The sequence below is a fragment of the Chryseobacterium sp. HNCC26DJ240 genome (assembly GCF_057180485.1).
In genome coordinates this window covers 403,010-460,680 of record NZ_JBXUGK010000001.1, presented here as the reverse complement: position 1 = coordinate 460,680, position 57,671 = coordinate 403,010, and the positions used below count along the sequence as shown (strand labels likewise).

Here is a 57,671-nt window from a genome sequence, read left to right as displayed (position 1 = left end):
TGGTCTATTTCCCCTAAAAATTTACTTAAAGTATTATTGACAGCTTGTTCTGTAACTTCTGAAATATCCTGATGTAGAATTTCGGGTTTTTCGGTGTCGTAGGATTCGGTTTGAACTCCGATTTTAATTTCTGTCCAGTATTCTTTCGGAGCATCCTGAATTTCAGGGATTTTTTTGGTAAATTTTCCTGTGCAGACAATCAGTAAACCAGTTGCTCTCGGATCTAAAGTTCCGGCATGCCCGATTTTGAATTTTTTCGGAAGATTAAATTCACGCTTTAATTTATATTTCAACTTATTTACAGCCTGAAAGGAAGTCCAGTCAAGTGGTTTGTCTAATAAAAATATGTATCCTGATTGTAGTTGTTCGGCTGTCATTTTTTATGAGTAATAGGTGATCGGTAATGAGTAATCGGCGAATGATTTTTTTTTAAATACAATAAAATGCAAAATTACTACAATATTTTTTACGTCGAATCTATCTCTTACTTTCTATTTCACTTTGAATCGATGAATCTCGTTCCTCGATTTCTCGCAGCCCGACTTTAGCGGAGCTATTTTTGCTGCAGCGAAGCGGAGGCAAAAAAGCGGGAGCGGAAGGCGGAAATTGCTGCCCAAATTATTATGAGTGATGAGCAATGGGTAATGAGTAATGAGTAATGAGTAATGAGTAATGAAAAATATTATTTGAACCAATAAAAATAAATCAACAATGCAACTCCCACGAAAATACGGTACCAGCCCCAAGGTTTAAAGCCATATCTGTTTAAAACTCCGATGAATGCTTTGATTGCGATGAGTGCGGTGATGAATGCTACGATATTTCCGATGATGAATATGGTAATGTGATCCTGAGATTCTAAAATCATTTCGTAACCTTTTGCGGCTGTTGGTGTTCCTTTACCCCACGTTTTCACAAAAACGGAATAAACCGTTACAGCCAACATTGTAGGAACTGCCAGAAAGAACGAAAACTCCGCTGCTGCTTTTCGGGAAAGACTCTGCGTCATCCCACCGATGATGGAAGCGGCACTTCGGCTGGTTCCAGGCATCATGGCTAAACATTGCCAAAAGCCTATGGTAACTGCTTTTTTGATTGAAATTTCTTTTTCGTCGTGAATGACCGGATTTTTGAACCATTGATCAGCAAAAAGCAACACGACACCACCCAAAACCAATACGGCAGATATGGCAATCTGATTTCCCAGCACAGATTCTATCATATCATCAAAAATATATCCTAAAACCAAGGCGGGAATTACTGCAAATGTAAGTTTGTAATACAACTGAAGATTTTTGAGATCAAAAAACTTTTTCCAGTAGGCAACTACAACCGATAAAATGGCTCCGAACTGTATAGACACCTGAAACATTTTGAGGAATTCTGATTCTTCCATTCCCATTAAACTGGCGGTAAAGCCCATGTGTGCGGTAGATGATATGGGAAGGTATTCTGTAAGTCCTTCGATGATGGCAATGATGATTGCTTTAAATAAATCCATGTTTTAATGAGTAATGGGTAATGGGTAATGTGTAATTTGAGTGACTTTTTGCCAAAACTTTATTATACAAAAAGTCAATTGCAGAGCAACCGACTTTTGTTTGTTTGAGTCAATTTACCTGACTCTCTATACGTTGACTGACTGTTTAATTTTTTCTTTTAAGAATTGCATAGACTTCTATCGCAAAACCAATCACAATAAACAGCGGTGCTATTCTGATTCTGCGGATGGAAAATATTTCGTCATTCCATACATTCGGATCAAATTTACCATCTACTGTGTTGGCGTCTGCACCCATCATCAGGAGAAATCCAACGACGATGAAAGCCAGCCCGATGAGCATCCATTTATAGTTTTCTTTACCGAAATAAAAAGTATTTTCTTCGGTTGTCTTGTTTTCTTTTCCAAAATCGGAAGCGGAAAACTTTGTTGTTTTTTTGCTCATTATTTATGAATAATATAAGTCGTCTACGTTTGATTTTAAGAATCTCCATGTTGCGATGATCGTACTCATGATGGAAATAAATATTCCAACAAATAAAACGCCCAGTGCCAGCCAGAAATATTCAGTTGTATCCTGTACAAATGGCATTTCGATCATTCTTGTGAAAAAATACCAAATTCCTGATACTGCCAACAGACCTATTGCAGCGCCAATCAAGCCCAGAATAACAGCTTCTTTTATAAATGGTATCAGGATAAATCTTCTTTTAGCACCTACAAGCTGCATGGTTTTAATAATAAATCTTCTTGAGAAAATTTTGAGTCTGATAGAGTTGTTAATCAATACAATTGCTAAAACCAAAAATATCAAAGAAAAGCCTAAAATCCATTTTAAAACCTTATTCAGACCGGTATAAACCTTCTGGGCGTCTGTATCATTATTGACATCAACGATTCCGGGTACTGTTTTTAATTGTTTCAGAACCTCATTTATCTTTAAAGAATCTGTAAACTCAGGCTTTATTGTCACCTCAACAGAGGCAGGAAAAATATTTTCCTCAAAAATACCATTGGTATCAACGCCCATACTTTTTCTGGCTTCTTCCACCGCTCTGTCTCTGGAAATATAGACTGCTTTTTTTACAGCTGTAATAGCTTGAATCTTTTTTAATGCTTCTTCCTCATTTTTAGCAATTTTCAATGAATCTTTTGGATCGTAGTTCTGATCAAAAAAGGCATTTACTACTAACTGCTCTTTTAAATAGTCTGAATACTTCTTTGCGTTGATCACGATCAATCCCATTAACCCCAACAAAAAAAGCACTAATGCAATACTTACGACCACGGTAATATTACTCGATCTAAGCCTGTTTTTATTAAAATCGTCTGCCGTCCTTGCCATTAAGAATAAAATTTTTGGCTAAAATAGAAAAAATCTTCCGAAATTTGACCCGAAAAATTCATTTTCACTGTTAACAAAATCATAAATACCTTGAGTGTAAGAGCAAAAAAACATCTCGGCCAACATTTCCTGACCGACGAGAATATCGCAAAAAATATAGTTGAAGGATTAAGTTTCGAAAACTATGATAACATTATGGAAGTGGGTCCGGGAATGGGCGTTTTAACGAAATATCTTCTCGACAAAGACCAAAAAATCTATCTCGCAGAAATAGATCAGGAGTCTATTGAATATCTGAAGAAGAACTATGAGAAAACAACCGAAGAAACTTTTGTAGGTGACTTTCTGAAACAGGATTTTGCTTTTCTGAACAACGAAGAAATTGCAATTATCGGGAATTTCCCGTACAATATTTCTTCTCAGATTCTTTTTAAAATAATTGATTATTATGAAATGATTCCCGAGATGGTAGGAATGTTTCAGAAAGAAGTTGCGGAACGAACGGCAGCTGTTCCGCGTACCAAAGACTACGGAATTCTCTCTGTTTTGATACAGGCATATTATGATGTAAGCTATCTGTTTACGGTACATGAGAATGTTTTTAATCCTCCACCAAAGGTGAAATCCGGAGTAATAAAACTGACGAGAAATCCTAAGGAAGGCTTGGCAGGAAATGAAATTCTTTTTAAAAAAATCGTAAAAGCAGGATTTAACCAAAGAAGAAAAAAACTTTCAAACGCACTGAAAGTTCTTGAGATTCCTGAAGCGTTGAAAACGCATGAGTTTTTAGATAAAAGGGCGGAAGAATTGAGCGTTGCCGACTTTATTTCTTTTACTAAACTTTGGAAAGACAATCAATAAAATATATACCAAAAAAAAAAGCCTTCAGAAAAATCTGAAGGCATTTTTGTATGATGTAACAAAGAATTACTCTCTGTTTTTCAGCATGATCCACCCCGAGGTATTCATCTGAGTTTTGGTTTTATTGTATTCAAAGTTGAATTTATACCAATACGTTCCGGTAGGCAATCTTTTACCTCCTATAGTTCCGTTCCAGATAGGGTTTTCTTTAGTGAATCTAAACATTTCACTTCCGTATCTGTCATAGATAGAACCTTTGAAGTTTTTGAAATTACCCAATGATGAAAGGTCAATCACATCATTTACCCCATCTTGGTTTGGCGTAATCACATTGCTGATGTGAAGTGTAAAGAATTCTACTGTTCCAACACAAGTTGTTCCTTTCGTTCTTACGTAAAGTGTATAAGTTGTATTGTCTAAAAGATTAGGAAATACATTTGAATCCTGCCATGCAATTCCGTCTAAAGAATATTCTGCGACTCTCGGGATATTGTTGATATTAGGAATTGTAGCTGTCGCAGTAATCGTATTGTTTTCATAGCTTAACTGTGTGAAGAATGGTGTTGCTGCTGCAAATACTTTTACTTCAAAAGTTTTTGAACAGATTCCATTATTAATGGTTACTGTATAGATTCCCAATTGATCAACGGTGATCTGTTGAGTTTCTGCGCCTGTATTCCAAAGATAACTGTATCCAGATCCTGCTCCAGCATCCAATACTATTTTGTCACCAATACACATTTCAACATCAAGAAGAGGTGTTGTAGGCTGAGGAACCACTTCCACAGTAACTTTTGCAGGAAGTGAAGACTGACATCCCAAAGCTCCCAATGCATAAACTTCAAAAGTAGTAGTCTGGAATATGGTTGCTGACTGGGTATTGCCGTTTCCAGGGAAGTTCACCCAGTTGTAAGTTGTACCTCCAGATGCAGTAAGTGTAACCGTTTCACCTGCACAGACTCTGATTTTTGGCGTAGTAACTTGTGCTACCGGTCTTGTTTCTTTAGCTAAAGTAAGTTCTACCATTTTTCTGCAATACTCCGCACCGTAAACTACTGCATATAAAATCTGACCATTAGCTCCATTATAATTTAATGGAGTCTGAATGTAATTATTATTAAATGCCAAAGCATCTGCCTGATTCACATACCATCTGAAATTAGCTCCTGTGGTAGGACTGATCAATGCTTTTGAATTGGTCAAATCGAAAGTTGTAATATCCGGTGTTGTACACAAGAGCAATGTTGCATCCTGCGCCAATGGTGTAGATCCTCCGTGAATTGTAACAGTTGCTGTTCCTGGACAAGGATTTCCAGGTAGAGACACTTCAATTGTGTAGGTTCCAGGGTTGATAGCCGTAATCGATGTAGAAGTTGCTCCAGGAATCGCAGTTCCATTATAAAACCACTGATAGGTCATATTTGGGCTGTTTACAGAAGCATTAATTACAGTTGGCACCAAGTCGCAAACATTAATATCTGAAGGAATTACTGCACCGCTTGGATCTTGAAGCTCCACTCCAATATTAAATGATCCACCTTCTAAAAATACTGCAGAATCATAAGAACTGTCTGCTCCAAAAGGACCAAAATCTGCAATAACCATTTTAAAATGATAAGGAATTCCTGCAGTTACATTAGCTGTTGCTTCCAGAGGAATCGTTCTTCCATAAAAATTAGTTTCAATATTTGCTGTATTATATCCTGCAAAGTATGTTGGATTAACCGCCCCGCAATATCCCGGAATATTCGGACGAATATTGGTAACGCTTACAGGACCTGCTCCACCAGGCAAAACAGCCATATTCTGATAAGGTGCTGTACTTCCTACAGGTCTCAGTAACAATGCAAAGGCATCCGCATAGTCACAAGGGAAACTTCCTGTATATTCTTCTGAGGCGAGTAAATAATTAAATTTAATCTGAGAAGTTGTAGGTACAAAATCGAATTCTAATATTGCTGCATTGGTAAGCGTTCCAGCTACACCAAGCGCAGTTGCCAAGTCAGCATCACTTCCTCCCTGATTGTTATCAAGTAAAAGCCCTTCCAAAGTATTTCCTGCTTTTCTTGCAAATCCGGTAGATAATACAATCCCATCTTTGAAAGGAAAATTGGTCGTTCCTCTGTGAAAATATCCCCAAGCTCTGTCTGCCTGAGTAGCCGTTGTAGCAGGAGTAACTGTAACATTTGAAATATTCGGAACGAAACAAGACCCTGGCCCTGAAGACACCAAAACATCTCTAACCAATTGTAGTGGAGTATAAGCTGACTCTGGATACGTAGGTACATTCACATCTATAAAAGCACCTGCTTTATGGGAAGCTTGTGAGGATTGTTCTTTCTGAGGTTTTCTGGGTGAAATTTTCTGTGCAGTAAGATTCACAGCCATCAAACCAAAAAATAATAGTAGTAAAGATTGCTTCATATATTTTTTCATTTCAACAAATTTAATTTTTTTTTATCTAAAACACATTAATATTTAACTATTTTATCAAAAAAAATAACCTTTCAGGTGAAAGGTTATTAATTATTTAGTTTCTGTTTTTTACCAAGATCCATCCGTTTCTCATCTCCATTTTCCTGCTTGCAGGGTTTTCCCATTGCACCTTATACCAGTAGGTTCCTGTCGGAATATTCATTCCTCTCAATGTACCATCCCATGTAAGAGCAGATTTTGAAGCTTTATAAATTTCAGCACCGTAACGGTCAAATATCGAAGCTGCAAAATTATTGTACTTGCTTATGCCGCTGAAATCTACACCTTCATTAATACCATCTCGATTTGGAGTAATAGCATTGATAACCACAAAAGTATAAAACTCGATAAAATTACTACAATCTGCATCTTTATTTCTGATTCTGATATTGTAGCTCATGTTATTATCAACATTGTAGAAAATATTAGAGGTCTGCCACGTTACACCGTTATCAATCGAATATTCCAGAACACTGTTGTTAGGATTCGTTGCTGTTACAGTCAGGATATGATCAGCAAAACTAATGTTTGTAAACTGTGGTAATTGCGGATTAAGAAGTTGAGCTGTGTAAACTCTTGAACAGGTTCCATTACTAATCGTTACTGAATAAGTTCCGGGAACATTCGTAGAAATCGTCTGCGATGTAGCGCCATTGCTCCAGATATAAGTATAGTTTGGTCCTGCACCTGCATCTAAAATTCCTGTATCGCCAGCACAAACATATACATCTTTAAGAGTAGAAACAATCGCTGGAACAACTTCAATAGTGATTGTTGCCGGAATATTAGTAGTACAACCATTTCCTCCCAAAGCAATCACTTGGTAGGTAGTTGTAGTAGTTGGGCTTACAACCTGCGTATTTCCATTACCCGGTAAAGTTCCCCAATTATAGGTAACACCTCCCGATGCAGTAAGCGTAACAGATTCACCTGCACAAATTTTTGTTTTTGATGCAACTAAAAATGGTGTCGGAGGCCCCACAGTTATTGTAATTGTAGCAGGTTGAGCAGAAATACACCCGTTGGCACCCACCGCTGTCACAGTATAAGGAGTTGTCACCGTTGGCGAAACAACCTGAGTATTTCCTGTTCCAGGTAATCCCGTCCAAATATAGGTGGCACCACCTGATGCCGTAAGAGTAACAGATTCTCCCGGACAGATCTGCGGAAGGTTTGTAGATATCGTAGTTGTAGGAGCAGTGGTATTTTGAACTACAGTCACACTCAAAGTAAATGTACAGGTAAGATTTCCTGGCTGTGTTGTATTTGAAACCGTTAAAGTATAGGTTCCTCCTGCATTTACAACAGGATTTAAAGTATTTCCACCTGAAACTATATTTCCTCCACCGGTAGTCGTCCATGCAATTGTAGAGCCGGTTGGAATCGTTGAACCGGAAGCATTCAATGTTATCTGAGGTGTTGTACAGGTGATTGTTCCGGGTGCAGCAATATTAAGCGTAGTGACAGCTGTCGTTTGTAACTGCAGCGTTACCACGTATGAACATGCCCCATTTTTAACAAGAACATAAATAGTTTGATTTCCGGCACTAGTGAAAGCAGTAGGCGGATTAATTGTATTGTTATTTCCCTGGTTGGCATCTGCCTGAAGAAGATAGTATGCAAACGTAGCGGTGCCAGCTGTTGTAATCTGTGGCTGAGCATCTGTTAAATTATAAACAATTCCGTTTGGTGAGTAGCATTTTAATAAAGATGCATTTTGAACTGTTATTGGCTGAGAAACCTCAATTGTAATCGTTGCAGGATTTGCAGACGGACAACCATTCGCTCCTACCGCCGTAACAGAATATGTGGTAGTAGTGGTAGGACTCACTGTCTGAGTACTTCCATTTCCAGGTAACGTTGCCCAATTATATGTTACTCCTCCTCCAGCAGTAAGAATTACAGATTCACCTAAACAAATCTGAATTTTAGATGCCGTTAAAGTAGGTGAAGGTGGCGCGCTGTCTCCTGTTACAGTTACACTTGAAACTGATGAACAAGTAAGATTACCTGGCTGATAGGTATTTGAAATTGTAAGAGTATAAGTTCCAGCTGCATTAACAACCGGATTCAAAGTATTACCTCCTGAAACGATATTTCCACCAGTAGTTGTCCAGGCAAATGTGGAACCTGCAGGATATACAGACGTAGACCCGTTTAAGGTAATCTGAGAATTTGTGCAGGTTAATACTGAAGGCTGAGCAATATTAGCTGTAATTTCGGGAGCTTTCACCAATAGTAACTGAGCAACTTTTGAACAGAAACCATTTTTTACCAAAACATAAACGGTCTGATTTCCTGCACTTGGATATGCAGTAGGAGTCTGAATTGTATTTGAATTTCCGGCATTTGCATCACCTTGATTCACGTAGTATGTAAAGGTTGCCCCAGGCGTTGTACTTATCGCAGCGTTGGCATTATTTAAATTAAATATCGCATTTCCCTGAGCATAACAAGCAGTAAGTGTGGTATTTTGCGTGGTAGGAGTAGTTCCACCAACTATCGTAACAGTTGCTGTACCAGGACAGGAACTTCCCGGAAAAGTTACCTCAACTTTGTACACTCCTGGCTGTGATGCTGTGTAAGAAGCATTAGTGGCTCCAGGAATTATAGCATTGTTAAAAAACCATTGGTAAGTAGCACTAGGATTTTGTACAGAAGCTGTAAAAGTCTGCGGTGCGTTATCACAAACATTGATTGATGCGGGTAATTGCACTCCATTCGAGCCGAGAATCTGAACTCCGATATCGAAAGATCCGGCTTCTAAAAATACCCCTGAATCATAAGCTGAATCTTGGTAATCAGCTAAAACCATTTTAAAATGATAAGCCTGACCAGGCACCACGGTAGCAGTTGCCGTTAGAGGAACTGTTCTTCCGCTGAAATTAGTTTCTATATTGGCTGTATTCTGACCTCCAAAATACTGGGCATTTTTTGGACCGCAAGGATATGATGCAGGAATGATATTCGTAACACTTACTGGCCCTGCTCCTCCCGGCAAAACAGCAAGATTAGTGTAAGCTCCCCCCGAAACTGGTCTTAACAAAAGTGCAAAACCATCCGTAATAGTACATGGAAAATTGCCTTCATATTCTTCAGATGCAAATAAATATCTGAAAGAAACAGTATTGGCAGTAGGTACAAAATCAAATTCAATATAAGAGGCATCTTTTAAAGCCCCTGGAGGCAAATTAAGAACAGCTGCCAAATCTGCATCATCCTGAGTAGGAAGAGAATTACTCAACTGACCCGATTGAAAGGTATTTCCTGCTCTCGCTGCATAACCGGTTGTCAACACAATACCATTACTGAAAGGAAAATTGGTTGTACCTTTATTAAAATACCCCCAACTTCTGTTAGGATCGCTTGTAGATAAATTTGGTGATACGACCACATTACTTACATTCGGAGTCGTACATGTAGTATTACCTGCAATCAAAACATTGGTTACCAACTGTGTGATACTGAATGAGGACTGCGGATAATTCGCTGTATTAACATCAATAAATGCTCCTGCTTTCATTGTCTGAGAAGAAGCTTTCTGCAAAACAGGCTTCATTCTGTTCTGTGAAAACAAAACATTCGAGGTGAGTATAATTAATAGAGCCAAAAATAAATTTCTTGTACTTCTAATGATCATTTTTATATTATTTTCAACAAAAATAGCATTTTTTTTTCAGTCATTTAACGAATATTGCTATAAGTTTAATTTTACAAAATACTGATAACGAAACTTTTACTTTAATAAAAACAAAAAAGCCGACATTTTTGCCGGCTTTTATCATATTTAATTAAATTTTACTCAAAGTTTTTCAATAAAATCCATCCTGTTTTTACAGTTGTCTGCTTACTTGCAGGATCTTCAAAAGTAATCTGATACCAATAAGACGCAGTAGATAATTTCTTACCCTGGAAATAACCATCCCAGTAAGGTCTTATATTTTCGTATTTATAAACCACTCTTCCATACCTGTCTGATACCTGAGCTGTAAAGTTTTTATTACCTGCCACACCTCTGAAATCAATCATATCATTTACATTATCACCGTTTGGAGTGATTACATTCTGCATATTGAAAGTATAATATTCAAGAGAGCCAACACAACTTGTAGTTTTTACTCTAACTTTAATGAAAACCAACGTGTTTTTAGGAACATTGGTGAAAGTATTTGAATTTTGCCAAGTTAATCCATTATCCAAAGAATATTCTAATGCTCCGTTGCTAGGATTGCTTACTGAAATAGTGATATTATCATTATTGTAGTCAATATTAGTAATGGTTGGAGGAACTGCAATCTTCACTTCAGTTGTGTAAAGTCTAGAACAAACGCCGTTGGAGATTGTCACACCATAAGTACCTCCTGCTCCCACAGTAATAGTTTGGGTAGTAGCGCCATTGCTCCACTGGTATGTGTAATTAGGACCCGCACCCGCATCAAGTGTAATGTTATCACCATTACAAATCCATCCGCCAGTTAGTTTTGAAGTAATTGCAGGAACAACTTCAATCGTAATGCTTGCAGGCACAAGAGATTTACAACCCTGAGCTCCGATGGCATAAACTGTATAAGTAGTCGTTGCAGTTGGGCTCACCGTACGGATTGCTCCTGATACAGAAGTATCTCCCCACTGATACGTTACACCGCCAGCAGCAGTAAGAACAACAGACTCACCATTACATATTTTGATTTTCGGAGCTGTAACTGTTGCCACAGGGGTTTCTTCTTTTCTAAGCGTAAGTGTTGCTACTTTAGAACAAAATGCCCCGTTTGAAACATTTACATAAATTATCTGCCCATCCGTTCCGTTGAATGCTGTTGTTGCAGTGATATTATTTGCGTTTCCTGCAACTGCATCAGCCTGTAAAAGATAAAATTTAAATACAGCTCCAGTTGTGGTACTGATCAAAGGCTTAGCAGAATCTAAATTAAATGTGAAATTACTTGGTGTAGAACAAAGCTTTAAAGTTGCGTTTTGCACCACTGGACTTGTACCACCTATAATGGTTACCTGAGCTTCAGCCGGACAAGTTGCCCCAGGAACTGTAACTTGAACCGTATACACTCCCGGAGTGGTAGCTGTATACGTCATTGTAGTAGCACCAGGAATAGGTACTCCATCCAAAAACCATTGGTATGTAGTACCAGGAAGAGCGGTTATCTGAGCTATCAGTATGGTAGGTGTATTATCACAAACATTAATGCTTTCCGGAACAGGATTTCCACTTGGGTCTACTATGGTCATTCCAAGATCAAATGATCCACCCTGTATAAATACTGCAGAGTCAAATCCAGGATCTGATGCATCTGCCAGTACCATTTTAAAATGATAAGACTGACCAGGCGTAACTGTTGCAGTTGCAGTTAACGGAATAGTACGGCCATTAAAATTAGTTTCAATATTCAAAGTATTCAGACCGCCGAAATAGGCCGCATTTATTGGTCCGCAAGCAAAACCCACTCCCCCGGGTACTATATTTGTAACACTTACAGGCCCATTACCACCTGGCAAGATAGCCATATTGGTGTAGGTAGAACCTGGTGTATTTGGCTTTAATAAAAGAGCAAAACCATCAGAGAAAACTCCACAAGGATAACCTGATGTGTACTCCTCTGAAGCAAACAAATAATTAAAATTAATCTGCGAATTATTCGGAACGAAATCAAATTCTATAAAAACAGCATCGTGAAGACCAGCTGCCGGATTAATTGCCGCAACTAAATCTGGGTCACTACCTGTAGATCCAGGTACTGGGTCGCCCAAACCGCCTTCCAAAACGTTACCAGCTCTTCTTGCTTTACCTGTAACGAGTACAATCCCATCCTGAAAAGGGAAATTGGTAGTGCCTTTATGAAAATATCCCCAGGCTCTTTCTGTATCTGTATGAAGCTGGTTTGGTGAAACCGTGACATTGCTGACATTGGGTGGGGCACATGAAGAGCCTCCGGAAATCAATACATTTCTAACCAACTGATCAATGGTGTAGCCACTTGGAGTATAAGAAGCAACATTTACATCTATAAATGCGCCTGCTTTCATACTTTCTGCACTCTTTTTTTCAGGCAAAACTTTCCTTGCTTTTTGTGCATGAAGCTGCAAAGAAAAAAGAATCAAGAGTAAAAATAAAAGATAGTTTTTTGATCTATAATTTAACATTTTCAGATTGTTTGTCCAAAAATACCAAATTTTATTGATTTAAAATACATTAAAGTGTATATTATTACCAAAAATATAAAGAATTAGTCCTTTTTTAATCAAATTTTAATTCTATTCTAATGTGAATAAAAAACGAGAAATACATCAATTACCTCCGTCTAAAGCTATATTGCTTCATAAGTAATCAATCTTTTTTCAGTTCATCAATCATATTTTGAAGTTCAGCTATTTTGTCTTTTAAAAATTTAATTTCATTTTTATTTGAACTCACGTTGCTTTTTAGAATTGCTTTTTTGGCTCTTTCATTGTGATCTTCTTCGTCTTCATCTTCATTGATTTCTTCAATATCTTCCTGAATGTCTTCAATATCTTCACTGATCTCTTCCAGATCTTCAGAAATCTCCTCAATATCTTCACTGATTTCCTCCAAATCTTCCTGAATATCTTCAATGTCTTCAGAAATTTCTTCGATATCCTCCTGAATATCTTCAATTTTTTCGTGGCTTTTATTGACGGACATCTGAATTAAAATTGAAAGATAAATTGCCTCTAGAGAAAGAACAGTCGTTAAAACCAAAAGCATTTTATCAAAATCTACCACTCCAAAAACAGGAAGCAGAAATGATGTCAAGAAAAGTAGAGTATGAATAATTAAAGAAGAAATTGAACCAATCCAAGAAGTTATCCCATCGGCCAATTGTTCTAAAAACTCTATTTTTTCGTGTGGTGTTTTCATTTTTAAAGATTTGATCCTTCGGCAAGCGCAGGATGACGTTAAATAGTTTGTTAAAATTCCTTAGTGACTCCAAGACCGAACAAAGCAAAATCATATTTTGCAGGATCTTTATCATCGAATTTCCTTATTATTAAATCTAATTCTTCTACCGTTTTCCAATCGTTTTGTGTACGTTTTAACAATCCCAATTTTCTGGAAATATTACCGGTGTGAACGTCTAATGGAATCGACAAATATTTCTGATCAATATTTTCCCAAATCCCCAAATCTACACCACGATGATCTTTTCTAGTCATCCATCTTAAAAACATGATGATTCTTTTTGAGGATGAATTTTTATAAGGCGAACTCACATGTTTATGCGTTCTGTGTTTTTCAATTCCTAAAAATTTCTGCCTGAATCTTTCAATGGAATGCTGAAAATTACTTTCACCATCGTTAATAAGAAACAGATTTTCAAGACTATCATTTTCAGCATAAATTTCTTTAAACCTCGAAATAAAATAACCGAAATCTTCTCCGTTAAAAGTTCTGTGAATGCTTTTATCTTTAATTAAATTTAAATCAGTTTCAGAATGATTTAAAACAAAATCATAAGGTGAATTCCCCATAATTTCTAACATTTTCTCCGCTGACTTAATAATTGACTTTCTGTTTCCCCAAGAAATGGTTGCCGCTAAAAAACCGGCAATCTCAATATCCTGTTTCAATGAAAACCGATGCGGAATCTGAAGCGGATCATCACTTATAAAATCCGGATTATTGTAAACATCCGCTTTTTCGTCAAGAAAATCTTTTAATTCTGAAAAAGTCAACTTCATTCTCGTAAGGTTGAGGCTAAGGTTAAGATTAAATTTTTACAGCTTCTAAAGCTTTTGGAAGATAAGAATTCGGGAAAATCTGCCTTGCTTCGTCTGTGAAAACGGTTAAATCATTGTAACGGTTTGAAAAATGGCCCAAAATAAGTTTTCCCACTTCTGCTTTTTTGGCAATTGTCGCAGCTTCCAAAGCTGTTGTATGACCTGTATAATCTGCCATTTCCTTTAAATCATGTAAAAAAGTAGCTTCATGATACAAAACCGTCACATTTTTAATAATCGGAATTACAGATTCCAAATATCTTGTATCGCTGCAAAACGCATAAGAAACGGAAAGAGCAGGTTCAGTGGTCAGAATTTCGTTTTTAAGAACATATCCATCACTCAAAACAAAATCTTTTCCGGCTTTTAAATTATGGTAATCGCAGGTTTCAATTTCTGAATATTTTGAAACTTCTTCCATATTAATGTGCCGTTCTTTTGGTTTCTCTTTAAATAAATATCCGTTGCAATAAATCCTGTGATCAAGCGGAATTGTGTAGACTTCCACTCTATTATCTTCATAAATTTTCTCGGAATAATCCTTATCCAATTCATGATAGACAACTTCAAAACCACGATGCGTTTCGGTCATGGTAAATATGGTTTCCAACATTTTTTTTATTCCTTTCGGACCATAAACATGCAGGGGAACTTCTCTTCCTAAAAGTCTGAAAGACGCAATCAAACCTGGCAAACCAAAACAATGGTCTCCATGAAGATGCGAAATAAAAATATGATTAATTTTTGAAAATCTTGCTTTTGCTTTTCTAAGCTGTACCTGAGTTCCCTCGCCGCAATCGATGAGAAAACAACGCTCTTCCATTTCCAGAAGCTGCGCCGTTGGTGCTGTATTAACCGTTGGAATAGCCGAATTAAAGCCTAATATTGTTAAATAAGTACTCAAATCAATAGTTTATTAAAGCAAATGTACAACAAAAGGTTGAGGATGTGAGTGAGATTGAAGCAAAGGTTGAGGCTGAGATAAAAAAGAAAATTGATGCCCAATGTCGACCAACCTTAACCTTAACCTTAACCTTAACCTTAACCTTAACCTTAACCTTAACCTAATCTTTCAAAAACTCAAGAAACAAATCCAAAGCCTGTTTTCTGTGGCTGATTTTATTTTTATCTTCAGGATTCATTTCTGCGAAAGTAATTTCGTGATTTTCAGGAATAAAAATCGGATCGTAACCAAAACCTTGATGACCTTTATTTTCATGAATCAAATTTCCGTGAACTCTGCCGTCAAAATATTGAGCCCCGTTTTCATCATAATAGCATAAAACTGTTATGAAATAAGCTTTTCTATTTTCTACATTTTCCATTTCACCTAAAACTTTTTCAATGTTTTTTGCAAAATCATGATCTCCGGCGTAACGGGCAGAAAAAATTCCCGGTCTTCCGTCTAAAGATTCCACAACCAAACCGCTGTCGTCTCCCAAACTTGGAATTCCTGTTTTTTCGAAACAATATTTGGCCTTGATCAAAGCATTGGCATTGAAAGAATCTCCATCTTCAACAATTTCATCATGCAAATCATAATCTGCTAAACTTTTAATAATAAACTGATCTCCTAAAATCTGCTGAATTTCTTCTTTCTTATGAAGATTGTGTGTGGCTACTAATATTTCCATTTTATTTTATTAACCCGAATTTTTATGAATTATAATTTTTTTGTGACACATAAGTCACATTAGAGATTTTTTGATGTTTGAGCATATTTTAGATCACATAAGAGGAAAAATCAAAGATTTTTGTAGGTCTTGAATGATTAGGTATTTAAAAGTTTCGAAGTTTGAAAAATCAAAGATTTTTCACTAATGTGCTCTAAGATATCCGCACTAATTTTAAACTAAACTTATGTGACTTATATGTTTAAAAATTTTAAGCTTCAGAATACCTAATTTTATTTCGAAAGGTAAATAAATAGAAGAATATTGAGAAAAGCACAATCCCAATTCCCAAAAGCATCCATTCTGAAATATCAAAAGCTTCTGCGAAACTTTCTTTTTGGGTATAAAAAATTAAAACTGCTGAACAAAGATTGTTGAAACCATGCAAAAGCATAGGCAAAAGCAGAGATTTTGTTTTATAATACACCAGTCCCAAAACGCAACCCAAAAGCGTAGCTCCCACAAATTGCCACGGGTTTCCATGAATCAAACCAAATAAAATGCTTGAAATTACAATCGCTTTCCAAGGTTCTACTCCGTTGTTGGTCATTCCTTTCAGCATAATTCCTCTGAAAATAATTTCCTCAAAAATGGGTGCCATAATCACTGCTGTAATAATCATTATGGCTTGATCGTTGACAAGATTTGCCATTAAATCTTCAAAAAACTCATAAAAGTCTCCGAAAAAAGGTCCTGTTGTTGGAATTTGGGAAGTGATAAATTCACCAACCAGCATCATTCCAAACATCATCGGAAAAATGAGAAGGTATGTTGAAAAATTAGTTGTTGAAAAATTGAAATTGAGTTTCTTACCTGTTTTTTGGCGGACGATTAAAAAATCAAAAGCCGCAATCATCAGACAAAATACAACAGCATTTGAAATCATTAAAAACCATGGTTTCTGCATAAAATCAATTTTGAAAATAACTTTTCCTGCAATTCCGGCAATGATTGAAAACATGCTTCCTCCAATATATCCTAAAAAGAGGATCAGGCCTCCCATCCAGTCAAAAATATATTTCGCGTAACGTGATTGCTCCATAAAGTCTGTTTTTTTTAAACGAAGCAAAGATAATTGATTTAATGAAAAAAAATAATTTCAAATCGCAAATGTCATCCTGAGCTTGCCTACGGATTCAATCTTAAATCAATTATTTTTTATATCTATCGCAATTGCTTCAATATGAAGTTTAATCAAACTATCTTTGCAGCTTAATTTTTCAATTCACATGGATTCCGCATTAAATCAGCCTAAAAACCTTAATTTACAACTGATAAGTTATGTTTCTTTCACTTTTGTAGGATACTTTATTATCGGCTTATCGCTTTCAGTCCTTCCCATTTTCATCAGTAAAAATTTAGGATTCAGTCTTTTGGTGGCGGGGATGGTGATTAGTTTACAATATATCTCCACGTTTTTTCTGAGAGCTTATTCAGGTAAAATGATTGACGGAAAAGGCCCGAAACCCGCAGTTTTATTGAGCATGATTGGTTTCTCCACCACAGGAATTTTTCTGATTTTGGCTTATTATTTTAAATTTTCCCCGGTTTTAAGTTTAGGTTTTTTAATCATCACACGATTATTAACGGGTTGTGCAGAAGGTTTGGTAGGCGCAAGCCCAATCAACTGGGCAATCATGGCGTTAGGAGAAAAACATACCGCAAAAATTATTTCCTATAATGGAGTTGCCTGTTATGGAGCATTGGCGATTGGTGCTTCTTTGGGAATTATAATCGAACAGAAATTCAGTCTTTATGGAATCGGAATTCTTTCCATCATCTTAGGGATTTTAGGATATTTTTTTGCTAAAACAAAGGAGAATAAAACCAACGATAATCAAAAAGAAACCCAGTCTTTCTGGAAAGTTTTAGGGAAAGTAGCTCCGTTTGGCGTTTGCCTGGCTTTAGGAGGAATCGGTTTTGCAAGTATTTCGACATTTATCACTCTATATTACAATCATTTTCATTGGAACAATGGCGCATTATGTTTAAGTGTTTTTGGTGGATTATTCGTTGCCGGAAGATTGGTTTTCAGTAATGTAATCAATAATTATGGCGGAATAAAAGTGGCGATTGCCTGTCTTTTTGTAGAAACTATAGGACTTTTACTTATTGCTTTTGCCACGAATGCACAAATTGCTTTAATTGGAGCAGGTGTTACGGGATTAGGATTTTCATTAATTTTCCCGGCATTAGGAGTGATGGCCATCAAAAGTGTTGCTCCATCAAACCAGGGCTCTGCTTTGGCGGGTTACGGGCTTTTCATTGATATTTCTCTCGGTGTAGCAGGCCCAATCATCGGTAGTGTCGCAGATTTTTTTGGAATGCAATTCATTTTCCCATTCAGTGCCGCCATGGTTTTCATCGGATTAGGACTGGCGTATTTTCTGAAGAAAAAATCAAATTTAAAAAAGCTGAGCGAGGTTTGAGTTTTTAGATCATTTAGAAATAAATATAATTTTCATTTGCGGAAAATTAGCGAATCAATCAGTGGCTCTGTTGTTATGCATTATTAGTGAACCACTCCGTGGTTCTGATTCTACGGTGTATCTCTTTCCCATGGGTTTCACCCACGGCTATTCACATTGAACCACTTCGTGGTTCGTAAAAAATCAACAACTCCAACCTGTCAAAATTTAATTTCCACTCCCATACAAAAATCTTTGATTTTTAATCTTATGTGTTCTTTTTATAAGAAATAATGACAAATCTATTTGACTTATGTGTCAAATGCATTTGCAATAAAACTTTCAAAAATTTATTCTCAAACCTTTTTTGAACTTGTATTTTCAAAGTGATCAGCTTTTTAAGAACTACCTAAATCTTTTGTGACTTTTGTGGTTCAAACGAAATGAAAAATCCGATTTTCAGAATCCGATAAAATTCACGATTTTTGCAAATTCAAAATACGATATGTCAGACTTAATCAAAGAAATAGAAAAAAGAAAAACCTTCGGAATTATTTCTCACCCCGATGCCGGAAAAACCACTCTTACAGAAAAGTTACTACTTTTCGGAGGTGCAATTCAGGAAGCAGGTGCTGTAAAATCCAATAAAATAAAGAAAGGAGCTACCTCCGATTTCATGGAAATTGAGAGACAGAGAGGGATTTCGGTCGCGACTTCCGTGTTGGCTTTTGAATACAGAGATCACAAAATCAATATTTTGGATACTCCTGGTCACAAAGATTTTGCCGAAGATACCTACAGAACTTTGACTGCCGTAGATTCTGTAATTGTTGTCATCGACGTTGCAAAAGGGGTTGAGGAACAGACTGAGAAATTGGTAAAAGTTTGCCGAATGAGAAACATCCCAATGTTGGTTTTCATCAATAAGCTTGACCGTGAAGGTAAAGATGCCTTTGATTTACTGGATGAAGTTGAGCAGAAATTGGGATTAACTGTTTGTCCGCTTTCTTTGCCTATTGGTATGGGAGCTGATTTTCAGGGAATTTATAATATCTGGGAAGACAATATTCAGCTGTTTTTGGAGGAGAAAAAACAGAAAGTTGGCGATGCAATTAAGTTTGATGACATTAATGATACTGCGATTGATGAAGTAATTGGCGAAAAGGCAGCAAAAAATCTAAGAGAAGAATTGGATTTAATTCAATCTGTTTACCCTGAATTCAGCCGTGAAGATTATATGAACGGCGATTTGCAACCGGTTTTCTTCGGTTCAGCGTTGAATAATTTTGGTGTACGCGAATTGCTGAATGCATTTATCGACATTGCTCCTATGCCACAGCCTAAGGAAAGTGACACCCGCTTGGTGAAGCCTGAGGAAAGTACTTTTACAGGATTTGTTTTCAAAATTCACGCTAATATGGATCCGAAACACAGAGACCGTCTGGCTTTCGTAAAAATTGTTTCAGGAACATTTAAAAGAAATGAAAATTATCTGTTGGTAAGAGAAGGCAAAAAGATGAAATTCTCATCTCCGAACGCATTCTTTGCGGATAAAAAAGAAGTGGTTGACGAAAGTTTCCCTGGAGACATTGTCGGACTTCACGATACCGGAAGTTTCAGAATTGGCGATACTTTGACGGGAGGCGAAAAACTGAGTTTCAAAGGAATTCCAAGTTTCTCTCCGGAGCATTTTAGATATATCAATAACAACGATCCGTTGAAGGCAAAACAACTGGCGAAAGGAATTGACCAGTTGATGGATGAAGGCGTTGCTCAGTTATTTACGCTTGAAATGAACAACAGAAAAATCATTGGAACCGTTGGAGCGCTTCAGTACGAAGTTATTCAATATCGTCTGGAGCATGAATACGGTGCAAAATGTACTTACGAGCAACTTTCCATGCACAAAGCTTGCTGGATTGAGGCTGACGAAAAGTCTGATGAGTTCAAGGAATTTGCAAGACTGAAGCAGCGATTTTTGGCAAGAGACAAATACAACCAATTGGTTTTCTTAGCCGATTCTTCTTTCACAATTCACATGACGCAGGAAAAATTCCCGAATGTGAAACTGCATTTTATCAGTGAGTTTCAGAATGCTTAAATAGAAATGTTTTAAGTTTTTAAATACAGTCCGTGGAAGTTTTTCTGCGGATTTTTTTATGAATTTTATTACATTTCAATTAAATCAGCAAATTAAAATCATTGTTAAGAAAATAATATTATTTTTTTTAAGAGTGTCAGTTTTTGACCGTAATCCAAAAATCAGCAGTCACTTAAAATAGTTTAGATTCCTACAGAAATCGAAGATTCGACGTAGTCAATGACAAACAAACTATCATAAACTAAGTTATTACTAATTACGGACATTCATCATTTTTTAGATCCCATAACCACTTTTAATATTTTAACAGTAGATTTTTTATTAAAAATTTCTTGTAAAACAGCATAAATAATTTTACAAAATACTTAAAATCAAATAATTAAAATTTTACACCTACAAAACATTTCCTTTACAAACATTACAAAAAATTGCACGGTAGCTTTACATCAACAAAATTAACCGTTATGAAAAAAGCTATTCTGCTACTTGCATTATCAAGTACATTTATTATGTGTAAAAAGGGAGATGGAACTAAGCAATCCCTAAGTGAAACCATAAAATCTGCCGACAGCAGTTTTACAGAAATCTCCGATAAAGCAGAGAAAATTCAAAACGAAACTGAAGCTGCTTTGGATTCTGCGCAGGTAAAAATCAAAGATTTTGATAAGACTTCACAGGATTTAAAAGATAAATTTGAAAAAACGGCTTCTTCTGTAGATTCTTTAGGCGAAAAAATTTCAAATGTGAAATTTGAATCTAAAACTGTTGATAAAGATTCTGTCAAGAAAAAAGAAGAGAAAATTGTAGTGAATGTTCCCGCACCAAAAGTGATTAAGGAAACTAAAATCATTTATAAAAACAATCCTGACAAACCTAAAACTGAACCCAAATATGCTTTAAAGAAAACAGCCAATCTTGAAATTGGTGTTGACGATACTTACGGAGCAAAAAATTATATCGAAGATCAGCTCAGAAAATACGACGGTAGCCTGAAAAGCGAAAACATCAGCAGAAACAACGACGACACAAGAACTGCTTACCTAAAAATTCAGATTCCATTAGATAAATTTGAATATTTTGTGGAAGATGTGAGTGACAATTTGGGAAATGTGATCGACAAAACCATCGACAGTTCAGGAGATCAGTTTTACCCGAACACCAAATGCGATATTGAAATTACTTTGTATGGAAACGAGAAAAATGCTGCTGCAGTCGCTTCAAAACCTGACAGTTTCGGAGGTAAGTTTTCTTCAGGAATTGGCTCGGGTTGGGATGTTCTGACGGGAATTTTATTATTTTTTGTTCCATTTTGGCCTTTGTTCTTAATTATTGGAATTGCATATTATTTCTACAAAAAGAACAGAAACAAGAATATTGAGAAGCCTGCAGAATAATTTTAATTAAATTTTAATGTTTCAATGAGAATAATTGAAATTTGATTTGTATTTTTGCACCGCAATTATCGGTTAATCAATTGACCATAATTTTATATAAAAGTTTGTGTTTAGTTACAGCAAAGGCTTTCAGAAATTCTGAAAGCCTTTGCTATTTTATATAAAGAAAGATTATTTTGAGATACTTCTCGAGATTACAATCTTCTGAATCTCAGATGTTCCTTCGTAAATCTGAGTGATTTTTGCATCACGCATCATTCTTTCTACATGGTATTCTTTCACATAACCATATCCACCGTGAATCTGAACAGCTTCAATCGTAGTATCCATCGCAACCTGCGAAGAATATAGCTTAGCCATTGCTCCACTTTCAGAAATGTCTTTTCCTGCATCTTTTTCTACAGCAGCCTTGAAACAAAGCATTCTAGCCGCAGTAATACTGGTTGCCATATCTGCTAATTTGAAAGCAATTGCCTGATGATTAATGATTTCAGTTTTGAAAGCTTTTCTGGTTTTAGCATATTTTAAAGCCAATTCATAAGCTCCTGAAGCAATTCCTAAAGCCTGAGAAGCAATCCCGATTCTACCACCATTCAAAACAGCCATAGCAAAGTTGAATCCGAATCCGTCTGCACCGATTCTGTTTTCTTTAGGCACTTTTACGTTATTGAAAAGTAAAGAATGTGTGTCGCTTCCTCTGATTCCCAGTTTATCTTCTTTAAGACCGATTTCAAAACCTTCCCATCCTTTTTCTACGATAAATGCGTTGATTCCTTTGTGTTTTTTCTCAGGATCAGTCTGTGCGATTACGATATAATAAGTTGCAGTACCACCGTTGGTAATCCAGTTTTTGATACCGTTTAATAAATAATGATCTCCCTTGTCTACAGCAGTTGTTTGCTGCGAAGTAGCATCAGACCCGGCTTCAGGCTCCGATAATGCAAAAGCACCAATTACTTCTCCGCTTGCTAAAGGTGTAAGATATTTTACTTTTTGTTCTTCAGAAGCAAATTTTTCAAGACCTGCGCATACCAAAGAGTTGTTTACAGACATTACCACGGCTGCAGAAGCATCTACTTTAGCAATTTCTTCCATTGCCAAAACGTAAGACACGCTATCCATTCCTGCTCCACCGTACTGTGGGTCTACCATCATCCCAAGAAGCCCCATTTCCCCCATTTTCTTTACTTGTTCGGCAGGAAACTTTTGGTCACGATCTCTTTCAATTACGCCAGGTAATAGTTCGTTCTGTGCAAAATCTCTCGCTGCCTGCTGAATCATCAGCTGTTCTTCTGATAAATTAAAGTCCATAAAAATTTGAATTATATGGTCGCTAATTTACACTTTTTGGGCAAATATGAAAATTTTTAAAATTAATCACAGTTTAGCCTTAATAATGACTGTAATTAAAGATTAAAGATCAATTATTAAAAGATAAATAAAGAATCTGATTTTTGCTGAAATTTCCTTTCATCAAAAAGAAAGTTTGACAGTAAAAAAAAATCCTTATATTTAAAATTATTAAAATCAAACTTACGGATTATGACAATCAAGAGATTATTCGATATACCGCAGCATGCTTTGGAAAACTATCCAAAGGCAGATATGTTTGTGACAAAATACAATGGCGAATGGAAAAAAACTTCTACTCAGGAGTTTGTAAACGAAGCCAACAAAATATCTCGTGGGTTATTAAAATTAGGCATAAAACCTGGAGATAAAATCGCATTGATTACCACGAATTCCCGTACAGAATGGGCAATTATGGATTTGGGACTATCACAAATAGGTGTAATTTCCGTACCCGTATATCCGAGTATTTCTGCTGAGGATTATGAATTTATTTTTACCAATGCCGAAATAAAATACTGTTTTCTTTCAGACAAAGCGTTGCTTGATAAAGTAATGAAAGTGAAACACAACATCCCAAGTTTACAGGGAGTTTTTACCTTTGATGCGATTTCTGGAGCAGCCAACTGGAGAGAAATTTTAGACCTCGGCGAAGACGATTCCACACAAATTGAGGTAGAAGATCTTGCAAAAGCGATTAATCCTGATGACGTTGCGACGATAATTTACACTTCCGGAACCACCGGAAAACCAAAAGGGGTTATCCTTTCGCATGAAAATATTGTTTCAAATGTCTTGGGCTCGATACCAAGAATCCCTAGGAAAAAAAGTTTAGATTATAAGGATACGAGGGTTTTGAGTTTCCTTCCAATCTGTCATATTTTCGAAAGAATGTTGTTTTATCTTTTCCAATACAACGGTTTCTCCATTCATTTTGCTGAAAGTATTGAAAAGATGGGCGAAAACGTGAAAGAAGTAAAACCTCACTACATGAGCGTTGTGCCAAGACTGGTAGAGAAAGTGTATGATAAAATTTATGCAACAGGTTCTTCAGCAGGAGGATTTAAACAGAAAATTTTCTTCTGGGCTTTAGATTTAATTCAAAAAAAGAAAACAGTTTCAAAACCATCGGGATTATCTGAAATTATTGCCGACAAACTCGTCTTTAAGAAATGGAGAGAAGGTTTGGGAGGCGAAATAATCACTTTAGTTTCAGGTTCAGCAGCTTTATCTTCAAGATTAAATTTAATGTTTCAGAATGCGGGAATTCCTATTTTGGAAGGGTATGGCTTGACAGAAACTTCGCCTGTAATTTCGGTGAATTCTTTCGGTAAAATGAAAGTGGGAACTGTGGGACATCCTTTGGATAATTTAAAAGTAAAAATTCAGGAAGACGGCGAAATTACCGTGAAAGGGCCTTCAGTTTTTAAAGGTTATTTTAAAAATGAAGAGCAAACGAAAGAAACATTCACTGAAGACGGATTTTTCAAAACGGGAGACATCGGTCATATCGACGGTGAAGGATTTTTGCAGATTACAGACCGTAAAAAAGAAATGTTTAAAACTTCCGGAGGAAAATATATTGCTCCTCAGACGATTGAAAATTTAGCCAAAGCATCCAAATTCATCGAGCAAATTATGGTTGTTGGCGATGGCGAAAAAATGCCAACCGCTTTGGTACAACCCGACTTTGAGTTTGCAAAAAGCTGGGCGATGAGAAACAACCTCAGCATCGGAACTACACCTAAAGAAATCGCCGCAAGTGCAGAACTTAAAGAAAGGATAAAAAAAGAAATGGATGACATCAATGAGCATCTCGGAAGTTGGGAACAGATCAAAAAAATTGAACTCACACCAGAAGTTTGGAGCATTGAAGCAGGACTTTTAACGCCAACTTTAAAGCTAAAGAGAAAGGCTATTAAAGAGAAATTTATTGATCTGTATAATAAAATGTATGAGCATCAGGCTTAAAAAGTAAAACCGCTTCTTTTGAGGCGGTTTTTTTTGTTATAGAGATGAATTTTAAATAATATATCTTAAATAGCAACGCTAACCACCCCGTCAAAAAATCTTCAATTTTTTGCCACCCCTCCAGAGTAGGGGAATTTTTTCCATCAATTAAATAATCAAAAAAAACGGCTTCAAAATTTGAAGCCGTTTTTCTATTTTTATTAAAAATCTGCATTAAAACTTAATTACAGATTTCATTCTTTCAATTTCTTCGTTTACCAACTCGTCGTCAACAAGAATTTTTCCTGAATGCTCATCGATGATGATTTTCTTTCTCTGAGCGATTTCCATTTGCTTTTGTGGCGGAATGGTGAAGAAAGATCCTTTCGGAGCACCTCTTTCCAAACCTACAACAGCAAGACCGTTGGCAGAGTTGTTTCTGATTCTATGGTAAGAAGCCAGCAATCTGTCATCGATTTTAGAAGCATATTCTTTAGACTGCTCAAGAAGATATTCTTCTTCTTTTTGAGTTTCAGAAACCAAACCTTCCAATTCTTCTTTTTTGAATTTAAGGTGATTCTTAAGGTCTTCAATCTTAGCATTCAACTCATCAAGAGTTTCGTTTTTGTGACCGATTTTAGCACCAAATTCTTTGATTCTTTTTTCAGAAAGCTGAATTTCAAGATCCTGATATTCGATTTCTTTCCCTAAAGCTTCAAATTCTTTATTGTTTCTTACGTTATCCTGCTGAGATTTGTATTTTTCAATTAAAGATCTTGCATGGTTGATCACCTCATTTTTAGTATTGATTTGATCGTTTTGTTCTTTAATTTCAGCATGAAATTTTTCAGCTCTTTTTTCAAGGCCTTCGATTTCGATGTCAAGATCTTCCACTTCGATTGGCAATTCTCCTCTTGTATTTCGGATTTCATCCAATCTGGAATCAATGATCTGTAGATCGTATAAAGCTCTCAATTTTTCTTCAACTGAAATTTCTATTGTTTTTGCCATATCTAAATGAAATAATTTACGGGGTTTGTTTTTTCGCTAGATTTCAAGACTGCAAATGTACTAAAATTTTGCGATAAAATTTCAAATAATTGTTCACAGACTAATTGCTCAGATTCATAATGTCCGATGTCGCACAAAAGCATTCTGGATTCTGCCGAAAAATAGTCGTGGTATTTCAAATCTCCGGTAAGATAAGCATCACATTTTTGGGATAAGGCAGATTTTATTCCACCAGCTCCTGAACCGCCCAACACTCCTACTCTTTTTATTTTTTTTCCTGTAAAATCAGAATGTTTGATGATATTTAAATTAAATCTATCTTTTACAAATTTCAAAAAATCAGCCTCATCCATTTCGGTTTCAAATTCACCATACATTCCGAGTCCTGAATAATGATTTTCATTGTCTAAGCTGTAGATTTGATGCGCAACTTCTTCGTAAGGATGGGCATTTTTCATCGCTGAGACCATTTGATTTTGCTTAAATGATTCAAAAATCACCGAAATCATCACCTCATCAGCATTTTCACGGACATTTTGTTGTCCGGAAAAAGGTTTCGATCCTTCAATCGGTCTGAAAGTTCCTCTTCCCTCTGTTGTAAAACTACATTCGTCATAAAACCCGATATTTCCCGCTCCCGCATTGAATAAAGCTTCTTTTACATTTTCAGAATAATCGTGAGGAACGTAGACATTTAATTGTTTTAGATTATTTTTTTTAGGCTGAAGAATTTTCAAGTTTTTTAAACCTAAATGATTACAAATCCCGGCATTCACACCGAAGAAATCGTTATCCCAAGCTGTATGAACAGCATAAATTGCGATTTTATTTTCAATGGCTTTTAAAACAGCTTTTTCCACATAGTTTTTACCGGTCAAAGATTTTAAACCTGAAAAAATAATCGGATGGAAGCAGACGATGAGATTACAGTTTTTCAGAATTGCTTCTTCCACCACATTCTCCAAAGCGTCGTGGCAGACGAGGATTCCGCTTACATTTCTTTCAGGAAGACCGCAGAGCAGACCAACGTTGTCAAAATCTTCAGCCTGTGCAATCTGTATTCTTCTTTCAATTTTTGATATTACCTCTTTTATTGTCATTTTATTCTGTAAGTTTGAGTACGAAAATAACGAATATTTATAACTTTGTAAAAAACATAAAAATGGAAAAAGAGCACAATCTCACTCCTGGAGATCAGCTTTGGAAAAGATTTCTGTTTAGAATTATTTACCGCGCAGACACCAGACTCGGAAAACTTTTCGACATTATACTTCTATGTCTGATTCTTGCAAGCACTTTTATCATTATGATGGAAAGTGTTCCCATGCTAGACAAGCGATTTCATACGACATTTATTATTTGTGAATGGATCATTTCTATTTTTTTCACTTTTGAATACTGCTTGCGAATTGCGGTGTTAAAAAATAAAAAAAATTACATTTTCAGTTTTTTCGGAATTATAGACTTTCTTTCATTAGTTCCATTCTTTTTGAGCTTTTTCTTCCCGGTGACGAAGTATTTCCTGATTTTCAGAATGCTGAGGATGCTGCGTGTTTTCAGGGTATTTAATCTTTTGGATTTTATGAATGACGGCTCTGTCATCGTACGGGCTTTGAGGAACAGTTCGCGGAAGATTTATATTTTCCTGTTATTTCTGATAATTTTCTCAGTCATTGTAGGTTCGATGATGTTTATGGTGGAAGGTGGCAGACCTGGTTTTGAAACGATACCGCAATCTATCTACTGGGCAGTGGTAACCGTAACGACGGTGGGTTATGGCGACGTTTCCCCAATTACACCAATGGGAAAATTTTTCGCAGTGATTCTGATGCTTGCAGGTTATTCCATCATCGCTGTACCAACAGGAATTGTGACGGCTGAGATGAGAAATAAAAGACAGAACCTTGAATTGATCTGTGAAAGATGCGGAAATGAAGATATTGATGATGACGCCCGCTATTGCAAGCAGTGTGGCAAGAAATTAGCATAGAATTAATTATCAAGTAAACTATCCAACAATTAATTCACAAAATCATGGAACCAAAACAAAAAAACAAGCCCAATGCACTCGTTATTACCTTAGTGGCACTCGTTGCTTTAATGATTGTCATCTACTTTATCTTTGTCATGTTTTTCCCTGCAGTCTTCGACAGTATGAGCACAGGAGAATTACAACCTGTAAAACCGGAGTAATCATTTAATCAATATCAGATATAAAAACAGGTGACTTTTTTTTCGAAGTCACCTGTTTTTGTTTGAATAAATATTACTTTTTAATAATTTTCTGAGTTTGCTGGGTTCCGTTTTTTAGTTTTAAAATTAAGAGATAAGCACCTGATGAAATTTCTCCAGCATTTAATTCTGAACCTACATAATCAAATCTTTTTATCAATCTTCCATTAAAATCTGTAATTACAGCAGATTCAATTTTATCTGAATTTTTGATTTTCAGAATCTGGACAAAAGGATTTGGGTAAACAACAATTTTATCATTTTGTTTAAAATCCTGAGCTGTTACTAAAGTACCCGAAGGCTCTATGGTAAAGTTATCAATAAAAAAATCATAATCTTCAGGGTCTACAACCGTTCCGTCTGAGCCATAAAATGCAAAAACTGTATTTGCAGAATTATATGAGGTAAGATTTAGCGAAAATTGATTGATTGTATTAGAAGGACTATTGGTGGCAGTCCAAGTTTGAAGTGCCGTCCATGTAACTCCTCCATCATTTGAAATCGCAAACTGAATAACATCATCCGAACCCATTGCAGAAGTCGCTGATTGATTAAAAGCTGTAAGTCCATAATTAAATTTTACCCTGTAATTGCCTGAAGACAAATTAAAATAAGGCGACTTCAGCCATCCCGCTCTGTTTTGATCAAACAAATTGATTCTTGCCGCACCGGTATAATTTACATTTAAAAATCCATCTTCAATCCAAAAAATATTGTTACCTGTAGAGCCTGTTGCTAAATTCCCTCCCGAAGCCTGTTGCCAGCAAAGCCCCGGAAAATCTGTAAATAAATTGGTGTAAGATGGAGTAATCGCAGCACACAAACTTGTGAAAGATGTCGATGCAGACCATGCGCTTTTGCTCGCAGCATTACAAACTGATCTTACCCAAACATTGTATGTTGTGGATGAAGCTAATGACAATAACACATTTAGAGAACCTGAACTTCCGGTCGCCACTACAGAAGACGCTGGTGTGGCCGGATTTGTTGAAAGGTAATATTCATAACCTTGAGATGGAGCACTTGAAGATGCTGCCCATGACAATGTAGCTGATGTTGCAGAAATATTGGAAATAACCAAATTGGAGGGAGCCAGACAAGTAGGAGCAGCCGCTACAGCCACACTGTAATCATGAGCCTCACCGTAACCATCGATATTACACGGAATCGGAGGGAAATCAAACTGATCTGCTACTCTCATCCTGTAAGTTCCTGCTGTGATATTAGCAGGAATGCTGATGATTCCATTAGTAATATCCTGATTATTTATTGTAGTACTTAAACCTGAAGCCACCAGCTCTGGAGCCGCATTAGTGAAAACTCCATCATTATTGAAATCAATCCAAATTTTTACGTTCTGATCACTGAAACCATGAGTAATAGTAAAATTGTAATTTACTCCCGCATTTAGACTGATGAACTGCGAAGTAAAATCACCATAAGCATTGAGAGAACAGCCTGTATTGGCATGATTAAATGAAACTGAAGGAATAGAAAAGCTATCAATCTGATCACCATCATCACAACCATCGGAAAACTGTGGAACACAGTATGTTTGCGCATTGAAGCAAACATTAAAAAACATTAAAACCAACAATAAACATTTATTCATACAAATTATTTTACAAATAAATGCAAATCTATAAAAATTTAAAACAAACAAACAATTATGTTAACAAAAATTAAAAGCCGACAGTATTATTACCGCCGGCTTTTTATAACCCTTAAAAAATTTTATTTTAACGTTTAATTGCTTTAACGGTTTGTCTAGAACCATCATTCATATTTAGAATCACCAAATACATTCCTGCATTAAGATCTCCTAAACGAAGTGTAGATTCAGGTTTTGTAATTGTTTTTACAATTTTTCCAGACATATCTGTAATCATCATTGATTTTACATCTTTTATTTCTGAAATTGTCAGTACATCCGTGAAAGGGTTTGGATATACTTTAATTTGATTACTCGCAGATTTCACTTCTGAAGTTGCTAAATTCCCATTAAGGATATTGATAGTGAATGCCTCTTCATCTTCATCAGAAGAAGAGCTGTAATACCCAACATTCACATAATAAGTTTGACCAGCCGTTGTAGATACAGAAACATTTTCAGACGAACCCGAACCCTGCTGATCAACAGAATCAACACAGGTGAGATTCCCACAACTTCCGGAATAAACACCCACTTCAGGATCAAAATTACTTCCCGCAGGCATTGAAACTGTGATATCATAAGTGCTTCCATTACCTACAAAAGTAAACCATGTACCATCATTCATTTCTCCAGACGAACAAACAGTTACAAATCCAGAATTATTAGTTGAACCAGACGCATCTACCTGATTGTAAGTAAACGGATATGCAGTAGCCGCTATTGCACCACTGCATGCGTCATTAGCAGGTGGCGGAGGATAAGAACCAACACATATATCAAAACTCTGATTAGAACCTGAACCATAGTAACTATATACTCTTACATAATAGGTCTGCCCCGAAGTAAGACCTGAAATAACTGATTCATTTGAATCTGAACACAAAACACTTGCAAGCGTAGAACAACCTCCCTCAAAAACCTGAAAATAAATATCATCATCATAAGGATCAGAACCCACTGCCTGAACATTAGAAAGGGTGATTTTATGTTTTGAACCAGTTGCTACAAACTTAAACCAAACATCATCATCTGGATCACCGTAACATGGATCAGGAATCAACCCCGAATCTGTAGCACCCAATGTATAACCTGAAGTTATGGCACCACAGTTTAAATCAGGATTTACACTCAAAGTAACTGCATTACTACACTCATCGTTTGTTGGAGGTGGAGGCACTGTCGAGAACATATAACTCACACAACCTGAAGACTCCCCAACTGCACCAACAGCAACCACTTTAAGGTAATATGTAGTATTAGAAGAAAGCGGAGAGGCAGGTGTAAAACTATTCGTAGATACCGGAACCTCGTTTGCAATATCAGTTCCATTAAGATTAGTACCAATCGATACCTTATAACCTGTTGCTCCAGTAGAAGCATTCCAGGTGATGACAGGTGATGACGGAATGAAAGTAGCATTATTTTCCGGATAAGTAACTAAAGGACAAGCTGGTATAGGATTCAAAGCTAATCCTTCAAAAGTTGTAACCGATTTGTAATTCACCAAATCACCAAATGCCGGAGGCGACGCCGGATCAGGATTGATAATATCATCTTTGTAGTAAAGCGATGAATTTTGCGCCCCATCATACACATAAATAACCTCATCATAATCATTATCATCATAGCCTGCAGAATTTTCTTCGGCTGCTAATACCAAATTTGAAATATTATCATAAGCAAAAGGCGTCGGAAAAACAACGCTAATTACACCATTAACATTTGACACAGTGCCGGAAAAAACCTGCACAAGCTGAGTTGACGGAATCCAATCAGAATCTGAATTGAAAGACGTTTTTGAAGTCTGCCCGAGATATACCACCCATTGCGAAGAGTTGGATATAGAATGACTTGGATCAAGATAAAATTTCAAACCTGTAATATTCCCTGCAGCATTGGCATTAATTTCCTGTTTGGTGAAAATTTGCTGCACATAAGAATAACCAAAGTAAGTACTTATTGGAGCCACACCCACATCGGTGCTACCTCCACCCAGTGTGATTTGAGCTGAATAACTCATGCTTAAAATCAAAAAGCATGAAAGTAAAAATTTTTTCATAAATAATATTTAAGTATTTCTCTAATAAAATTAATAAAAAAAACATCAGACTATTAAAATATTTAAAACATTTTACAAATAAAAACAGCAACTGAATAATCAGTTGCTGTTATAAATATAAATAGATTATTAAGGTCTACTTCTTAATTGCTTTAATAGTCTGTCTAGAACCATCACTCATATTAAGAATCACTAAATACATTCCTGCATTAAGATCTCCTAAACGAAGTGTAGATTCAGGTTTTGTAATTGTTCTTACAATTTTTCCAGACATATCAGAAATCATAATTGATTTTACATTCTTGATATCTGAGATTGTTAATACATCCGCAAAAGGATTTGGATATACTGAAATCTTTTCTGTTGATTTCACAACTTCATTAGTCGCAAGAGTTAATGAAGAATCGTATGCAGAAACCTGGAATTGACCATTATTCGTAGCACTATAGTTCCAAACCACAACCAAAATTGTAGCACCAGGAGTTTGACCTGTTAACGCCAATCTTGAAAAATTGTTTGTACCTGCCAAAACATCATCATGACAACCTACAGACACCAATGCCCCACACGTACCTGTGTAAGCTGATATTACTGTATCCGTAACAGGTGAACCTGCTACACTTGCTGTTTCAATAGTAACATTTCCACTTGCAGGCACAACCACAGAATACCAAGTATCAGCATATCTTGTAGATTGACAAGCAGCCACCGCAGTAGCATCTGTAGTTAAAGTAGCACTAACCGTAGTAGCAGTAATTGCATTTTGCGCAAATGTACCTCCTGGAGTTAAAGCAGTTGGAGTTGCACAATTATCATTTGCCGGAGGCGGAGGTGGAGTACCTACACAAATATTAAATGAAGCGACTGTTGTAGCCGTTGAAGTAAAAGTCCATACTCTAACTTTATACTCTTGACCAACCGTTAATCCCGTAACATTCATAGTTTCAGGATCACTACACGAAACTTGCACTAAAGACCCGCAAGCACCACTGTAAACAGCCATTGCCATATCTGTAGACCCAGATACATTTGTCAATGCAATTCTATGTGTAGTACTTGTTGCTGTAAATTTAAACCATACATCATCATTTGTTCCAGATGCTCCACAAGTAGGTGCTGTCTCCGTTGAGGCAGTTGCACTCTGCGTATTTCCAAATGTTGTAACAGCACATGATAAATCAGCATTCACAGTTAAAGCTACTGCTGCTGAACAATCGTCATTAGCAGGTGGCGGAGGAAGAGTTCCAACACAGATATTAAATGAAGCTACAGTCGTAGCGGTGGAAGTTAAAGTCCACACTCTGATTTTATATTCCTGACCAACCGTTAACCCCGTAAGATTCATCGTATCAGGATCACTGCAAAGAACTTGCACCAAACTTCCACAAGCACCACTATAAGCAGCCATTGCCATATCTGTAGATCCAGATACATTAGTTAATGTAATTCTGTGTGCAGTATTTGTTGCTGTGAATTTAAACCACACATCATCATTAGTACCAGAAGCAGCACAAGATGGAGCCGTCTCTGTAGATGCAGTTGCACTTTGAGTATTCCCCAACGTTGTAACACCACATAAATAATCCGGATTTACCGTCAGAGCAATAGCTCCTGCACAATCATCGTTCGCAGGTGCTGGCGGCGCAGTTCCTACACAAATATCAAATGTTGCAGCCGTCGTTCCCACGGCGCTAAATGTCCAAACTCTTATTTTATATTCTTGACCAACCGTTAAGGCCGTTAAATTCATAGTATTTGGATCACTACAAGTAACCTGGGTCAAACTTCCGCAAGAACCACTATAAGCAGCCATCGCCATATCTGTAGATCCAGAAACATTTGAAAGTACAACTCTGTGCGCTGTACTAGTTGCGGTAAATTTAAACCATACATCATCATTCGTACCTGTGGTTCCGCAGGTTGCAGCAATTTCCGCAGAAGCAGTTCCACCTACTGTTGTTCCTGATGTTTTAGCACCACAAAGATAATCCGGATTCACTGTCAACAATACAGCATTTGCACAATCATCATTCGCAGGCGGTGGTGGTGGTGCAGGACTTGTAAATGACCAAACATTTGTATTACAGCTTGTAGCTTCTGCCGTACCATTAACAGGCACTACTGACCAATAATAAGGAGTGTTATAACTTGTGAGAGTTGCAGTATAAGTAGTTGTAGGCGCAGTTACTGTAGAAGCTAAAGTAGTTGGAGGATTAGTTGTTCCCAAATAGACTTTATAACCAGTAGGAGCTATTCCCGTAGTAGGTGCAGACCATGTTAAAACAGGGCTTAGAGTACTCACTGCAGATCCGTTTGCCGGTGCTGTTAAAGTTGCACAAGATGGTGGACCAGTGATATCCAGTGTAAAAGCTCCACAATTCGGAGTTGGCCAGGTATCAATAATTATATAATATGTTCCATTGGTAGGAAATGTAATACCTCCTGAAGCCGTAGTACCACTACTTGTCTTAATACTCCCAATACTGTTGGCAATTGTAGGTGCACATGCTGAGTGTACAGAAGCTACTTTCCAAGTTGCAGCACCACCCAGAGCAAAACCAAGTGTTACCGGAGCGTTAGTAATATTAATGGAGTAGACATAATCTTCACCTCCACCGTAATCTGAGGTAAAAGTACCCGCAGCATAATCATTACCTGTTCCACACGTAGTCTGTGCACCGCTGGAAAACGGGATACTGGTGATTGGAATGGCATCTACGCAGGTATTCTGTGCACCTAAATTGGCAAACGCACAGAAAACCATCGCTGAAAAAAATAATTTTAGTTTTTTCATACTTAACAAAATTTAAATTAGTCGGTTAAATTAATAAATATTAACATACGATTCATAGGTAAAGGAAAAAATTATCCTAAATTTTCCTAAAATAATTAAAAAGATACAATATGATTAAACAAACATTTAATTATTTTCAAGGTTTAAAATGTATAAAAACCACTTTTAACCTAAAAATTAATAATTCAACTTATATTAAAAATTTATTAATTTTTGGTTAAAAGATACATTTTTAAACAAAAAAAGTGGCTAAAAAGCCACTAACTTATCATAATATTTCACCCACTTAATTCAGGTAAAACTCGTATTTATTCATCAACTGAATATTTTTGATAAAATCTCCATTTAAATTAACCTGATGCCTTGCAGATTGTACTTCAATATGTTGCACCTGAAAATCATCATCAACATCTTTTATATAGAATTTCAATTTTTGATTCCCAGGGTTTCTCTCCAAAATATTGCGGAAGAAGCTTAAATCTTCAGAACGGAAATCCATCACATCCATTACCAATGATATACTTTTAGCAAATCTTTCGAAAGCTTCCTGTAATTCTATTACTTCATTTACATTCACGAAAACCCTACCGTCTTTCACCTGAGCAAATTTTATCTTTAAAATAACAAAACGTTGTACTTCCAGCTTCTCCTTCAACTTCATATAATCACGATCGCCCAATCTGAAAGAATAAGAACCAGAATAGTCTTCCAAAGTTAAAAAAGCCACTTTTTCACCGCTTCTGAAACCATCTCGTACAACATATTCTGTGATTAAACCCGCAACAGTATATTCTTTTCCCCCGCCGCCGTTTTCTCTTTCCTTTTGTAAAGTTTTCCAGTCTTTTTTCTTTTCTTCAAATAATTCATCCTGTTTATTAGCGAAAGCAATTTCTTTGTAAGCATCCACCTCATCAAGATTTAAGAATAAGAAATTTCCTTTAGGTTCAGCTTTTTTGATCACTTCTTCAATGATTTCCTCTTCTTCACCTGCCACGATATCATCGGAAACAATTTCAATTAAATCCGCCACCTCATCTACAGAATCTTTTTCGAGAATGGGAACTTCATCGTTAACCACCTTTGCTTCTTCATCCTTTTCCAGAACTGCTTTTTTAGACAGACTTCCCTGCATAAACTGATACTGAAACTTAAACTCATCCAGCGGATGGGCAGAAAGATAGAAGCCTATGGTTTCTTTTTCTTTATTTAATTTGTGCATATTCGGCCATTCCGGACACGGTGCCAATTTTGGCTGCTCAATCTGAACTTCCTCCGCAAAATCTGCAAAAAGAGAATTTTCCATCTCGTTTTTACTTTCCTGAAAACTCTGTCCATAACGAATTAACCTTTCCAAATTGGTTCTTCCTGCCATATCAATATCGAAATACTGACCTCTGTGGAAAGAATCCAATTCATCGAAAGCTCCTGCAACAACCAAACTTTCCGCTACTCTTTTGTTCATTTGAGAAGGCAAAATTCTTTCGAAGAAGTCATAAATATTTTTAAATCTTCCATTAGTTCTTTCTTTGGTAATCCCTTCACTCGGCCCTTCACCAATCCCCTTTATAGCTCCCAAACCAAAACGGATTTGCCCCTTTTCGTTTACAGAAAATTTGTAGTTTGATTCATTTACATCCGGTCCCAAAACATCGACACCAATACTTTTACAATCCTCCATAAACATGGTAATCGATTCGGTATTGTTAATGTTATTACTCATTACACTCGCCATATATTCTGCCGGATAATTTGCTTTTAAATAAGCTGTCTGATAAGCAATAAACGCATAACAGGTGGAGTGCGATTTGTTGAAAGCATATTCAGCAAAAGCTTTCCAGTCGTTCCAGATTTTTTCCAATGGGCCTTCATCGAGGTTGTTTTTTCTTCCACCTTCGATGAATTTTGGGTACATTTTGTTCAGAACTTCAATCTGCTTTTTACCCATCGCTTTTCTCAAAGTATCGGCCTCACCTTTCGTAAAATTGGCTAATTTTTGAGACAAAAGCATTACCTGCTCCTGATAGACAGTAATTCCGTAAGTTTCCTTTAAATATTCCTCGGTTTCGGGTAAATCGTAGACAATTTCTTCGATACCGTGCTTTCTGTTGATAAAGTTTGGAATATATTTAATCGGCCCCGGTCTGTACAAGGCATTCATGGCAATTAAATCGGCAAAGACTGTCGGTTTCAGTTCTCGCATGTATTTTTGCATTCCCGGACTCTCATACTGGAAAATTCCGACCGTTCTTCCTTCTTTAAATAATTGATACGTTTTAGCATCATCCAAAGGAATCAAATCGGGGTCAATATCAACTCCATGTCTTGCTTTTATGATTTTTAAAGCATCTTTAATGATGGTCAAAGTTCTCAGACCCAAAAAGTCCATCTTCAAAAGACCGGCACTTTCCGCTACCGAGTTATCAAACTGCGACACCAAAATATCGGCATCCTTCGCTGCAATCGTCACCGGAATAATATTACTCACATCTTCAGGTGTAATTATAACTCCACAGGCGTGAATTCCCGTATTTCGGATGCATCCTTCCATCTTTTTGGCACTTGCCAAAACGTCGTGACGGGCATCATCGGGAGTATTGAGAACATACTTCATTTCATCAACAAGCTGCTGTTCTTCAGGCTTCAGCTTATCATATTTAGATAAAGCTTTTGCGATGTTCATTCCCGGACTTGGAGGAATCAGTTTTGCAATATTATTCGTATCAGGAATCGGCAAATCTAAAACTCTTCCGGCATCTTTTATGGCAGATTTCCCACCCAAAACCGAATAAGTGATAATTTGAGCCACCTGATTTTTACCGTATTTTTCAACTACCCATTTGATGATTTTATCACGACCTTCATCGTCAAAATCAATATCAATATCGGGCATTGAAACCCTTTCGGGATTCAAAAATCTCTCAAATAGTAGATCGTATTTTATAGGGTCAACATTGGTAATTCCTGTACAATATGCCACGGCAGAACCTGCTGCAGAACCACGCCCAGGACCAACCCAAACGCCCATTTTTCGGGCCTCATTACAGAAATCCTGTACAATCAGAAAGTAACCCGGATAACCGGTGTTTGCAACAACTTCAAGTTCAAAATCAAGGCGTTCTTTAATTGCTGGAGTAATTCCTGTTTCGGCATATCTTTTTCTAGCACCTTCATAAGTTAAATGCGTCAAATAGGCCATTTCACCTCGTTTTCCTCCATCAACCTCGTCTTCAGCATGAATAAACTCTTCGGGAATATCAAATTTTGGAAGAAGTACATCTCTTTTTAAAGTATAAGGACTGAATTTTGCTGTAAATTCTTCGTAAGCGTCAAAAGCATCTGGATAATTTAGAAAAGCCTCTTTAATCTCGTGTGCATTTTTAATATAATATTCTCCCGCAGCCAAACCTCTTCTCTTCCCAAAGCCTTTACCAACAGGCGTCGACAACTTTTCACCATCTTTGATACAGCTTACAATATCCTGAATATTAGAATCGTCTTTGTTGGTATAGTAGGTTTGATTTTGTGCTAAAATTTTAACATTATATTTATCTGCAAAATGAAGCAACACATCGTTTAAATGCTCTTCTTCAGGCAGTTTATGATTTTGAATCTGAACATAAAAATCGTCTTCAAAAGTTTCTTTCCACCATTTGAAAAGCTCCTCCCCTTTTTGCTCCCCCGTATTTAAAATCGCATCAGGAATATCTCCATTGATTCCTGAAGTCAGAGCAATCAACCCTTCTTTATACTCAGCAATCACCTCACGGCTAATCCTTGGAACTCCGAAATAAAATCCTTTGAGGAAACCAATACTTGAAAGTTTCGCTAAATTTTTATATCCATTAAAATCCTTCGCCAGTAAAACAACCTGCGTTCTTCTGTCGGGATCATCTTTGGTAAATTGTTTTTGCTCGTAACGGTCTGAAATGTAAAATTCACAACCTACGACAGGAATTAATGGCTCAGAAACAGGTTCTTCTTCATTAAATTCTGTTCCGTTTTCTTCTGCTTCCTGCTTTTTTGCTGCATATTCTTTATGCTTTTTTGCTCGGTCACCATTTGCTCCTTCAACTGCAGAAACAAATTTAAAAGCTCCCATCATATTTCCCAAATCCACCATTCCTACGGCAGGAAAATTTTCGTCTGAGGCTTTTTTAATTAAATCATTAATGCTAGAAGTTGCTGTTAACGTTGAAAAAACACTTTTATTATCAAAGTTGAAATATCTTCCTAAATCAATATCATCGATACTTCCGACATCAGATTGCTTTTTCTTATTATTAAAATCTGCAACCTGCCTTCTGATAATAATTCCAAAAGGTTTGATCGGGTTTGGATGCAACGTTTTAAAATATGCTAACTGATCTTCCGAAGTTTTCAAAACCTCAGCTGGAATAATTCCGATACGCATCATTTCGAAGAAAACCTGAGCCGTTGCATTTACATCGGCTGCTGCGTTGTGCGCTTCATCGAACTTATGACCGTATAGTTTTTCGTATAGTTCTTCCAATTTCGGAGACTTGTACTTCCCTCCTCTTCCTCCGGCAAGCTGACAATAATCTGTTCCCAGAATCATCGTATCTGCTTTGGGTTTTTCCTGAAGATTATCTTTTATATTTTTTCGGTAAAATTCTGCTCCGACGATGTTGTAATCAAACTCAACATTGTGACCGGAAACGACTCTTACTCTTTCTAAAACTTTAGCAAATTCATTTAAAATTTCTTCTAAATCACGACCTTCTTCGTTGGCAATTTTCGTTGTAATCCCGTGGATTCTTGCGGCATTAAAGGGAATATCGTATCCTTCAGGTTTTATAATATAGTCCTGGTTTTCTAATAAAGTTCCGTCATCATCATGCAACTGCCACGCAATCTGAACCATTCTTGGCCAGTTGTCTGAATCTGAAAGCGGTGCGTTGAAATTTTTTGGTAAACCCGTGGTTTCTGTGTCAAAAACTAAATACATGTAACTTTTTCGAGTTTTTAGATTAAAAAAAGAATGTAAAGTTAGGCTATTTTTTTATGTTTTGAAATCTGTTTTCTGTTAAATTTAGACCAAAACCAAACGACATTTTGGAGGTTTAAAAACTGATCAAAAATCACCAATCCAACCTTATCAATTTAAAAATCAACACCATAATTCGGTAAACTAACAATTGTTCGGATTTCTAATTTTATGTATATTTGCTTTCTATGGAAAATACACTTCACGAAAAAGTTTCTCAGGACATTTTACTAAAGGCTTATAACCACATGATGCTTGCCAAAGCGATGGCAGATATTTACGAAGAAAACAGAAATGTTTGTAAATATGTTCATAGCACATCAAGAGGTCACGAAGCAATTCAATTAGCAACGGCTTATCAGTTAAAGAAAGAAGACTGGGTTTCTCCTTATTACAGAGACGAAAGCATTCTTTTGGGGATTGGTTTTGAGCCTTATCAATTGATGTTGCAGTTGTTGGCAAAAGCTGATGATCCTTTTTCAGGAGGAAGATCGTATTATTCTCACCCATCGAGCAGAGATGAAGACAAACCGAAAATTATCCATCAAAGTTCAGCTACAGGAATGCAGACCATTCCAACAGCTGGAGTTGCTCAGGGAATTAAATATATTGAAGATTTTAATTTACAGCAGTTTGAAAACAATCCGGTTGTAATCTGTAGTCTTGGAGACAATTCTGTAACGGAAGGTGAAGTGAGTGAAGCACTTCAGTTTTCTGCATTGCATCAATTGCCTATAATTTTCTTAGTTCAGGATAACGAATGGGGAATTTCTGTAACCAAAGAAGAAGCAAGAACTGTAGATGCCTATGATTTTGTGGCAGGTTTTGAAGGTTTAGGAAGAATGAGAGTTGACGGAACCGATTTCGTGGAAAGCTTTGAAGTGATGAAGAAAGCCGTTGATTTTGTTCGAACTGAAAGAAAACCTTTGGTTGTCTGTGCGAAAACAGTTTTAATTGGTCATCATACTTCTGGAGTCAGAAGAGAATTTTACAGAGATGAGGAAGATTTAACCAAACACAGAGCAAAAGATCCGGGAAACATTCTTAGAAATCATTTGCTTGAATCTGGCGTAGATGAAGAATTATTAAAACAAATTACAAAGAAGGCAAGATTAGAAGCAGAAGAAGCATTCGAAAGAGCTCAAAAGGCTGAAGATCCAAAGCCTGAAAGCGTAATGCAACATATTTTCGCACCGACTCCGATTACGGAAGAAGTGGGAACTCGTGAACCTGAAGGCGGAGAAAAAATTGTAATGGTTGATGCTGCGATTCATGCGATTCAGGAATTGATGTGGAAGCATCCGGAAGCTTTGTTGTACGGACAGGATGTTGGTGAAAGAATTGGTGGAGTTTTCCGTGAAACGGTGACTTTAGGGAAGAAATTTGGAAGCAAAAGAGTTTTCAATACCGCAATTCAGGAAGCTTATATTATTGGTTCTACAACAGGAATGAGTGCAGTTGGTCTAAAACCAATTGTCGAAGTTCAGTTTGCAGATTATATTTATCCGGGAATCAATCAGTTGATTACCGAGATTTCAAAATCGAGTTATTTAAGTCAGGGGAAATTTCCTGTTAGCAATATCATCCGTGTTCCGATTGGGGCTTACGGCGGCGGTGGACCTTACCACAGTGGAAGTGTTGAAAGTATTTTAGCGAATATCAAAGGAATTAAAATAGCTTATCCAAGTAACGCTGCAGATTTTAAAGGTTTATTAAAAGCAGCTTACTACGACCCGAATCCGGTTGTAATGTTGGAGCATAAAGGTTTGTATTGGAGTAAAGTTCCGGGAACTGAAGATGCCAAAACAATCGAACCTGCAGAAGATTACATTTTACCTTTCGGGAAAGGAACAGTAATTATCGAAGCTGATAAAAATGAAACCGAAAAAGGCAGAACTTTAGTGGTTGTAACTTACGGAATGGGCGTTTATTGGGCAAAAGAAGCTGTGAAAAACTTTAACGGAAGAGTTGAAGTAATTGATTTAAGAACCATCATTCCTTTAGATGAAGAATTGGTTTTTGAAAGAGTAAAAGCTCACGGAAAATGTATTGTTTTAACAGAAGAACAGTTGAATAATTCTTTCGCAGAAGCGTTTGCACACAGAATTTCAAAGAATTGCTTTAAATATCTTGATGCTCCTGTAGAAACATTGGGATCACTTGATACTCCGGCAGTTCCTATTAATTTAGTTTTGGAAAAAGAAATGCTTCCAAATGCGGAAAAATTAGCAGCAAAAATCGAAGAAATGCTTAAGTATTAATTCAGACAAAAAAAAATAAGACCTCTAAAAAAATTTAGAGGTTTTTTTGTACACTTTTTGCTAACTTGGTTTTACAAAATTTTACTCTACAAATGATCACTACAAAATACGTCAACTTTAAACAGGTTCTCAACTTATCGGGATTTCATGTGATCATTATTTCAATTTGGTGTACGTCGATTGCTTTCATTTATCACATTTACAGATGGGAATGGATGACGATTCCGTGGGTAGCCGTAGCTTTAATTGGTACTGCGGAAGCTTTTTTAGTAGGATTTAAAAACAACCAGGCATACGAAAGACTTTGGGAAGCCCGAAAAATATGGGGTGGAATTGTAAACACAAGCCGCTCTTTTGCAGCAATGGTTTACGCATTCGACACAAATAATGAAGAAGTTGGAAAATTTGACCTGGATGACCGCAGAAAAAAAATTGTTTACCGTCACATTGCCTGGCTCTATGCTTTCCGTGAACAAAGTTTGGTGCCCGTAGAATGGGAACATATCAAATTTGAAGAAGATAAATTAAAAAATACAGACCATAAGCGAAACAGATTGATTAAAGCCGGATTTTCAGATTATGGAAGAACACCTATTTTCTTGAATAAATATCTATCTGAAGAGGAATCTGAGCTGCAGTCTCACTATAAAAATTTTGCCACCTATCTTATTTCTCAGCAGGCAAAAGATGTGAATGATTTAAAAAATAAAAAAGCAATTTCAGATTTCAATCAAATACAACTACAAGACTGTCTTACTGAATTTTACACTCTTCAGGGACAAGCCGAAAGAATCAAAAAATTTCCGCTTCCGAGACAGTTTGCGAGTACAGCTTTTATATTCAATATTATTTTCATAATGCTGCTTCCACTGGGTTTAGTAAGTGAATTTTCAAAATTAGGAGATTGGGGAATCTGGGCCTCGATTCCGTTTTGTATAACGATTGGCTGGATGTATATTATTATGGAACTCGTAGGAGATTATTCTGAAAATCCTTTTGAAGGTTTGATGTTTGACATTCCCATGCTTTCTATCTGCAGAACAATTGAAATTGATCTTTTACAAATGGTCGGCGAAACTGAACTGCCAGATCCTATTACTTCTAAAAATGGAATTTTAGTTTAGTTTTTATGAAAATGTTTTGGGAAAGCATCTTCAGGTTTTTTCTTTAAAACATTCAGTAAAATCCATGATTTTAAAAATCCGTAGCCGTAAGAAAACATTTGAATATATGTAGAAACCACCGCCATTGCAGCGATTGAAATAGTTTTAGTCACAACTAAAGCATGTACAAAAACCATGAAGCTGTAAAGACCATAAAGACTTAAGATAAGACCTTGTTTTAAAAAGACATATTCAATGATCCCTAAAATATATCCCAGAAAAAACAAACTCGGGAATGCAAAAGAAATCTTCACATATTTCGGATGTCTCTGATTTAAAATCGGCCTTGCACAACCGAACTGATAGACTTGTTTTGAAAATTTACCAAAATCAACCCTACGTTTATGATATACAGCAATAGTATCAAAAAAAGCTGTGGTAAAAGCGTTTTCCCAAAGAGTCATCGATAAATCCGGATCTTCGCCGATTCTCATTTCAGAAAAGCCCCCTACTTTCTCGAAAACTTCTTTTTTCACACCCATATTAAAACTTCTGGGCTGAAATTTTGAAACCGCTTTTTTATTCCCTCTGATTCCTCCGGTTGTAAAGACAGACGTCATAGAATACGAAATTGCCTTTTGCATTAGGTTAAAACCTTTATGTGCTTTATCTGCCCCACCAAATGCATCACAAGGAATGCTAAGAATACTGTTTTTAATATTTTCAATGTAATCCTGCTCTACAATCACGTCGCTGTCTACAAAAACCAGCCAATCATTGGAAGCTCTCTTTGAGCCATAATTCCTTGATAAACCCGGTCCTGAATTATCTTTTCTGAAATATTTTATGTTTAAAATATCTTCAAACTGATGAATGGTCGGTTTTAAATCAATCAAAGAACCGTCGTCAACGATGATGATTTCAAAATCTTTGTCTGTTTGTGCATTTAAAGAATTAAGTAGCTCGAAAAGTTCGTCTTTTCGGTTGAAAATTGCGACAACAATAGAAAGGGTTGGTTTTTGACTGAACATTTTTCAAAATTAAAGATTTGAAAAGAAATCTCAATATATTTTAAAACAATTTATGATTTTAATTTAGCTGGAAACAATGAATTTAAAATAAACAATTAAAACGATAGAGATGACAAGTAGAATAAGAGATAAGCTGAACAGCAATAGTTTGAAAAAGCTTTTAAAATAAAAAAACCCAAGATGATAAAGGATGAAAGCGACAATAAAAGAAATAACGAAGCCAATCAGAACACAAATCAGTAAAGTTTGAGTAAAGTCTTTTGCAGGTAATGGATTTGAAAAAACCATAAAATAAAGAATGGAAGCCATTGTGAGAAAGCTTCCACTCCATAATTCAGTAGTATATTTTGTATTCTTTAAATTTTTATTTTTTCCTTTATCAACAGACGAGGATTTCGACGAAAAATCGAGATTCAGTAAATTGATAAGGCTATCTAAACCATCAAGAAAATCAAAAGGCATATTTTATTTTTTGTTTTCCTCTAATTTATGCACTTTCTTCGTCCCTTCATACATTTCATACTGTAAAAATCTTGTTTCCAGCTTTCCGTTGAAAAGCTTGATTTTTCTTGAAGGTCGTAATCCGATTTTTTTCGGAGCATCAAGATCTGAAGAAATCAGCCAAGCCAGAGTATTTGGGTAACTGCTTTTAAATGTATCTCCAATTTTTTTATAGAAATCATCATCGTTAATAGAAATTCTCTCATCATAAGGCGGGTTGAAAACCATTAACAAAGGGAACAGGTCTTTTTTAGACTCAAAGAAATCCTGTCTTCTCACATCGATAATATCTTCCATTTCTGCCGATTCTATGTTGGTTCTGGCAGCATTCAGCATTTTCCCGTCTAAGTCGTAACCCACAATTTTTCCGGTAAATTCTCTTACACGGTTGATTCGCACTTCTTTTATTTTTGCGAATAAATCTGCATCATAATTATTCCAGTTCTGGAAGGCAAATCTTTTTCTGAAAATCTGAGCCGGAAGATCAAGTGCAATCATTGCCGCTTCAATCAGAATCGTTCCCGAACCACACATCGGATCAAGGAAATTCCCTTTTCCGTCCCAGCCAGCCAACTGTAACATTCCGCTTGCCAAAACTTCATTGATCGGTGCTTCACCCTGCTCTCTTCTATAACCTCTTTTAAATAAAGCATCACCGGAAGAATCCATAGAAATCGTTACCAATTCTCTGTCGATATGCAGGTGAAATTTTATTTCTGGGCTTCTGGTTTCGATATTTGGTCTTTTCTTGAATTTCTCCTGAAAATAATCTACAATCGCATCTTTCATTTTAAGAGTAACAAACTGAGAATGCTTGAATGTTTCAGAATTTACAGTAGAATCAATAGCAAAAGTCTGGTCTACATCCAGAAAATCTTCCCATGGAAACTGAGAAAGTTTATTGTAAAACTGATGCTGATTAAAAGCTTTAAACTCATATATTGGCACCAAAATTTTCAATGCTGTACGGGCAGAATAATTTATTTTATATAAAAAACCAAGATCTCCTTCACAGTTTACCGCGCGGTTTTTAAGCTCTACATTTGAGCCACCGAGTTTTTTAATCTCTTCAAAAAGAACCTGCTCGAGTCCGAAAAAAGTTTTTATCTGTATTTTTAAATTTTCTGTATTCATTTTGCAAAAATAGGGAATTTTCGGCTTGGTGTTGGGTGATTGATGAACGATGTTAAAAGATATAGTTAAAAATCATCCAACATCCAGCATCCAGCATCCTACAAAATCCGTACTTTTGCACGATGGAATGGTTTGAATCTTGGTTTGACACACCTTATTATCATATTCTCTACAGCAACAGAGATTATACCGAAGCAGAAAACTTCATCACTCAGCTCACTGCAGAGCTTCAACTCCCAAAAAACTCAGAAATTATCGATCTTGCCTGTGGTAAGGGAAGACATTCTATTTTTTTAAATAAATTAGGATACAAAGTTTTAGGGCTTGATCTTTCTAAAAAAAGTATTGAACACAACAGACAGTTTGAAAATGAAAATCTTCAGTTTGCCGTTCACGATATGAGAGACATGGTTGCACATTCGCAAGTTGATGCTGTTTTTAATCTGTTTACAAGTTTCGGCTATTTTGATTCTGAAGACGATGACAGGAAAGTTTTCAAATCTGTTTCTGATGTTTTGAAAACTGATGGATATTTCGTTTTAGATTATTTAAATGAAAATTATGTACGAAATAAAATGATTTCCAAAGCTGAAATTCAGCGTGGTGGAATTGATTTTAAAATTTCTAAGAAAATCGAAGATCAACATATCGTAAAAGAAATTAAATTCTCAGCTGACGGACAGGATTATAATTTTTTCGAAAAAGTAAAACTCCACACGCCGGAATCTATACAGAAATACGCTGAAGACAATGGTTTTGAGCGTGTAAAAATTTGGGGCGATTATCAGTTGAAAGATTTTGATGCTGAAGTTTCACCGAGATGTATTAATTTATTTCGAAAGAAGTAATCAGAAGTAAAAGTTTGGGAATGAAAACCATTGTTATATTTACGGTAGCAACATTACTTTCAATATACGCTGGAATTGAATCAGGATATTTTCACAGTCATACCCCTCCATTGCCATTTCTCATCTCTGGTTTGCTATCAATAACCGGAATACTTTTAATTATCATCAGAAAAATATTGTTTGAAAATAAAATCATTTTTAGAATACATCTTATTTTAATAAGTATAAATCTACTCATAGTTTTATATTGTTTATCACCCCTATTTAATTAATATGATTGTCGTTTTACTTATTTTAAGTGTTCTTGCCGGAGTTTTTCTGGGTAAATATTTCGGACAGACAGAAAAGTTTTCCAAAAACCTTTTGATTTTAAGCGCAGGATTTTTAATTACAATCTGCCTCAACGAAGTCTTCCCGAAAGTGTACCATCATCACAATGAAACCGGTATCAATCTTGGAATTTTCGTCATTGGTGGAGTCCTTTTGCAAATGATTCTAGAGGCTTTAACGAAAGGTTTTGAGCACGGTCACTTTCATCACCACAACGACAGTACGGTTCTTCCGATGGCATTGATGGTGGGACTTTTCATACACGCTTTCATTGAAGGTATTCCTCTGGCAAATGAAACCGATCCGTTTTCACCTTATCTGATGGGAATTGTTTTTCACAACCTTCCCATTTCATTTATTTTGGGAGCATTTTTATTCAACAGAAAAGGTTCAAAAGTTTCCTACCCATCCATGCTGATTGTAGCGTTATTTGCTTTGGCATCGCCTTTCGGAATGTTTTTAGGAAATTATTTCAATCCAGATTGGCAGCCTTATTTTCTTGCAATTGTAGGTGGTATTTTCCTTCACATTTCATCAGTAATTATATTTGAAAGCAACAAAAACCACAATATTGACTGGTCAAAAATTGGGTTGGTCATTGTGGGCGTTTCACTGGCATTGGTGATGCACTTATTTCACAGCCATGATCATCATTAAAATTTAAATCGAACTTAATAAAACAAAAAGCTCTGCAAAAATCAATTTGCAGAGCTTTTTTATATCTAAACCAGACTAGTTTTTAAAACTTCCAGCCGAATGTTAAATAAAAATTATTGATAACGTTTTTAACGTCAGAAACTACGTAAGCAGAGCTATCAATCAATCTTGTTGGAGAATAATATCCGTCTTCTATAGAACCGTCAGCAATACCATACAAGAATGGATTATTAAATTTTGAACTGATATTCTGATAAGTTGCATCGATATAGAAAGATTTGAAATCATATCCTAAACCAAATGACAAAGCGTTTCTATCACTCAAAATCATATTGTTGTAAGTTTGATCTGCTACGTCTCCATTGTTTGCAAAACGGCTTACTGTAAGAGCATCAAAAGGACTTGATGTGTAAGCGTATCCACCTCTCAATCTCAACTGCTTTACTCTGTATTCTGCTCCAACTTTCACTTCTGCCATCGTTTTTTGATTTTGATCAAAAAAATCATTCAGCTGTCTTTCTGCTCCACCATATTCTTTATAAGTTGGCTTTGTTAAACCTAAGGTTCCATCGACGTTTATTGAGAAGTTTTTATTCGCAACAAATGCCGCACTTACTGTAGCTTTCATAGGAGAAGTGAGTCTTCTGTTTTCTACAGCGTAATCATCACCTAATTGAGGATCATTGTAGAAATTATAAGTTCTGTCGATATCCCAAAAAGTTGGTGTTTCTATTGAACCACCCAATCTGAAATTACGGCCAAGCTTTCCAATAATCCCTAAAGTCGCTGAAAAACCAGATGATCTCTCAAAATAAGGTGTATTCTGCTTGCTGAAATAATCTAAACTTCCGTTTTGCAATGATTGGAAAGCAGCTGTATCAGACTGATCAAGAGAAACATTGGAGAAATTCAAACCCATACCTAAATAAAGGCTGTGATTGTAATTAGCACCAACACCGAAACTTGTTTTAGACAAAGTTCCATACCTGTCGTAAGCATGTCTTGCCAGAGATGAGCTGTTGGTAGCATCAAAATCATAGATTACGTTGCTGTTTCCAGGTGTTTCGATGTAGTTATCAAGCGACTGGTTTGAGAAATTCACCCCAATGTTGACAAATTTCCATGCACTTTCTGTCATCAACTGGAAAGTCATTACGCCTCCAACATTCCCTAAATCTGCATTATTGACTTTGTATCCAAAAGAAGAACCCGCATAATTTGACGTATTCTTATTAGACATTACTGAAAGTGTGCCTGATACTTCTCCGGAAATTGCAACACCCAAACCTGCCGGGTTGGTCAGCAATGCGTTTGCATCACCTCCCAAAGCACCGTTTGAGCCTCCCATTGCGTTAAACTTTGCCGAACCTCCAATCTGAGAATTCGAGTACACATCCAGCGTGTTTCTGATCAATGAAACATCCTGCGCCTGCACAAAGAAGGCAGCAGAAATGCTCATTATTACTAAAGATTTTTTTAACATTATTATTTTAGAATATGTTGAAACTTATTTTATCTGCCACCACGGAAACCGCCGCCTCCGCCGCCGCCTCCAGATCTGAAGCCTCCGCCTCCTCCGGTAGAACCACCACCTCCGCCACGGAATCCTCCTCCGTTACTTGGTGATGTCCATCCGCCATTGGATCTTGGCGCTGAGTCATTTCTGAATCCGCCGTTGTTATTTTGGTTATTATAACGAGGCTGAGATTGGTTATTGTAATTTGGTCTTGTTCCACTGTTGTTTCTGAAACCACCTTGTCCCTGAGGTCTGTAATAACCAGATTGCGGCCTCGTTCCCGTATTATTTCTAAAACCGGAATTTCCTTGATTTCTAAATCCACCGTTACCGTTAGGATTTCTGAAACCAGAATTATTTGAATTTCTGAATCCGCTTCCACCAGAGTTTCTGAAACCTGATGCAGGAGCACTGTTTCTGCTTACGATATTAGAATTTCTGTTGGTAAATCCGTATCCGCTTGCTGCACTTCTTCTGTTGTAAGGTCTGTAATAGTTACCATAGTAACCCCCTCCATAATATCCGGCGCCCCAGCCCCAGTATGGATTATACATTCCCATGCCCCAACCAGAACCCCAGCCCCAGCCGTTATTCCAACCGTAAGGACTGTAACCCCAACCCCAGTTGTTGCCCCAGCCCCATCCGAATGACATTCCCATGCCCCAGCCAGCGCCCATTCCCCAGCCGCCGTAACCGCCATACATTCCCCAGGGACCGCCCCAGCCTCCCCAACCCCATGAGTTATCATAGTAATTGGTTTCGCTTCCGGCATAGTTCCCAAAGTCTGAATCTGTAGCGCCTTGGTCATAGTTGGTATTCCATGTATTATAAAGGTTAGACTGCTCTTGATTAACAGCCTGGGCATTTTGAATTGTAGTATTATCTTCCTGATAGTAATCGTAGTACTCTCCTACTCTGTTACCTTGATTCACGATAACTCCTTCAGGCAATGTGTCTTTACTGGGATCATAATAAACCCCATCTGTCTCGCTGTAGCCACCCATCTGAGCACCGCAAGAAACTAAAAGCAATCCGCTGGAAATAGCTAAGATTCCTTTTGATCTCAACATCCCAAACAAATTTTTATGTATATTTCTTTTCATGATGACGTAAAAATTTTTTATTTAAATTATATTTGCATTCTGTACCAAAAACATACCAATTAATCGGTATAAAATTCTATCAAAAATAGACTTTTTATTTTAGATTACAATTATTAAAAAAAGTTAAAAAAATTCTATAAAATAATGGCAAAACTTACCTCAAGAGGCGATGATTACAGCAAATGGTATAATGAGCTTGTTGTAAAAGCTGATCTGGCAGAAAACTCAGGAGTACGTGGATGTATGGTGATAAAACCTTACGGATATGCTATCTGGGAGAAGATGCGTGACGAAATGGATAAAAAATTCAAGGAAACCGGACATGTGAATGCCTATTTCCCTCTTTTTGTTCCCAAAAGTTTATTTGAGGCTGAAGAAAAAAATGCCGAAGGATTTGCAAAAGAATGTGCTGTAGTTACCCATTACAGATTAAAAAATGATCCGGACAATCCAGGAAAACTAATTGTTGACCCTGACGCTAAATTAGAAGAAGAATTAATCGTAAGACCAACTTCCGAAGCCATCATCTGGAGTACGTATAAAAACTGGATTCAGTCTTACAGAGATCTTCCTATCCTTATTAATCAATGGGCAAATGTTGTGCGTTGGGAAATGAGAACAAGATTATTTTTGAGAACTGCAGAATTTCTTTGGCAGGAAGGTCACACCGCTCACGCTACTAAAGATGAAGCTGTTGAAGAAGCCGAAAAAATGAATAAAGTATATGCTGATTTTGCAGAAAACTTTATGGCAATGCCGGTTATTCAAGGTTTGAAAACTCCTTCAGAGAGGTTTGCAGGAGCAGATGAAACGTATTGCATCGAAGCACTAATGCAGGATGGAAAAGCACTTCAGGCTGGTACCTCTCACTTTTTAGGTCAGAATTTCGCTAAAGCATTTGATGTGAAATTTACTAATAAAGAAGGAAAAATTGAACACGCCTGGGCTACATCTTGGGGAACTTCTACCCGTTTGATGGGCGCTTTGATTATGACGCATTCTGATGATCTGGGATTGGTTTTACCTCCAACTTTGGCGCCGATTCAAGTAGTTATCGTTCCTATTTTTAAAGGGGAAGAGCAGCTGGCTGAAATCAGTGAAGTGGCATTGGGCATTCAGGCTAAATTGAAGGCAAAAGGAATTTCAGTAAAATTTGATAACGATACGCACAACAAACCAGGCTGGAAATTCGCAGAATACGAATTGAAAGGTGTTCCGGTAAGAATTGCGATGGGCCCGAGAGATCTTGAAAACAAGTCTGTTGAAATTGCAAGAAGAGATAATTTAACGAAAGAAACTGTTTCTATTGAAGGCATAGATTCTTACATCGAAAATTTATTGAAAACCATCCAAACTGATCTTTATGAGAAAGCTTTAAATTTCAGAAAAGAAAATATTACCAACGTAAATTCTTACGAAGAGTTCAAAAAAGTTCTTGAAGAAAAAGGTGGATTCATTTACGCTCACTGGGACGGAACAGCTGAAGAAGAAGAGCAGATTAAGAACGAAACGAAAGCTACAATCCGTTGTATTCCTTTGGATGATGATGTGGAAGAAGGTGTTTCTTTGATTTCAGGAAAACCTTCCGCAAGAAGAGTTTTATTTGCAAAAGCATACTAAAAAAACCAACTTATTTAATACAAAGACCGCTCACTGCGGTCTTTTTTCGTTGAGTAAGAAAAATCATTTTCGCTATTTGGTACTAATCTTGATTTTTAAAAGTTCACACCAAATAAAATTTAAAATATGGACATTCAAAAAATATCACGATTCGCTTTAGGAGGAATGCTTGTCGCTGCAGGAATCGCTCATCTCACTTTTGGACGAAAAGATTTTCAGGCACAGGTTCCGGATTGGGTTCCTTTAAAAAAAGACGACACAGTTGTCTACTCGGGAATTGCTGAAATAGCTTTGGGAACAGGATTGATTTTAACTCCAGAGAAACATCAAAGTACATTAGGAATAATTGCTGCTACATTTTTTGTGGCAGTTTTTCCGGGGAATATTTCACAATATTTGAACCGAAAAGACGCTTTTACTTTAGATACAGATTCAAAAAGATTAGCAAGACTTTTTATGCAGCCACTTTTAATAGGATGGGCAATATTTTCAACTAAAAAGAATAAATTGAATTGAGTTGGGTTTTAATTTAAAATTCAAAAAACTATTTTTCAGCTTTGACAGTTCTTTTAAGTTAAAAGTAAATTTATAAAAGTGAACTTTAACCAATTCAAGCTTTACAGAAAACACAGCAATACCTAATGATATACCGTAATTTAATGAAAAATGATTTCATTTGTTAAAAAATCCTATATTGCAAATACAATTTTTAATAGATTTAATAAAAAACACAAACTAATATTTACTAAAATTTCAAACACATAAACCTTTAAAATAAATTATTATGTCACTAAACCTCATTGATCTTATCAAGGGCCAACTAGGTCCGGCTTTGACATCACAGACTGCACAAAATCTGGGTGAAAGCGAATCGGGAATTTCAAAAGCAATATCGGGTTTATTACCTGCAGTCCTGGGTGGACTGGCTAACAACTCAAGCAACCCTGCAATATTGGATGCAATCACAAGTGCGGGATCAGAAAACACGGCAACTGACTTCAATTCAAGTACTCAGGGAAGCAGTTGGATCACCAATTTACTAAGAACTATTTTCGGGGAACAGCTTCCAACGCTTATTAACTCTGTTGCGACGTATGCCGGGATCAGCTCGCAGTCTGCGGATTCTCTATTAAATCTTGTTACAGGAACAACAACTGGAGCAGTAGCCAAATATGCTCAAGATCAAAATCTTGATCGCAACGGAATCTCAAATTTATTAAACGAACAAAAAGGCCTCGTCTCAGGATTGTTGCCAGCAGGTCTTTCTTTAGCTTCATTAAATCTTGGAAACTGGGCGAAAGGTTATGGTTTTGAAGGAAACGAAAATCCTGCAACCAAAGTAGCCGAAGATATTAAAACATCATTTGATGAACCATCACCACAGGTTACAAGAAGTGTTGCCGACGGCGGAACTTTCCCGGAAAGAAATAACAATGATGGTGGAGGCTCTATCTGGAAATGGCTTTTACCACTTTTACTACTTCTTGCTGCCGGATATTTTGTCTGGAAGCAATGTGAAAAGAAGGAAACAACCTCTACTATCACAGGAAATGACTCTACGAGAATCAGCAGATCTGATACTATCAGTGCCAATCCTGATGATACCGCAAACTCTCCATCTGAAATCCGTACCGACGAAAACATTGACCTGAACGGAGTTTCCCTGAAAGGTTACAAAGGCGGAATGGAAGATCAGATGATTGCTTTCCTAAAAGCTGGCTCTTACGCATCGGCGGCAGACGATTCTGCTTTAAAAGAACCATGGTACGATTTTGACCACGTTAATTTTAAAATGAACAGTTCTACTGAATTGGAAGCAGGTTCTGAGGGGCAATTACGGAATTTAGTGGCGATTTTAAAAGCATATCCGGATGCAAAAATTAAAATAGGAGGATATACCGACAAAACAGGAGATGAAGCGACTAATGTGAAAATTTCTACTGCAAGAGCCAATTTCATCAAAGATTGGTTGGGTAAAAACGGTGTGGGAGCACAAGTTTTAGGAGCTGAGGGATACGGAAGTCAATTTGCAGAAGTAGATGCTTCCGCTTCGGATGAAGAAAGAGCTTCAGACCGTAAAATGTCCGTAAGATTCGCTAAATAAATTCTTTAGAATCAATAAAAATTAATCCCGAAGTGCGTCTTCGGGATTTTTTGTATTTAAAAATCAATGCTGTTAATACAGATTTAAGTATATTTGTTAGTCACTTCTAACAAATATGAATTTAAAATTAAAAGGCGCCTGGCGAAAAGATAAAACAATGCATTCCCTACCCGAAGTGTATGCTTCGGTAAAAATTCCCAGAAATGCTGGCTTCTGGAGGAAATATTTAGCATTTGCCGGCCCCGGATTAATGATTGCTGTCGGCTACATGGATCCCGGAAACTGGGCTACCGACATTGCCGGAGGAGCGCAGTTTGGCTATACTTTACTGTCTGTCATTTTAATTTCAAACATTTTTGCAATGGTTTTGCAGCATTTGTCTGTAAAATTGGGCGTTGTTGCAGAAAGAGATCTGGCACAGGCGTGTAGAGATCATTACAGCCCTACCACCAATTTTATACTCTGGGTATTCTGCGAAATTGCGATTGCTGCATGTGATCTGGCAGAAGTTATTGGTTCTGCAATTGCCTTAAACCTGCTTTTTGGAATGCCTCTCACCTGGGGAATTGTGATTACGACGATTGATGTCTTGATTATTCTTCTGCTTCAGGCAAAGGGTTTCCGATGGATTGAAAGTATTGTCGGAGGTTTAATTTTTATTATTTTAGGATGTTTCGTGTATGAGCTTGTAATTTCTAAACCGGCTTTAAATGAAATCTTCGGTGGTTTTATTCCTAAAAAAGAAATTATCAGTAATCCGGCGATGCTTTATATCGCCATCGGAATTCTGGGTGCAACGGTGATGCCCCATAACCTTTATCTTCACAGCAGTATTGTGCAGACCCGTGATTATGACCGGACCACGGATGGTAAAAAAGAGGCGATAAAATTTGCCACTTTAGACTCTTCAGTTTCCCTGATTCTGGCATTTTTCATTAATGCTGCCATTCTTATTTTGGCTGCTGCCACTTTTCACACCAGCGGAAATAAGCATGTAGCCGATATTCATGATGCTTATAAAATGTTGACTCCGATTTTGGGAGCTTCTATGGCGAGCATTGCTTTTGCCATTGCTCTTTTGGCATCGGGACAAAATTCAACTTTAACAGGAACTTTGGCAGGGCAAATCGTGATGGAAGGTTTCCTGAATATCAGACTTAAACCTTGGTTAAGAAGATTAATTACAAGATTAATTGCTGTGATTCCGGCTCTGATTGTTACCATTATTTATGGTGAAAAAGGCACGACCAATCTTTTGGTTTTAAGTCAGGTTATTTTATCGATGCAGTTGAGTTTTGCGGTTGTTCCTTTGGTTATGTTTACGAATGACAAAGCTAAAATGGGTGAATTCGCCAACAAACCTTTCCTCAAATCATGTGTCTGGATTATCGCAGTGATTATTATTGTTCTGAATATTTATCTTTTGTACCAGACGTTTACGGATTGAGGTTAAGGTTAAGATTAAAACTTAACTCTTTATCTCTCTGTTAAATAGCCCGGATAGAAGCGGCATCCTTTTTTGGTGGCGGACGCAATGAAATGGAGACCGCCACCAAAAAAGATACAGCGGATAGCCGGATTAGCTCCTGAATGATTTGAAATTTGATGTTTGAGATTTGAGATGCGGGATTTTGGATTCGGGATTATGAGGCGAGATTGCGATTGAGTTAAATGACAAATGTTGATTTAAACATTTTTTTTCAACACTTGATTCTTTTTACTTTTTACCAAGTTCTTTTTTCCTCTTTGGCTCTTTTTACTTTTTACCTGGCTCTTTCTTTCTAACTCTGCCTTATTGTCACGCTTTTTTCTTTGGCAGAATCTTTGTGAAAGAACCTTTAAAAGTTATTAGAAATATGGAAAATCAGGATATCAACGAAGAAAACATCAGCCAACAAGAGGAAACGACGGTTCAGAACGAAACAGTTTCAGAAGAAAATGTGACAGTAGAACCTACAACAGAGGAACTTTTGGCACAAGAGAAAGATCGTTATATTCGTCTTTATGCTGAGTTTGAAAACTACAAAAAAAGAACTTCAAAAGAGAAAATGGAATTCTTTCAGTATGCCAATCAGGAAATGATGGTTTCTATGCTTGGAGTTTTGGATGATTTTGAAAGAGCATTAAAAGAAATTGCTAAAAACGGCAACGAAAGCGACCTTCAGGGTGTAGAGTTGATTTACAATAAATTCAAAAATAAACTTACCGAAAAAGGATTGAAGATCATGGAAGTGAGAGCTGGAGACAGTTTCAACGTAGATTTTCACGAGGCAATTACTCAAATCCCTGCTCCGACAGAAGATTTGAAAGGTAAAATTGTAGATGTAATCGAGACAGGATACACTTTAGGAGAAAAAGTAATCAGATTCGCAAAAGTAGTAACAGGTAACTAATTTAATGAATGATAAATGATGAGTGATAATTGATAGTATACTCATCTTTTAATTTTAAATATCTATTATCATTTATCAATAATCAATTATAAGAAGAGATGTCAAAAAGAGATTATTACGAGGTTCTTGAGATCAGCAAATCTGCATCAGCCGACGAGATAAAGAAAGCATACCGTAAAATGGCTATTAAATTTCACCCAGATAAAAATCCGGGAGACAAGGAAGCCGAAGAAAAATTTAAAGAAGCTGCAGAAGCTTACGAAATCCTGAGCGACGAAAACAAAAAAGCACGCTATGACCAATACGGTCACGCCGGAATGGGTGGCGCTGGCGGTTTTGGCGGCGGCGGTTTCGGTGGCGGAATGAACATGGAAGACATCTTCAGTCAGTTTGGAGATATTTTCGGCGGTGGCGGTTTCGGAGGATTTGGCGGTGGCGGCGGTGGTCGTCAGCAGGTGAAAGGTTCAAATTTAAGAATCAGAATCAAGCTTAATCTTGAGGAAATGGTAAATGGTACTCAGAAAACCATCAAAGTCAAAAAGATGAAGATGGCTGAAGGTGCAACTTCTAAAACCTGCCCTACCTGTGGCGGGGCGGGAGTTCAGATGAAAGTAATGAACACGATGTTCGGACAGATGCAGACGCAAACCACTTGCGGAACCTGTCAGGGAATCGGGAAAGTTGCCGATAAAATTCCGGCAGGAGCTAATGCACAAGGTTTAGTTAAAGATGAGGAGGAAATCTCAATCAACATTCCTGCTGGAGCAAGAGATGGTATTCAGCTGAATGTTAGAGGAAAAGGTAATGACGCTCCATTTGGCGGAATTCCGGGAGACCTTTTGGTTATCGTGGAAGAAGAAGTGGATCAGGTCATCAAAAGAGAAGGCGACAACCTTCATCAGGAGCTTTATGTTTCTTATGCTGAAGCGGCTTTGGGAACGAAAAAAGAAATTCCTACTGTTGGCGGAAAAGTAAAAATCACGGTAGATGCAGGAACTCAATCCGGTAAAATTTTGAGATTAGCCGGAAAAGGTTTACCAAGCATAGACAGCTACGGAAAAGGCGATATGTTTATCCACATCAACGTATGGACTCCACAAAAACTGAATAAAGAACAGAGAGATTTCTTTGAAAAAATGATGAGTACCGGCGAAATGGAAGCCGAACCATCAGGAAAAGAAAAATCTTTCTTTGATAAGGTAAAAGATTTATTCAACTAAAATATTTTGAGAGACTTAATTTTTTTAAGTCTCTTTTTTTTCCATCAATTTTAGTCTATATTTGTTTAAACACCGAAACATTTACAAAATTAATGGACTCCAAAACTGTATTTTTAAAAGCCTGTACAGATGTAGCCAATCAGCTTGAAGGTTTCAAGATCCTTGAAAAAGGGCAACGTCTGAAAAAAGTATCTTCGGATAAAGATATTTTTTTTGAAATTACTTTTCAGACTGATGTTAATAATCATTCTTCCCGCATTATGATTAATCCCAGTATGGCTATTT

General features: G+C 36.7%; 43 protein-coding genes (2 of these 43 running past the window's edge). 18 read left to right on the top strand and 25 right to left on the bottom strand.

Annotated features, from left to right (window positions below):
* From truB to AC2A1G_RS02115, 4 genes are all read right to left on the bottom strand, one after another.
* Nucleotides 1-377 carry the 5' portion of a tRNA pseudouridine(55) synthase TruB gene (gene truB / locus AC2A1G_RS02130; RefSeq protein WP_484045309.1) on the bottom strand. It extends 325 nt beyond the left edge of the window, so 377 of the gene's 702 nt are visible here — the first part of the coding sequence; it begins with the start codon at nt 375-377; the stop codon falls past the left edge of the window.
* Nucleotides 378-682: 305 nt separating this feature from the next.
* On the bottom strand, nt 683-1,501 hold the full coding sequence (locus AC2A1G_RS02125; RefSeq protein ID WP_484045308.1) for an undecaprenyl-diphosphate phosphatase: 819 nt from the start codon (nt 1,499-1,501) through the stop codon (nt 683-685).
* 145 nt (nt 1,502-1,646) lie between these two features.
* A complete protein-coding gene (locus AC2A1G_RS02120) occupies nt 1,647-1,946 on the bottom strand; it encodes a DUF3098 domain-containing protein (RefSeq protein ID WP_484045307.1) in 300 nt (99 codons plus the stop codon).
* 3 nt (nt 1,947-1,949) lie between these two features.
* Nucleotides 1,950-2,846, bottom strand: a complete 897-nt coding sequence (locus tag AC2A1G_RS02115; protein WP_484045306.1) for a cell division protein FtsX — start codon at nt 2,844-2,846, stop codon at nt 1,950-1,952.
* 90 nt (nt 2,847-2,936) lie between these two features.
* Here AC2A1G_RS02115 and rsmA point away from each other — a divergent pair, with 90 nt between their 5' ends.
* Nucleotides 2,937-3,707, top strand: a complete 771-nt coding sequence (gene rsmA / locus AC2A1G_RS02110; RefSeq protein ID WP_484045305.1) for a 16S rRNA (adenine(1518)-N(6)/adenine(1519)-N(6))-dimethyltransferase RsmA — start codon at nt 2,937-2,939, stop codon at nt 3,705-3,707.
* A 66-nt stretch (nt 3,708-3,773) separates the two neighbouring features.
* Here the strand turns inward: rsmA and AC2A1G_RS02105 are convergent, their stop codons facing one another.
* From AC2A1G_RS02105 to AC2A1G_RS02070, 8 genes are all read right to left on the bottom strand, one after another.
* Nucleotides 3,774-6,143 (bottom strand): choice-of-anchor L domain-containing protein, encoded by a 2,370-nt coding sequence (locus tag AC2A1G_RS02105; protein ID WP_484045304.1) that lies wholly within the window; start codon nt 6,141-6,143, stop codon nt 3,774-3,776.
* A gap of 94 nt (nt 6,144-6,237) precedes the next feature.
* Complete coding sequence (locus AC2A1G_RS02100; RefSeq protein WP_484045303.1) at nt 6,238-9,822, bottom strand: choice-of-anchor L domain-containing protein; 3,585 nt, start codon at nt 9,820-9,822, stop codon at nt 6,238-6,240.
* 158 nt (nt 9,823-9,980) lie between these two features.
* A complete protein-coding gene (locus AC2A1G_RS02095) occupies nt 9,981-12,338 on the bottom strand; it encodes a choice-of-anchor L domain-containing protein (RefSeq protein WP_484045302.1) in 2,358 nt (785 codons plus the stop codon).
* Nucleotides 12,339-12,522: 184 nt separating this feature from the next.
* The gene (locus AC2A1G_RS02090) at nt 12,523-13,074 is read right to left on the bottom strand and encodes a DUF1003 domain-containing protein (RefSeq protein ID WP_484045301.1); all 552 of its coding nucleotides are present in this window, start codon (nt 13,072-13,074) and stop codon (nt 12,523-12,525) included.
* A gap of 50 nt (nt 13,075-13,124) precedes the next feature.
* Nucleotides 13,125-13,889 (bottom strand): TIGR02757 family protein, encoded by a 765-nt coding sequence (locus AC2A1G_RS02085; protein ID WP_484045493.1) that lies wholly within the window; start codon nt 13,887-13,889, stop codon nt 13,125-13,127.
* A 34-nt stretch (nt 13,890-13,923) separates the two neighbouring features.
* A complete protein-coding gene (locus AC2A1G_RS02080; protein WP_484045300.1) occupies nt 13,924-14,838 on the bottom strand; it encodes a ribonuclease Z in 915 nt (304 codons plus the stop codon).
* 160 nt (nt 14,839-14,998) lie between these two features.
* Nucleotides 14,999-15,568, bottom strand: a complete 570-nt coding sequence (rdgB, locus tag AC2A1G_RS02075; protein WP_484045299.1) for an RdgB/HAM1 family non-canonical purine NTP pyrophosphatase — start codon at nt 15,566-15,568, stop codon at nt 14,999-15,001.
* 250 nt (nt 15,569-15,818) lie between these two features.
* Nucleotides 15,819-16,649 (bottom strand): lysostaphin resistance A-like protein, encoded by an 831-nt coding sequence (locus AC2A1G_RS02070; protein ID WP_484045298.1) that lies wholly within the window; start codon nt 16,647-16,649, stop codon nt 15,819-15,821.
* A gap of 187 nt (nt 16,650-16,836) precedes the next feature.
* Here AC2A1G_RS02070 and AC2A1G_RS02065 point away from each other — a divergent pair, with 187 nt between their 5' ends.
* The 3 genes from AC2A1G_RS02065 (at nt 16,837) to AC2A1G_RS02055 (ending at nt 21,510) form a co-directional block, all read left to right on the top strand.
* Nucleotides 16,837-18,036 carry an MFS transporter gene (locus AC2A1G_RS02065; protein WP_484045297.1) on the top strand — a complete coding sequence of 400 codons (1,200 nt, stop codon included), beginning with the start codon at nt 16,837-16,839 and terminating at the stop codon, nt 18,034-18,036.
* 484 nt (nt 18,037-18,520) lie between these two features.
* The gene (locus AC2A1G_RS02060) at nt 18,521-20,116 is read left to right on the top strand and encodes a peptide chain release factor 3 (RefSeq protein WP_484045296.1); all 1,596 of its coding nucleotides are present in this window, start codon (nt 18,521-18,523) and stop codon (nt 20,114-20,116) included.
* Between the two features lie 464 nt (nt 20,117-20,580).
* Nucleotides 20,581-21,510 carry a DUF4349 domain-containing protein gene (locus AC2A1G_RS02055; RefSeq protein WP_484045295.1) on the top strand — a complete coding sequence of 310 codons (930 nt, stop codon included), beginning with the start codon at nt 20,581-20,583 and terminating at the stop codon, nt 21,508-21,510.
* Nucleotides 21,511-21,681: 171 nt separating this feature from the next.
* Here AC2A1G_RS02055 and AC2A1G_RS02050 read toward each other — a convergent pair whose 3' ends face one another.
* Complete coding sequence (locus tag AC2A1G_RS02050) at nt 21,682-22,821, bottom strand: acyl-CoA dehydrogenase family protein (protein ID WP_484045294.1); 1,140 nt, start codon at nt 22,819-22,821, stop codon at nt 21,682-21,684.
* A gap of 231 nt (nt 22,822-23,052) precedes the next feature.
* Here AC2A1G_RS02050 and AC2A1G_RS02045 point away from each other — a divergent pair, with 231 nt between their 5' ends.
* Nucleotides 23,053-24,831, top strand: coding sequence for an AMP-dependent synthetase/ligase (locus tag AC2A1G_RS02045; RefSeq protein ID WP_484045293.1), 1,779 nt, complete (start codon nt 23,053-23,055; stop codon nt 24,829-24,831).
* On the opposite strand, the gene AC2A1G_RS02040 is transcribed toward AC2A1G_RS02045, so the two are convergent.
* The 3 genes from AC2A1G_RS02040 to AC2A1G_RS02030 are packed head-to-tail and all read right to left on the bottom strand — an operon-like array spanning nt 24,791 to nt 26,921.
* Nucleotides 24,791-25,045 carry a hypothetical protein gene (locus AC2A1G_RS02040; RefSeq protein WP_484045292.1) on the bottom strand — a complete coding sequence of 85 codons (255 nt, stop codon included), beginning with the start codon at nt 25,043-25,045 and terminating at the stop codon, nt 24,791-24,793. The genes AC2A1G_RS02045 and AC2A1G_RS02040 overlap by 41 nt on opposite strands.
* Complete coding sequence (locus AC2A1G_RS02035; protein ID WP_484045291.1) at nt 25,045-25,821, bottom strand: zinc ribbon domain-containing protein; 777 nt, start codon at nt 25,819-25,821, stop codon at nt 25,045-25,047. Before AC2A1G_RS02035 ends, AC2A1G_RS02040 begins: the two co-directional genes overlap by 1 nt.
* 2 nt (nt 25,822-25,823) lie before the next feature.
* Nucleotides 25,824-26,921 (bottom strand): Nif3-like dinuclear metal center hexameric protein, encoded by a 1,098-nt coding sequence (locus AC2A1G_RS02030; RefSeq protein ID WP_484045290.1) that lies wholly within the window; start codon nt 26,919-26,921, stop codon nt 25,824-25,826.
* Between the two features lie 62 nt (nt 26,922-26,983).
* On the opposite strand from AC2A1G_RS02030, the gene AC2A1G_RS02025 reads away from it, so the two are divergent.
* The gene (locus AC2A1G_RS02025) at nt 26,984-27,811 is read left to right on the top strand and encodes an ion transporter (protein WP_484045289.1); all 828 of its coding nucleotides are present in this window, start codon (nt 26,984-26,986) and stop codon (nt 27,809-27,811) included.
* A 44-nt stretch (nt 27,812-27,855) separates the two neighbouring features.
* Complete coding sequence (locus AC2A1G_RS02020; protein WP_484045288.1) at nt 27,856-28,014, top strand: hypothetical protein; 159 nt, start codon at nt 27,856-27,858, stop codon at nt 28,012-28,014.
* Between the two features lie 73 nt (nt 28,015-28,087).
* On the opposite strand, the gene AC2A1G_RS02015 is transcribed toward AC2A1G_RS02020, so the two are convergent.
* From AC2A1G_RS02015 to dnaE, 4 genes are all read right to left on the bottom strand, one after another.
* Nucleotides 28,088-29,665 (bottom strand): T9SS type A sorting domain-containing protein, encoded by a 1,578-nt coding sequence (locus AC2A1G_RS02015; RefSeq protein ID WP_484045287.1) that lies wholly within the window; start codon nt 29,663-29,665, stop codon nt 28,088-28,090.
* A 127-nt stretch (nt 29,666-29,792) separates the two neighbouring features.
* Nucleotides 29,793-31,766, bottom strand: a complete 1,974-nt coding sequence (locus AC2A1G_RS02010) for a T9SS type A sorting domain-containing protein (RefSeq protein ID WP_484045286.1) — start codon at nt 31,764-31,766, stop codon at nt 29,793-29,795.
* 136 nt (nt 31,767-31,902) lie between these two features.
* Nucleotides 31,903-34,560, bottom strand: coding sequence for a T9SS type A sorting domain-containing protein (locus AC2A1G_RS02005; protein ID WP_484045285.1), 2,658 nt, complete (start codon nt 34,558-34,560; stop codon nt 31,903-31,905).
* A gap of 286 nt (nt 34,561-34,846) precedes the next feature.
* Nucleotides 34,847-39,526, bottom strand: a complete 4,680-nt coding sequence (gene dnaE, locus AC2A1G_RS02000; RefSeq protein WP_484045284.1) for a DNA polymerase III subunit alpha — start codon at nt 39,524-39,526, stop codon at nt 34,847-34,849.
* Between the two features lie 227 nt (nt 39,527-39,753).
* Between dnaE and AC2A1G_RS01995 the strand changes: the two genes are divergently transcribed.
* A complete protein-coding gene (locus AC2A1G_RS01995; protein ID WP_484045283.1) occupies nt 39,754-41,826 on the top strand; it encodes an alpha-ketoacid dehydrogenase subunit alpha/beta in 2,073 nt (690 codons plus the stop codon).
* Nucleotides 41,827-41,918: 92 nt separating this feature from the next.
* Nucleotides 41,919-42,950: a bestrophin family protein gene (locus AC2A1G_RS01990; RefSeq protein WP_484045282.1), complete on the top strand. Its 1,032-nt coding sequence runs from the start codon at nt 41,919-41,921 to the stop codon at nt 42,948-42,950.
* Here the strand turns inward: AC2A1G_RS01990 and AC2A1G_RS01985 are convergent.
* From AC2A1G_RS01985 to AC2A1G_RS01975, 3 genes are all read right to left on the bottom strand, one after another.
* Nucleotides 42,947-43,960, bottom strand: coding sequence for a glycosyltransferase family 2 protein (locus AC2A1G_RS01985; RefSeq protein ID WP_484045281.1), 1,014 nt, complete (start codon nt 43,958-43,960; stop codon nt 42,947-42,949). The two genes, AC2A1G_RS01990 and AC2A1G_RS01985, sit on opposite strands and share 4 nt — an antisense overlap.
* A 63-nt stretch (nt 43,961-44,023) precedes the next feature.
* Nucleotides 44,024-44,422: a branched-chain amino acid ABC transporter substrate-binding protein gene (locus tag AC2A1G_RS01980; protein WP_484045280.1), complete on the bottom strand. Its 399-nt coding sequence runs from the start codon at nt 44,420-44,422 to the stop codon at nt 44,024-44,026.
* A 3-nt stretch (nt 44,423-44,425) separates the two neighbouring features.
* A complete protein-coding gene (locus AC2A1G_RS01975) occupies nt 44,426-45,595 on the bottom strand; it encodes a THUMP domain-containing class I SAM-dependent RNA methyltransferase (protein ID WP_484045279.1) in 1,170 nt (389 codons plus the stop codon).
* 122 nt (nt 45,596-45,717) lie between these two features.
* Between AC2A1G_RS01975 and AC2A1G_RS01970 the strand changes: the two genes are divergently transcribed.
* Nucleotides 45,718-46,443 carry an SAM-dependent methyltransferase gene (locus AC2A1G_RS01970; protein WP_484045278.1) on the top strand — a complete coding sequence of 242 codons (726 nt, stop codon included), beginning with the start codon at nt 45,718-45,720 and terminating at the stop codon, nt 46,441-46,443.
* A gap of 273 nt (nt 46,444-46,716) precedes the next feature.
* Nucleotides 46,717-47,430: a ZIP family metal transporter gene (locus tag AC2A1G_RS01965; protein WP_484045277.1), complete on the top strand. Its 714-nt coding sequence runs from the start codon at nt 46,717-46,719 to the stop codon at nt 47,428-47,430.
* Between the two features lie 82 nt (nt 47,431-47,512).
* On the opposite strand, the gene AC2A1G_RS01960 is transcribed toward AC2A1G_RS01965, so the two are convergent.
* A complete protein-coding gene (locus AC2A1G_RS01960; protein ID WP_484045276.1) occupies nt 47,513-48,889 on the bottom strand; it encodes an OmpP1/FadL family transporter in 1,377 nt (458 codons plus the stop codon).
* Between the two features lie 53 nt (nt 48,890-48,942).
* On the bottom strand, nt 48,943-50,049 hold the full coding sequence (locus tag AC2A1G_RS01955) for a prolyl-tRNA synthetase (RefSeq protein ID WP_484045275.1): 1,107 nt from the start codon (nt 50,047-50,049) through the stop codon (nt 48,943-48,945).
* Nucleotides 50,050-50,193: 144 nt separating this feature from the next.
* On the opposite strand from AC2A1G_RS01955, the gene proS reads away from it, so the two are divergent.
* The 7 genes from proS to AC2A1G_RS01920 form a co-directional block, all read left to right on the top strand.
* On the top strand, nt 50,194-51,669 hold the full coding sequence (proS, locus tag AC2A1G_RS01950; RefSeq protein WP_484045274.1) for a proline--tRNA ligase: 1,476 nt from the start codon (nt 50,194-50,196) through the stop codon (nt 51,667-51,669).
* A gap of 126 nt (nt 51,670-51,795) precedes the next feature.
* The gene (locus AC2A1G_RS01945) at nt 51,796-52,185 is read left to right on the top strand and encodes a DoxX family protein (protein WP_484045273.1); all 390 of its coding nucleotides are present in this window, start codon (nt 51,796-51,798) and stop codon (nt 52,183-52,185) included.
* A 268-nt stretch (nt 52,186-52,453) separates the two neighbouring features.
* Entirely contained in the window at nt 52,454-53,773 is a 1,320-nt protein-coding gene (locus tag AC2A1G_RS01940; protein WP_484045272.1) for an OmpA family protein, read from the top strand.
* Between the two features lie 115 nt (nt 53,774-53,888).
* Entirely contained in the window at nt 53,889-55,220 is a 1,332-nt protein-coding gene (locus AC2A1G_RS01935) for an Nramp family divalent metal transporter (protein WP_484045271.1), read from the top strand.
* A 409-nt stretch (nt 55,221-55,629) separates the two neighbouring features.
* The gene (locus tag AC2A1G_RS01930) at nt 55,630-56,166 is read left to right on the top strand and encodes a nucleotide exchange factor GrpE (RefSeq protein WP_484045270.1); all 537 of its coding nucleotides are present in this window, start codon (nt 55,630-55,632) and stop codon (nt 56,164-56,166) included.
* A gap of 98 nt (nt 56,167-56,264) precedes the next feature.
* On the top strand, nt 56,265-57,386 hold the full coding sequence (gene dnaJ, locus AC2A1G_RS01925) for a molecular chaperone DnaJ (RefSeq protein ID WP_484045269.1): 1,122 nt from the start codon (nt 56,265-56,267) through the stop codon (nt 57,384-57,386).
* A 92-nt stretch (nt 57,387-57,478) separates the two neighbouring features.
* A protein-coding gene (locus AC2A1G_RS01920; protein WP_484045268.1) for a hypothetical protein crosses the window boundary here: on the top strand, nt 57,479-57,671 show its 5' end (the start). It continues 488 nt past the right edge of the window; 193 of the gene's 681 nt are visible here — the first part of the coding sequence; the start codon lies at nt 57,479-57,481; its stop codon lies off the right edge, out of view.

Excerpts from the sequence above, each read along its gene's own strand:
- AC2A1G_RS02125 (WP_484045308.1), bottom strand. The coding sequence starts at position 1,501 with ATGGATTTATTTAAAGCAATCATCATTGCCATCATCGAAGGACTTACA.
- AC2A1G_RS02120 (WP_484045307.1), bottom strand. The coding sequence starts at position 1,946 with ATGAGCAAAAAAACAACAAAGTTTTCCGCTTCCGATTTTGGAAAAGAA.
- AC2A1G_RS02115 (WP_484045306.1), bottom strand. The coding sequence starts at position 2,846 with ATGGCAAGGACGGCAGACGATTTTAATAAAAACAGGCTTAGATCGAGT.
- AC2A1G_RS02105 (WP_484045304.1), bottom strand. The coding sequence starts at position 6,143 with ATGAAAAAATATATGAAGCAATCTTTACTACTATTATTTTTTGGTTTG.
- AC2A1G_RS02100 (WP_484045303.1), bottom strand. The coding sequence starts at position 9,822 with ATGATCATTAGAAGTACAAGAAATTTATTTTTGGCTCTATTAATTATA.
- AC2A1G_RS02095 (WP_484045302.1), bottom strand. The coding sequence starts at position 12,338 with ATGTTAAATTATAGATCAAAAAACTATCTTTTATTTTTACTCTTGATT.
- AC2A1G_RS02090 (WP_484045301.1), bottom strand. The coding sequence starts at position 13,074 with ATGAAAACACCACACGAAAAAATAGAGTTTTTAGAACAATTGGCCGAT.
- rdgB (WP_484045299.1), bottom strand. The coding sequence starts at position 15,568 with ATGGAAATATTAGTAGCCACACACAATCTTCATAAGAAAGAAGAAATT.
- AC2A1G_RS02070 (WP_484045298.1), bottom strand. The coding sequence starts at position 16,649 with ATGGAGCAATCACGTTACGCGAAATATATTTTTGACTGGATGGGAGGC.
- AC2A1G_RS02065 (WP_484045297.1), top strand. The coding sequence starts at position 16,837 with ATGGATTCCGCATTAAATCAGCCTAAAAACCTTAATTTACAACTGATA.
- AC2A1G_RS02060 (WP_484045296.1), top strand. The coding sequence starts at position 18,521 with ATGTCAGACTTAATCAAAGAAATAGAAAAAAGAAAAACCTTCGGAATT.
- AC2A1G_RS02055 (WP_484045295.1), top strand. The coding sequence starts at position 20,581 with ATGAAAAAAGCTATTCTGCTACTTGCATTATCAAGTACATTTATTATG.
- AC2A1G_RS02050 (WP_484045294.1), bottom strand. The coding sequence starts at position 22,821 with ATGGACTTTAATTTATCAGAAGAACAGCTGATGATTCAGCAGGCAGCG.
- AC2A1G_RS02045 (WP_484045293.1), top strand. The coding sequence starts at position 23,053 with ATGACAATCAAGAGATTATTCGATATACCGCAGCATGCTTTGGAAAAC.
- AC2A1G_RS02040 (WP_484045292.1), bottom strand. The coding sequence starts at position 25,045 with ATGCAGATTTTTAATAAAAATAGAAAAACGGCTTCAAATTTTGAAGCC.
- AC2A1G_RS02035 (WP_484045291.1), bottom strand. The coding sequence starts at position 25,821 with ATGGCAAAAACAATAGAAATTTCAGTTGAAGAAAAATTGAGAGCTTTA.
- AC2A1G_RS02030 (WP_484045290.1), bottom strand. The coding sequence starts at position 26,921 with ATGACAATAAAAGAGGTAATATCAAAAATTGAAAGAAGAATACAGATT.
- AC2A1G_RS02025 (WP_484045289.1), top strand. The coding sequence starts at position 26,984 with ATGGAAAAAGAGCACAATCTCACTCCTGGAGATCAGCTTTGGAAAAGA.
- AC2A1G_RS02020 (WP_484045288.1), top strand. The coding sequence starts at position 27,856 with ATGGAACCAAAACAAAAAAACAAGCCCAATGCACTCGTTATTACCTTA.
- AC2A1G_RS02015 (WP_484045287.1), bottom strand. The coding sequence starts at position 29,665 with ATGAATAAATGTTTATTGTTGGTTTTAATGTTTTTTAATGTTTGCTTC.
- AC2A1G_RS02010 (WP_484045286.1), bottom strand. The coding sequence starts at position 31,766 with ATGAAAAAATTTTTACTTTCATGCTTTTTGATTTTAAGCATGAGTTAT.
- AC2A1G_RS02005 (WP_484045285.1), bottom strand. The coding sequence starts at position 34,560 with ATGAAAAAACTAAAATTATTTTTTTCAGCGATGGTTTTCTGTGCGTTT.
- dnaE (WP_484045284.1), bottom strand. The coding sequence starts at position 39,526 with ATGTATTTAGTTTTTGACACAGAAACCACGGGTTTACCAAAAAATTTC.
- AC2A1G_RS01995 (WP_484045283.1), top strand. The coding sequence starts at position 39,754 with ATGGAAAATACACTTCACGAAAAAGTTTCTCAGGACATTTTACTAAAG.
- AC2A1G_RS01990 (WP_484045282.1), top strand. The coding sequence starts at position 41,919 with ATGATCACTACAAAATACGTCAACTTTAAACAGGTTCTCAACTTATCG.
- AC2A1G_RS01985 (WP_484045281.1), bottom strand. The coding sequence starts at position 43,960 with ATGTTCAGTCAAAAACCAACCCTTTCTATTGTTGTCGCAATTTTCAAC.
- AC2A1G_RS01980 (WP_484045280.1), bottom strand. The coding sequence starts at position 44,422 with ATGCCTTTTGATTTTCTTGATGGTTTAGATAGCCTTATCAATTTACTG.
- AC2A1G_RS01975 (WP_484045279.1), bottom strand. The coding sequence starts at position 45,595 with ATGAATACAGAAAATTTAAAAATACAGATAAAAACTTTTTTCGGACTC.
- AC2A1G_RS01970 (WP_484045278.1), top strand. The coding sequence starts at position 45,718 with ATGGAATGGTTTGAATCTTGGTTTGACACACCTTATTATCATATTCTC.
- AC2A1G_RS01965 (WP_484045277.1), top strand. The coding sequence starts at position 46,717 with ATGATTGTCGTTTTACTTATTTTAAGTGTTCTTGCCGGAGTTTTTCTG.
- AC2A1G_RS01960 (WP_484045276.1), bottom strand. The coding sequence starts at position 48,889 with ATGAGCATTTCTGCTGCCTTCTTTGTGCAGGCGCAGGATGTTTCATTG.
- AC2A1G_RS01955 (WP_484045275.1), bottom strand. The coding sequence starts at position 50,049 with ATGAAAAGAAATATACATAAAAATTTGTTTGGGATGTTGAGATCAAAA.
- proS (WP_484045274.1), top strand. The coding sequence starts at position 50,194 with ATGGCAAAACTTACCTCAAGAGGCGATGATTACAGCAAATGGTATAAT.
- AC2A1G_RS01945 (WP_484045273.1), top strand. The coding sequence starts at position 51,796 with ATGGACATTCAAAAAATATCACGATTCGCTTTAGGAGGAATGCTTGTC.
- AC2A1G_RS01940 (WP_484045272.1), top strand. The coding sequence starts at position 52,454 with ATGTCACTAAACCTCATTGATCTTATCAAGGGCCAACTAGGTCCGGCT.
- AC2A1G_RS01935 (WP_484045271.1), top strand. The coding sequence starts at position 53,889 with ATGAATTTAAAATTAAAAGGCGCCTGGCGAAAAGATAAAACAATGCAT.
- AC2A1G_RS01930 (WP_484045270.1), top strand. The coding sequence starts at position 55,630 with ATGGAAAATCAGGATATCAACGAAGAAAACATCAGCCAACAAGAGGAA.
- dnaJ (WP_484045269.1), top strand. The coding sequence starts at position 56,265 with ATGTCAAAAAGAGATTATTACGAGGTTCTTGAGATCAGCAAATCTGCA.